At 63.0% G+C, this 53,637-nt stretch carries 58 protein-coding genes and 1 pseudogene (1 of these 59 only partly in view); 27 read left to right on the top strand and 32 right to left on the bottom strand.

Annotation, left to right across the window (positions count from 1 at the left end; all coding sequences use genetic code 11):
• Window positions 1-483, bottom strand: the 5' portion of a protein-coding gene (locus tag AC0Z42_RS28860) for a hypothetical protein (RefSeq protein WP_485471497.1). Its footprint begins 81 nt before the window's first position; 483 of the gene's 564 nt are visible here — the first part of the coding sequence; the start codon lies at window positions 481-483; the stop codon falls past the left edge of the window.
• Between the two features lie 272 nt (window positions 484-755).
• Between AC0Z42_RS28860 and AC0Z42_RS28855 the strand changes: the two genes are divergently transcribed.
• From AC0Z42_RS28855 to AC0Z42_RS28845, 3 genes are all read left to right on the top strand, one after another.
• Window positions 756-1,196, top strand: coding sequence for an outer membrane lipoprotein (locus tag AC0Z42_RS28855; RefSeq protein WP_485471496.1), 441 nt, complete (start codon window positions 756-758; stop codon window positions 1,194-1,196).
• 69 nt (window positions 1,197-1,265) lie between these two features.
• Window positions 1,266-1,418 (top strand): DUF3309 family protein, encoded by a 153-nt coding sequence (locus tag AC0Z42_RS28850; protein ID WP_065307223.1) that lies wholly within the window; start codon window positions 1,266-1,268, stop codon window positions 1,416-1,418.
• A 44-nt stretch (window positions 1,419-1,462) separates the two neighbouring features.
• Window positions 1,463-1,780 carry a hypothetical protein gene (locus AC0Z42_RS28845; RefSeq protein ID WP_485471495.1) on the top strand — a complete coding sequence of 106 codons (318 nt, stop codon included), beginning with the start codon at window positions 1,463-1,465 and terminating at the stop codon, window positions 1,778-1,780.
• Window positions 1,781-1,783: 3 nt separating this feature from the next.
• Here AC0Z42_RS28845 and AC0Z42_RS28840 read toward each other — a convergent pair whose 3' ends face one another.
• The 7 genes from AC0Z42_RS28840 to AC0Z42_RS28810 all read right to left on the bottom strand — a co-directional run bounded on the left by AC0Z42_RS28840 (window position 1,784) and on the right by AC0Z42_RS28810 (window position 6,148).
• The gene (locus tag AC0Z42_RS28840) at window positions 1,784-2,920 is read right to left on the bottom strand and encodes a patatin-like phospholipase family protein (RefSeq protein WP_485471502.1); all 1,137 of its coding nucleotides are present in this window, start codon (window positions 2,918-2,920) and stop codon (window positions 1,784-1,786) included.
• Window positions 2,921-3,059: 139 nt separating this feature from the next.
• Entirely contained in the window at window positions 3,060-3,398 is a 339-nt protein-coding gene (locus tag AC0Z42_RS28835; protein ID WP_485471494.1) for a hypothetical protein, read from the bottom strand.
• Window positions 3,399-3,474: 76 nt separating this feature from the next.
• Window positions 3,475-3,861, bottom strand: a complete 387-nt coding sequence (locus tag AC0Z42_RS28830) for a phage holin family protein (protein ID WP_485471493.1) — start codon at window positions 3,859-3,861, stop codon at window positions 3,475-3,477.
• A gap of 16 nt (window positions 3,862-3,877) precedes the next feature.
• Window positions 3,878-4,180, bottom strand: a complete 303-nt coding sequence (locus AC0Z42_RS28825) for an ElaB/YgaM/YqjD family protein (RefSeq protein ID WP_312440008.1) — start codon at window positions 4,178-4,180, stop codon at window positions 3,878-3,880.
• Between the two features lie 58 nt (window positions 4,181-4,238).
• Window positions 4,239-4,775, bottom strand: a complete 537-nt coding sequence (locus AC0Z42_RS28820) for a ferritin-like domain-containing protein (RefSeq protein ID WP_485471492.1) — start codon at window positions 4,773-4,775, stop codon at window positions 4,239-4,241.
• A 119-nt stretch (window positions 4,776-4,894) separates the two neighbouring features.
• On the bottom strand, window positions 4,895-5,794 hold the full coding sequence (locus tag AC0Z42_RS28815) for an OmpA family protein (RefSeq protein ID WP_485471491.1): 900 nt from the start codon (window positions 5,792-5,794) through the stop codon (window positions 4,895-4,897).
• Between the two features lie 18 nt (window positions 5,795-5,812).
• The gene (locus tag AC0Z42_RS28810; protein WP_485471501.1) at window positions 5,813-6,148 is read right to left on the bottom strand and encodes a DUF4398 domain-containing protein; all 336 of its coding nucleotides are present in this window, start codon (window positions 6,146-6,148) and stop codon (window positions 5,813-5,815) included.
• 355 nt (window positions 6,149-6,503) lie between these two features.
• On the opposite strand from AC0Z42_RS28810, the gene AC0Z42_RS28805 reads away from it, so the two are divergent.
• Window positions 6,504-8,591, top strand: a complete 2,088-nt coding sequence (locus AC0Z42_RS28805) for an AsmA family protein (protein WP_485471490.1) — start codon at window positions 6,504-6,506, stop codon at window positions 8,589-8,591.
• Between the two features lie 162 nt (window positions 8,592-8,753).
• Window positions 8,754-8,972, top strand: a complete 219-nt coding sequence (locus AC0Z42_RS28800; RefSeq protein WP_485471489.1) for a glycine zipper 2TM domain-containing protein — start codon at window positions 8,754-8,756, stop codon at window positions 8,970-8,972.
• A gap of 95 nt (window positions 8,973-9,067) precedes the next feature.
• On the opposite strand, the gene AC0Z42_RS28795 is transcribed toward AC0Z42_RS28800, so the two are convergent.
• Window positions 9,068-9,823: a Crp/Fnr family transcriptional regulator gene (locus tag AC0Z42_RS28795; protein WP_485471500.1), complete on the bottom strand. Its 756-nt coding sequence runs from the start codon at window positions 9,821-9,823 to the stop codon at window positions 9,068-9,070.
• Between the two features lie 235 nt (window positions 9,824-10,058).
• Here AC0Z42_RS28795 and AC0Z42_RS28790 point away from each other — a divergent pair, with 235 nt between their 5' ends.
• The 4 genes from AC0Z42_RS28790 to AC0Z42_RS28775 all read left to right on the top strand — a co-directional run bounded on the left by AC0Z42_RS28790 (window position 10,059) and on the right by AC0Z42_RS28775 (window position 12,280).
• Window positions 10,059-10,715: an outer membrane lipoprotein gene (locus AC0Z42_RS28790; protein ID WP_485471488.1), complete on the top strand. Its 657-nt coding sequence runs from the start codon at window positions 10,059-10,061 to the stop codon at window positions 10,713-10,715.
• Between the two features lie 150 nt (window positions 10,716-10,865).
• A complete protein-coding gene (locus AC0Z42_RS28785; RefSeq protein ID WP_485471487.1) occupies window positions 10,866-11,123 on the top strand; it encodes a hypothetical protein in 258 nt (85 codons plus the stop codon).
• A 172-nt stretch (window positions 11,124-11,295) separates the two neighbouring features.
• Window positions 11,296-11,442, top strand: a complete 147-nt coding sequence (locus AC0Z42_RS28780; RefSeq protein WP_121670992.1) for a lmo0937 family membrane protein — start codon at window positions 11,296-11,298, stop codon at window positions 11,440-11,442.
• Window positions 11,443-11,644: 202 nt separating this feature from the next.
• Window positions 11,645-12,280: a YiaD family glycine zipper/OmpA-like lipoprotein gene (locus AC0Z42_RS28775; RefSeq protein ID WP_485471499.1), complete on the top strand. Its 636-nt coding sequence runs from the start codon at window positions 11,645-11,647 to the stop codon at window positions 12,278-12,280.
• Between the two features lie 199 nt (window positions 12,281-12,479).
• Here AC0Z42_RS28775 and AC0Z42_RS28770 read toward each other — a convergent pair whose 3' ends face one another.
• A complete protein-coding gene (locus AC0Z42_RS28770; protein ID WP_485471486.1) occupies window positions 12,480-15,308 on the bottom strand; it encodes a M16 family metallopeptidase in 2,829 nt (942 codons plus the stop codon).
• Window positions 15,309-15,589: 281 nt separating this feature from the next.
• Between AC0Z42_RS28770 and AC0Z42_RS28765 the strand changes: the two genes are divergently transcribed.
• From AC0Z42_RS28765 to AC0Z42_RS28755, 3 genes are all read left to right on the top strand, one after another.
• Window positions 15,590-15,871, top strand: a complete 282-nt coding sequence (locus AC0Z42_RS28765; RefSeq protein ID WP_485471485.1) for a hypothetical protein — start codon at window positions 15,590-15,592, stop codon at window positions 15,869-15,871.
• A gap of 80 nt (window positions 15,872-15,951) precedes the next feature.
• A complete protein-coding gene (locus AC0Z42_RS28760) occupies window positions 15,952-17,499 on the top strand; it encodes a TerC family protein (protein ID WP_485471484.1) in 1,548 nt (515 codons plus the stop codon).
• A gap of 80 nt (window positions 17,500-17,579) precedes the next feature.
• A complete protein-coding gene (locus AC0Z42_RS28755) occupies window positions 17,580-18,143 on the top strand; it encodes a DUF3617 domain-containing protein (protein ID WP_485471483.1) in 564 nt (187 codons plus the stop codon).
• Here the strand turns inward: AC0Z42_RS28755 and AC0Z42_RS28750 are convergent.
• A complete protein-coding gene (locus AC0Z42_RS28750) occupies window positions 18,131-19,240 on the bottom strand; it encodes a porin (protein ID WP_485471482.1) in 1,110 nt (369 codons plus the stop codon). The genes AC0Z42_RS28755 and AC0Z42_RS28750 overlap by 13 nt on opposite strands.
• 312 nt (window positions 19,241-19,552) lie before the next feature.
• On the opposite strand from AC0Z42_RS28750, the gene AC0Z42_RS28745 reads away from it, so the two are divergent.
• The gene (locus tag AC0Z42_RS28745) at window positions 19,553-21,661 is read left to right on the top strand and encodes a site-specific recombinase (RefSeq protein ID WP_485471481.1); all 2,109 of its coding nucleotides are present in this window, start codon (window positions 19,553-19,555) and stop codon (window positions 21,659-21,661) included.
• Window positions 21,658-23,049 (top strand): cardiolipin synthase, encoded by a 1,392-nt coding sequence (gene cls / locus AC0Z42_RS28740; RefSeq protein ID WP_485471480.1) that lies wholly within the window; start codon window positions 21,658-21,660, stop codon window positions 23,047-23,049. The genes AC0Z42_RS28745 and cls overlap by 4 nt, the downstream gene beginning before the upstream one ends.
• Before the next feature lie 33 nt (window positions 23,050-23,082).
• Here the strand turns inward: cls and AC0Z42_RS28735 are convergent, their stop codons facing one another.
• The 3 genes from AC0Z42_RS28735 to AC0Z42_RS28725 are packed head-to-tail and all read right to left on the bottom strand — an operon-like array spanning window position 23,083 to window position 25,544.
• On the bottom strand, window positions 23,083-23,901 hold the full coding sequence (locus AC0Z42_RS28735) for a metallophosphoesterase family protein (RefSeq protein WP_485471479.1): 819 nt from the start codon (window positions 23,899-23,901) through the stop codon (window positions 23,083-23,085).
• 1 nt (window position 23,902) lies between these two features.
• A complete protein-coding gene (locus AC0Z42_RS28730; protein WP_485471478.1) occupies window positions 23,903-24,904 on the bottom strand; it encodes a diacylglycerol/lipid kinase family protein in 1,002 nt (333 codons plus the stop codon).
• Window positions 24,831-25,544 (bottom strand): phosphatase PAP2 family protein, encoded by a 714-nt coding sequence (locus AC0Z42_RS28725; RefSeq protein ID WP_485471477.1) that lies wholly within the window; start codon window positions 25,542-25,544, stop codon window positions 24,831-24,833. Before AC0Z42_RS28725 ends, AC0Z42_RS28730 begins: the two co-directional genes overlap by 74 nt.
• A gap of 170 nt (window positions 25,545-25,714) precedes the next feature.
• On the opposite strand from AC0Z42_RS28725, the gene AC0Z42_RS28720 reads away from it, so the two are divergent.
• Window positions 25,715-25,939 carry a hypothetical protein gene (locus AC0Z42_RS28720; protein WP_065307247.1) on the top strand — a complete coding sequence of 75 codons (225 nt, stop codon included), beginning with the start codon at window positions 25,715-25,717 and terminating at the stop codon, window positions 25,937-25,939.
• A 344-nt stretch (window positions 25,940-26,283) separates the two neighbouring features.
• Here AC0Z42_RS28720 and AC0Z42_RS28715 read toward each other — a convergent pair whose 3' ends face one another.
• The 4 genes from AC0Z42_RS28715 to AC0Z42_RS28700 all read right to left on the bottom strand — a co-directional run bounded on the left by AC0Z42_RS28715 (window position 26,284) and on the right by AC0Z42_RS28700 (window position 31,170).
• Window positions 26,284-27,351, bottom strand: coding sequence for an AI-2E family transporter (locus AC0Z42_RS28715; protein ID WP_485471476.1), 1,068 nt, complete (start codon window positions 27,349-27,351; stop codon window positions 26,284-26,286).
• A 100-nt stretch (window positions 27,352-27,451) separates the two neighbouring features.
• A complete protein-coding gene (locus AC0Z42_RS28710) occupies window positions 27,452-28,633 on the bottom strand; it encodes a DUF1501 domain-containing protein (RefSeq protein WP_485471475.1) in 1,182 nt (393 codons plus the stop codon).
• A gap of 13 nt (window positions 28,634-28,646) precedes the next feature.
• Window positions 28,647-30,173, bottom strand: a complete 1,527-nt coding sequence (locus AC0Z42_RS28705; protein WP_485471474.1) for a DUF1800 domain-containing protein — start codon at window positions 30,171-30,173, stop codon at window positions 28,647-28,649.
• Between the two features lie 94 nt (window positions 30,174-30,267).
• On the bottom strand, window positions 30,268-31,170 hold the full coding sequence (locus AC0Z42_RS28700; RefSeq protein ID WP_485471473.1) for a LysR family transcriptional regulator: 903 nt from the start codon (window positions 31,168-31,170) through the stop codon (window positions 30,268-30,270).
• Window positions 31,171-31,266: 96 nt separating this feature from the next.
• Here AC0Z42_RS28700 and AC0Z42_RS28695 point away from each other — a divergent pair, with 96 nt between their 5' ends.
• A complete protein-coding gene (locus tag AC0Z42_RS28695) occupies window positions 31,267-32,280 on the top strand; it encodes a zinc-binding alcohol dehydrogenase family protein (RefSeq protein WP_485471472.1) in 1,014 nt (337 codons plus the stop codon).
• Window positions 32,281-32,298: 18 nt separating this feature from the next.
• On the opposite strand, the gene AC0Z42_RS28690 is transcribed toward AC0Z42_RS28695, so the two are convergent.
• Window positions 32,299-33,003, bottom strand: a complete 705-nt coding sequence (locus tag AC0Z42_RS28690) for a hypothetical protein (RefSeq protein WP_485471471.1) — start codon at window positions 33,001-33,003, stop codon at window positions 32,299-32,301.
• Window positions 33,004-33,075: 72 nt separating this feature from the next.
• Complete coding sequence (locus AC0Z42_RS28685) at window positions 33,076-34,353, bottom strand: glycerate kinase type-2 family protein (RefSeq protein ID WP_485471470.1); 1,278 nt, start codon at window positions 34,351-34,353, stop codon at window positions 33,076-33,078.
• A gap of 129 nt (window positions 34,354-34,482) precedes the next feature.
• On the opposite strand from AC0Z42_RS28685, the gene AC0Z42_RS28680 reads away from it, so the two are divergent.
• Window positions 34,483-35,670 (top strand): sugar diacid recognition domain-containing protein, encoded by a 1,188-nt coding sequence (locus tag AC0Z42_RS28680; RefSeq protein WP_485471469.1) that lies wholly within the window; start codon window positions 34,483-34,485, stop codon window positions 35,668-35,670.
• A 2-nt stretch (window positions 35,671-35,672) separates the two neighbouring features.
• Window positions 35,673-36,026: a YnfA family protein gene (locus tag AC0Z42_RS28675; RefSeq protein WP_485471468.1), complete on the top strand. Its 354-nt coding sequence runs from the start codon at window positions 35,673-35,675 to the stop codon at window positions 36,024-36,026.
• Here the strand turns inward: AC0Z42_RS28675 and AC0Z42_RS28670 are convergent.
• Together AC0Z42_RS28670 and AC0Z42_RS28665 are read right to left on the bottom strand one after the other, a co-directional pair.
• A complete protein-coding gene (locus AC0Z42_RS28670) occupies window positions 36,023-36,427 on the bottom strand; it encodes a tellurite resistance TerB family protein (RefSeq protein ID WP_485471467.1) in 405 nt (134 codons plus the stop codon). The two genes, AC0Z42_RS28675 and AC0Z42_RS28670, sit on opposite strands and share 4 nt — an antisense overlap.
• Before the next feature lie 73 nt (window positions 36,428-36,500).
• A complete protein-coding gene (locus tag AC0Z42_RS28665; RefSeq protein ID WP_485471466.1) occupies window positions 36,501-37,463 on the bottom strand; it encodes a TerC family protein in 963 nt (320 codons plus the stop codon).
• A gap of 161 nt (window positions 37,464-37,624) precedes the next feature.
• Here AC0Z42_RS28665 and nhaR point away from each other — a divergent pair, with 161 nt between their 5' ends.
• Window positions 37,625-38,524: a transcriptional activator NhaR gene (nhaR, locus tag AC0Z42_RS28660; RefSeq protein ID WP_485471465.1), complete on the top strand. Its 900-nt coding sequence runs from the start codon at window positions 37,625-37,627 to the stop codon at window positions 38,522-38,524.
• 112 nt (window positions 38,525-38,636) lie between these two features.
• Window positions 38,637-39,956 carry a chloride channel protein gene (locus AC0Z42_RS28655; RefSeq protein WP_485471464.1) on the top strand — a complete coding sequence of 440 codons (1,320 nt, stop codon included), beginning with the start codon at window positions 38,637-38,639 and terminating at the stop codon, window positions 39,954-39,956.
• On the opposite strand, the gene AC0Z42_RS28650 is transcribed toward AC0Z42_RS28655, so the two are convergent.
• The gene (locus tag AC0Z42_RS28650; RefSeq protein ID WP_485471463.1) at window positions 39,946-40,425 is read right to left on the bottom strand and encodes a MarR family winged helix-turn-helix transcriptional regulator; all 480 of its coding nucleotides are present in this window, start codon (window positions 40,423-40,425) and stop codon (window positions 39,946-39,948) included. The genes AC0Z42_RS28655 and AC0Z42_RS28650 overlap by 11 nt on opposite strands.
• 13 nt (window positions 40,426-40,438) lie before the next feature.
• Window positions 40,439-42,286 (bottom strand): lipid A export permease/ATP-binding protein MsbA, encoded by a 1,848-nt coding sequence (gene msbA / locus AC0Z42_RS28645; protein WP_485471462.1) that lies wholly within the window; start codon window positions 42,284-42,286, stop codon window positions 40,439-40,441.
• A 386-nt stretch (window positions 42,287-42,672) separates the two neighbouring features.
• Here msbA and AC0Z42_RS28640 point away from each other — a divergent pair, with 386 nt between their 5' ends.
• Window positions 42,673-43,644 carry a ribonuclease Z gene (locus tag AC0Z42_RS28640; RefSeq protein WP_485471461.1) on the top strand — a complete coding sequence of 324 codons (972 nt, stop codon included), beginning with the start codon at window positions 42,673-42,675 and terminating at the stop codon, window positions 43,642-43,644.
• Here the strand turns inward: AC0Z42_RS28640 and AC0Z42_RS28635 are convergent, their stop codons facing one another.
• Window positions 43,645-44,301 carry a tetratricopeptide repeat protein gene (locus AC0Z42_RS28635; RefSeq protein ID WP_485471460.1) on the bottom strand — a complete coding sequence of 219 codons (657 nt, stop codon included), beginning with the start codon at window positions 44,299-44,301 and terminating at the stop codon, window positions 43,645-43,647.
• A gap of 116 nt (window positions 44,302-44,417) precedes the next feature.
• On the opposite strand from AC0Z42_RS28635, the gene AC0Z42_RS28630 reads away from it, so the two are divergent.
• Window positions 44,418-44,897 (top strand): GNAT family N-acetyltransferase, encoded by a 480-nt coding sequence (locus AC0Z42_RS28630; protein WP_485471459.1) that lies wholly within the window; start codon window positions 44,418-44,420, stop codon window positions 44,895-44,897.
• A gap of 23 nt (window positions 44,898-44,920) precedes the next feature.
• Here the strand turns inward: AC0Z42_RS28630 and AC0Z42_RS28625 are convergent, their stop codons facing one another.
• Window positions 44,921-45,526, bottom strand: coding sequence for a TetR/AcrR family transcriptional regulator (locus AC0Z42_RS28625; RefSeq protein WP_485471458.1), 606 nt, complete (start codon window positions 45,524-45,526; stop codon window positions 44,921-44,923).
• Window positions 45,527-45,677: 151 nt separating this feature from the next.
• Here AC0Z42_RS28625 and AC0Z42_RS28620 point away from each other — a divergent pair, with 151 nt between their 5' ends.
• Window positions 45,678-46,904: an MFS transporter gene (locus AC0Z42_RS28620; protein ID WP_485471457.1), complete on the top strand. Its 1,227-nt coding sequence runs from the start codon at window positions 45,678-45,680 to the stop codon at window positions 46,902-46,904.
• An 11-nt stretch (window positions 46,905-46,915) separates the two neighbouring features.
• On the opposite strand, the gene AC0Z42_RS28615 is transcribed toward AC0Z42_RS28620, so the two are convergent.
• Window positions 46,916-47,116: a DUF3079 domain-containing protein gene (locus tag AC0Z42_RS28615; RefSeq protein WP_485471456.1), complete on the bottom strand. Its 201-nt coding sequence runs from the start codon at window positions 47,114-47,116 to the stop codon at window positions 46,916-46,918.
• A gap of 99 nt (window positions 47,117-47,215) precedes the next feature.
• The gene (locus AC0Z42_RS28610; RefSeq protein ID WP_485471455.1) at window positions 47,216-48,118 is read right to left on the bottom strand and encodes an ArgP/LysG family DNA-binding transcriptional regulator; all 903 of its coding nucleotides are present in this window, start codon (window positions 48,116-48,118) and stop codon (window positions 47,216-47,218) included.
• Window positions 48,119-48,219: 101 nt separating this feature from the next.
• Here AC0Z42_RS28610 and AC0Z42_RS28605 point away from each other — a divergent pair, with 101 nt between their 5' ends.
• Together AC0Z42_RS28605 and AC0Z42_RS28600 are read left to right on the top strand one after the other, a co-directional pair.
• Window positions 48,220-48,831 carry a LysE/ArgO family amino acid transporter gene (locus tag AC0Z42_RS28605; RefSeq protein ID WP_485471454.1) on the top strand — a complete coding sequence of 204 codons (612 nt, stop codon included), beginning with the start codon at window positions 48,220-48,222 and terminating at the stop codon, window positions 48,829-48,831.
• Between the two features lie 9 nt (window positions 48,832-48,840).
• The gene (locus AC0Z42_RS28600; protein WP_485471453.1) at window positions 48,841-49,236 is read left to right on the top strand and encodes an ACT domain-containing protein; all 396 of its coding nucleotides are present in this window, start codon (window positions 48,841-48,843) and stop codon (window positions 49,234-49,236) included.
• Here the strand turns inward: AC0Z42_RS28600 and AC0Z42_RS28595 are convergent, their stop codons facing one another.
• Window positions 49,237-49,923 (bottom strand): hypothetical protein, encoded by a 687-nt coding sequence (locus AC0Z42_RS28595; RefSeq protein WP_485471452.1) that lies wholly within the window; start codon window positions 49,921-49,923, stop codon window positions 49,237-49,239. It lies immediately after the preceding gene.
• 142 nt (window positions 49,924-50,065) lie between these two features.
• On the opposite strand from AC0Z42_RS28595, the gene AC0Z42_RS28590 reads away from it, so the two are divergent.
• Window positions 50,066-51,190 (top strand): metallophosphoesterase, encoded by a 1,125-nt coding sequence (locus AC0Z42_RS28590; RefSeq protein WP_485471451.1) that lies wholly within the window; start codon window positions 50,066-50,068, stop codon window positions 51,188-51,190.
• Here the strand turns inward: AC0Z42_RS28590 and AC0Z42_RS28585 are convergent.
• A complete protein-coding gene (locus AC0Z42_RS28585) occupies window positions 51,187-52,095 on the bottom strand; it encodes an ADP-ribosylglycohydrolase family protein (RefSeq protein WP_485471450.1) in 909 nt (302 codons plus the stop codon). The genes AC0Z42_RS28590 and AC0Z42_RS28585 overlap by 4 nt on opposite strands.
• 141 nt (window positions 52,096-52,236) lie before the next feature.
• Between AC0Z42_RS28585 and AC0Z42_RS28580 the strand changes: the two genes are divergently transcribed.
• A complete protein-coding gene (locus AC0Z42_RS28580; RefSeq protein ID WP_485471449.1) occupies window positions 52,237-52,863 on the top strand; it encodes a hypothetical protein in 627 nt (208 codons plus the stop codon).
• Window positions 52,864-52,894: 31 nt separating this feature from the next.
• Here the strand turns inward: AC0Z42_RS28580 and AC0Z42_RS28575 are convergent.
• A pseudogene (locus AC0Z42_RS28575) lies at window positions 52,895-52,996 on the bottom strand (LysR family transcriptional regulator); the annotation flags it as partial.
• Window positions 52,997-53,378: 382 nt separating this feature from the next.
• A complete protein-coding gene (locus tag AC0Z42_RS28570) occupies window positions 53,379-53,564 on the bottom strand; it encodes a hypothetical protein (protein ID WP_485471448.1) in 186 nt (61 codons plus the stop codon).
• Window positions 53,565-53,637: the final 73 nt, after the last annotated feature.

Here is a 53,637-nt window from a genome sequence, read left to right as displayed (position 1 = left end):
GACCTTGTACTCGGCCTTTCTTTTGTCTTCACGCGCATCGCTGCGCGCTTCGATGACTTTCTTGTCTGCCTTGGCATCGGCCAGGGCCGCCACCTTGGTCGACTTGGCCAGCTTGACGCAGACGTCCTTGTCGTTGCCGGTCAGCGCATCGCAGCGCTTGAGGTCGACGTCGTAGTTGGCATCGGCAATCTTGACGCGGGCCTTGGTATAGGCGCGCAGGGTATTGGTGTACTGGGCCTGGGCCACTGCTTCATCGTAGGCACGCACGGCCTTGGCTTCGGCGATGCAGACATCTTTCGGATTGCCGGTGATTTTTTCGCACTCGGCGTGGGCCGCCTTGTAATTGACGCCGGCCTGGTCGTTGGCGCTCTTGTAGGCGGCCTTCGCCTCCGGCGTGGCGGCCACTGCGGCGCTGCCCCATGCAGCACAGGCCAGGCCCACGAGGACGGCGGCGAAGGTCTTGCTGAGGTTCTTGTTATTCATGTGATGTTCCTTGGTAGATGATCTTTGCCGATCTGCGTGGCATGACTACCGTTTTACGTGGATCACCGGCAGCGTTCTGTACGCTGCCGTACACAAGCCTGCTTATTTCGCCACACCACATGACGATGGAGCAAATAACAACAAATTGCGGCCCAGGCGCCGCCTGGATGTGAGAATCAGGCAACAAATAAGTACGTGCGGCAGCGTACAGACCGTAACAGCGCCGGTGCCTAAGATCGCCCCATGCACTTTCACAACGTCAGGAGAATAAAATGAAAACTAACGCCACCTTGGCTGCACTGATGCTTGCCGCGACCGCCGTACTGAGTGGCTGCGCCAGTACCGCCCCATCGCAAAACTACAATGGCTCGCAGCCTGAATCGGCCACCTATGGCACCATCGATTCGATCCAGGCAGTCCAGGGCCGCGGCCAGACCAGCGGCGCGGGCGCCGTGGTCGGCGGTATCGCCGGCGCCCTGCTGGGCAGCAATATCGGTTCGGGCAGCGGCCGCACCGCCGCTACCGTCGCTGGCGCCGTCGCCGGTGGCGTGGTCGGCAACCAGGTCGAAGGACGCCAGCAGCAGAACCAGAACTACCAGATCAATGTACGCCTGGACAATGGCCAGTACCGCAACGTGGTACAGGACAGCATCTATGACCTGAACCCGGGCAACCGCGTGCGCGTCATCGATGGCCGCGTCTACCGCTATTAATTTACGGCCCGAGCGCCGCATGATGGCCGCGCCGGCCCCTTCCCCTACCGCACACTACAAGGAGTTACCATGGGCACCATTATTCTGGTTATTTTGATCCTGGCGCTGATCGGCGTGCTGCCGACCTGGCCGCACAGCCGCAGCTGGGGTTATGGCCCCAGCGGCGTGGCCGGGCTGATCGTCGTGATCCTGATCCTGCTGCTACTGACAGGCAGGCTGTAAAAAAAAGGCGCTACGGCGCCTTTTTCCATCTGAAAGGAAATAACATGAAAAAGCAGATAGCAATCACCGTATCGTCCCTGCTGCTGGCATGCCTGGCGCCACTGGCGCTGGCGCAAACCGCACCGCCCACGGGTACGCCGCAAGCCGGCGACCCGGCCCGCTGGTACCAGGCCGACAGCACGCCGCAAGCCCAGTTGCGCACCTTGCACAAGGAAATCGGCGCCGCACTGAGCGAGGCGAAAAAAGCCTGCCGCCAGGAAGCGCCTGCCGACAGCAAAGCCTGCCTGAAAGCCGCGCAGGAGACCTACCGCCAGGACATGGCGAACGCGCAAGCACTGCGCGACGCGGCCCATCCGAAATAAGTATCAGACGGTGGCACGTTCATACGGTGGCAGCTCATGCACCACCAGCGGCGTGTCTTCCGTGACGAAGGCCAGCCAGCCGGCCGCCTTGACGGCCCGCAGGCCATCCTGGTAGCCCTGCTCCCAGCGCCATTCGATCGAGCCCCTGGAAAAATTGATGTCCTTGGCCGCCATATGCCAGTCGCGCCCGGCGTACGGCAGGCGCACGATATGCATGGTGCTGTCGCAGCCAAGCGCAATCAGCTCTTCGGTCTGCTGGCGGTTCTGGGCGTTGTCGGGCAGTTTGGCGTACAGCTGGCGCAGCTTGCGCTGCAAGGTGTGCGTGTTGACGTAGTCTTCGATATGGCGCTTCGAGCGCGACGCAAAAGTGACGTCTTTCTGCCGCGTCTGCACTTCATCGAGGGTACCCGGTTCCGGCCCTTCCGAACTCCACAGATCGACCATGAAGACCAGGGTGTCGACATGCGGCGTGTCGTCAAGCACGCTTTCGAGCGGCGTATTCGAATACAGGCCGCCATCCCAGTACAAATCGCCATCGATGCGCACGCCGGCAAAGCCGGGCGGCAAGGCGCCGCTGGCGCGGATATGTTCGGCGCCCAATCGCTGGTGCAAGCTGTCGAAACTATGCAGGCTGCCGCATTTCACGCGCAGCGCGTTGACCGACAGGCGCATGCCGCCGGGCTGGTTCAGGTACTCGAAATCGACCAGTTCATCCAAGGTGGCGGCCAGCTCGCCGGTGTCGTAAAAGCTGGCCTCTTCGGGCGGCACGGCCAGGCCGGCCGGGAACAGGCTGAACAGGCGTGGCTTGAAAAAACCGGGCACCCCGCGCAGCACCGTGTCGAGCGTGGCCAGCCAGATATTCGAACGCCGCTGGGCGTCGCCCACGCTCGCCATGTCGATGCTGTCGCGGTGCGACACGCGCTGCCAGAACTCCTTCAGCCGCACCAGCCGGTCTTCATGCTTGTTGCCGGCCAGGATGGCCGCATTGATGGCGCCGATCGAGGTGCCCACCACCCAGTCGGGCGCCAGCGCATGTTCATGCAGCGCCTGGTAGACGCCGGCCTGGTAGGCGCCCAGGGCGCCCCCGCCCTGCAGCACCAGCACGATGCGCAGGCGCGCAGGATTCAAGGGATTGATCATGGTCGTCAAGATAGCTCCGGGCTCTGGCGTGCAAGGTTGCACCGTGAGTCATTGTAAGGGATCGCGCGGGCAGGCGCAGAGAGATACGCACCCAAAAAAAAACGCCGTCAATGACGGCGTTCGGCACGACGGTAATAGCTCAGTGCTTGCGGCGCAGCCAGGCAGCGGCGACGGCGGCGACGGCCACCAGCGCCAGCGCCGGCTTGACCAGCTTTTTGCGGCCGATGAACGACAGCGCCGTCATCGCATAAGGCATCAGGGTTTGCAGGCGAAAGCCGCCTGGCGCCAGCAGCGATTCGACGCGGTGGCCGGCAAAGCCGCTCACCGTGTGCATCACGCCCTGCAGCATGGTTTCCGGGCGCAGCGCATGGCCCACGTTGGCGCGGGCATGCACGATGCTTACGCGGTAAAGTTCGCCTTCGGCAATCAATTGCCGCTTGCGCGCCGCTTGCAGCGTCATTTTGTCGTGATCCGACATGAGTGTTCCTCCTTGGCAGCATGGCAAAGGCGAGGCCCGCAGGGAAGCGATTCCGTGCGGGCCTTGCCAGTTGGTACTAGATCAGCATGTCGCGGTCGGCTTTCAATTCAGCCATGGTGGCTGGCAGGGAAAGCTTGCCTTGACGTAGCATCGCGCGCGCATACATGACGAGCCCGACAGCCAGCAGCAGGAACACCGCCGTCATGATCAGCAGGATCTTCCAGCCCAGGCTATCCCAGGCCAGGAAGACCACCAGCACGCTGCCATAAGCGATGGCAAACAGGCCTGCCACCATCGCCAGGGCGAAAATGACGACCAGTTGCAGCAGATGGTTGCGCACTTCCGACAATTCGATGCTGGCCAGTTCCAGCCGCGACAACGTCAGTCCGACCGCGTTCCTGGCCAGGCCGGCGATCGAGGCAATCAATCCCGGCCCCTGGTGAGACGAAGCAGACTTGTCCATATCGCTCCCTGCTTGATTACTTGCGGCCCAGGATGAAGCCGATCAGCACGCCGACGCCAGCGGCCAAGGCCACCGTGCGCCATGGGTTTTCTTTCACATAGCCGTCGGCCTGGGCCGCGATTTCCTTGGCCGACACGATGGCCGCAGCTTGTGCTTCCTGTGCCTTGACCAGCGCGGCGTCCAGGGTTTTCATGCCCTTGACGCGCACTTCGTCGGCTTTTTCGCCGGTCAGGGCGGCAGCGGCGCTGAACAAGGCCTGGGCATCTTTCACCAGGGTTTTGACATCGTTATTGACGGTGGTGATATTGTTTTCCAACATGGTTAAACTCCTCAGCTGTGGATGGGATAATTTGTAATGACAACGTGATGACGGACACTTATTCCATCAGATCGCGCATGTCGTCGGCGTGCTCTTCTTCGACGGCCATGATCTTGATCAACAAGTGGCGCGTGGTCGGGTCGGTATCGCCGATCGTGACGATCATCTGGCGGTACGATTCGATTGCCACGCGCTCGGCGATCAGGTTGGCCTTGACCATGCTTTGCACGTCGTCAGAGTCATCATACTCGGCATGGCTGCGCTCAAGCAATGTTGCCGGATTAAAATCTGGCTTGCCGTTCAATTGAACGATGCGTTCGGCCAGCCAGTCGGCATGTTCCTGTTCCTGCCCGGCATGTTCGAGGAATTCGGCCTTGATGCTGCCATTGTCACGTCCGCTTACGGTGTAGTAGTGGCGCTTGTAGCGCGCAATGCATACCAGTTCGGTTGCCAGGGCGGCATTAAGCATCTTGACCACTTCCTGGCGGTTTGCCTGGTAGCCTTCGGTGACGGCGCCATCGTCCAGATTGCGGGCGGCGGCGCGGATGGCGGCTGTGTCGATTCCCGAAGGAGTGGCAACTGAAGTATCGGACATAAATTTTCCTCTCAATTCTAGCGTGGGTATCCGCCGGCCAGACAGGGCCGGCGCTGCCTTGGTACTGCCGCGGCAAAGGGCGCCTGCCCCTTGCCGCGCGTGACACCAATCAGTTCAAATCAACGACGGGCTGGAATCGCCGTGTTGTCTTCCGACAGCACGATTTCCACGCGACGATTCAGCTGGCGATTGCCGGCGTTATCGTTGCCCGCCACAGGGTAAGCTTCACCATAGCCGCGCGTGGCGATGCGGTCGCGGGCGATGCCCTGGCCCAGCAAGGCATTGCGCACGGAATCGGCGCGGCGCTGCGACAATTCCAGGTTGTGCGCCGAGCTGCCGGTGCTGTCGGTGAAGCCTTCGATCAGCACGGTGCGCTGCGGATTGTTTTTCAGCACGTCGGCCAGTTTGTTGGCGGTATTGACGCCGTTCGAGGTCAGGTCGGCCTTGTCGGTACCGAACAGCACGTCGCCCAGGGTGATGATCATGCCGCGTTCGGTTTTCTTGGCGGCCAGGTCGGCCAGTTGCATTTCCAGTGCGCTGGCGCGGGCCTGCGCATCGCGGGTCGCCATTTCAGCGCTTTGCGCCTGGGCCTTGGCCGCTTCGGCAGCAGCCTGGGCAGCCTGGGCGCGGGCGGTAGCCTGGTCAGCCTGCTGGGTACGCGCTTCGAGGCGCAGTTCGTCGCGCTGCTTGCCGGCATTTGCCACATCGGCTTCAGCGGCTTTCTGTTTGGCTACTTCTTGTGCGGTGGCGATTTTTTGCTTGGCCAGATAGGCCAGCTTGTCGACCTGCTCCTTGTCTTCCTGGCGCGTGGCGGCGGCGTTTGCCGCTTCCAGCGCGGCGCTGGCGTCACGCCATTCGCGCGCCGCATAGGTCGACACCATCGGGTTCGATTGCGCCGCCATATAGTCGCCGCGGGTCTGGTCGAGCAGGCTGGTGGTGGTTGGCGCGGAGCTGCAGGCAGCAACCAGGGCAGCCATGGCCAGCAGGCCGGGAATAGTGGTGTAAGTAGCTTTTTTCATGATGTTCGGTTCCTGTTCTTATTGTTGGGGAGCTTGCATGTTGGCGCGGTTGAGTTCTTCGCGCATGACGCGGATGTTCTCGTTGATTTCGTCGGCGGCATTGGTAGCCTTGGTCGAAGTGGCCTTGCTTTGCGCCAGTTTGGCATCGGCTTGCGCCTGGTCGGCCAGCTCGCGCGCCAGTTTGTAGTCGCGGTCTTTCAGCGCCTGGTTGGCGCGCATCATTTTTTCGCGGGCCGAACGCATTTCGTCCGGTGCCAGTTCGGCGGCGCCGGCGCTGGCGGCGTTGTCCAGTGCAGCACGCGACACTGCCACATCGGCGGTGGCCGGGGTTTTCTGGCTGGCGCAACCGGTCATCAGGACGACGGCGGTGGCGCAGGCAGCCAGGGCGGTCAGGGGGGATTTCAAAAGATCTCGGTTTGTCATTTTTTTTCTCCAGGAGAACATGTTTGGTGGAACAGCATTAGGGGCATCAAAACTTGTGCTACGGCGCCACACTGATGCATGAAGCGGCGCCTGATGTATGACGTTATAGCCCCTGCCACCGCTGCTATCAGTTCGGTGCCGCACATAGCGTACGAAAGCGACAATAGTCAACGCGTCAATGTGCGCCAGCGTACAAACGAGCGTGCAGGGCGGCGCTTTGCTGTAGCATCGGGCATACTGCTGCGCCCCGCACAATTGCCCTGATCCATCCAGAAAGAATCGCTCCATGCCTCACCTGCCGCTCCCCAAGTCGCGTCGCGCCAAGATCGCCCTCGCTGCCGCCGGCCTGCTGGTCGCCGTGCCGGCCGTCACCATCGTCGTGCTGATGAATGCCGACTGGAACCGCGCCAGGCCGTGGCTCAATGCGCGCACCAGCGAAGCGCTGGGCCGCCCGTTCGCCATCGAAGGCGACCTGACGCTGGCCTGGCACCAGCCGGCAACAAAGGAGCAGCAAGGCGGCTGGCGCGCTTACCTGCCCTGGCCGCATCTGCAGGCGCGCGATGTGCGCATGGGCAATCCGGCTGGCATCATCGGCGACCCGGCCCACCCGCAGTCCGCCACCGTCAGCCAGCTGGCTTTCTCGCTCGATCCGCTGGCGCTGCTGCAGAAAAAAATCGTGATTCCCGAACTGCGCTTCGACGGGCCGCAGCTACGCCTGCTGCGCGGCAAGGATGGCAAGAACAACTGGACGTTTGAAAAACAAAACCCCGCTTCGCCATGGCGCTTCGAGCTGCAAGGCGTGGTCTTCAGCAAAGGCACGGTTTACCTGAGCGACGCCGTGACGCAATCGAGCATGCAGGCCGACGTCGACACCATCGTTGACGCACGCTACGGCATCGCCTGGACCCTGGCGGGCACCTATCGCGGCGCGCCCGTGAAAGGCAGCGGCAAGGCCGGCGGCGTGCTGTCGCTGCAACAGCAAAGCAAGCCGTTTCCGCTGCAGGCCGAGATGCATTCGGGCGGCACTACCCTGGCCATCGATGGCACGCTGACGCGCCCGACCAATCTGGCCGCGCTTGACGTGCTGCTGAAAATATCGGGCCCCAGCATGGCGCAGCTGTATGCATTGACGGGCGTGCTGCTGCCGGAAACGCCGCCGTTCAGTGCGCAAGGACGCCTGACGGGCGTGCTGCGGCGCGGCGGTGGCGACTGGGCATACAACAACTTCAGCGGCAAGGTGGGCGCCAGCGACATCAGTGGCAGTGCGACGTATTCCGAGCGCAAGCCGCGCAATGTGTTGACCGGCAATGTCCATTCGAAGCTGCTGCACCTGAACGACCTCGGGCCGCTGGTCGGCGCCGACAACCGCGCCAGCAAGGTGCAGCGCGGTGCGCAGCTGAACCAGCCGGCCGGCCGCGTGCTGCCGGTGGAAACCTTCAGGACCGAGCGCTGGACCAGCCTGGACGCCGACGTGCGCTACACGGCCGACACCATCACGCGCGACGCCAACCTGCCGATCAGCCAGGTCGACACGCATATCGTGCTGAAGGACAGCGTGCTGTCGCTCAAGCCGCTCAACTTCAATATCGCCGGCGGCACGCTGGTGTCGCAGATCAGGATGGACGGCAGCGGCAAGACAGCGCCCGGGCGCATCGCCGCCGAACTGACGGCCTCGGCGCGCCGCATGCAGATCAAGCAGCTGTTCCCCAACCTCAAACCCTTGCAGGCCAGCGTCGGCCAGATCAACGGCGACGCCGCGTTGACGGCCACCGGCAATTCGGTAGCCAGCTTGCTGGGCAACTCAAACGGTGAGGTCAAGGCGCTGGTCAACGGCGGCAGCATCAGCAAATTGCTGCTCGAGGAAATGGGCCTCAATATCGGCAGCGTGGTGCTGGCCAAATTGTCTGGCGACAAGCAGGTCCGGCTCAACTGCCTGGCGGCTGATTTTTCCGTCACGCATGGCCTGATGCAGACGCGCCAGTTCATTGTCGATACCGACGACGCCACCTTGCACGTCGACGGCACCATCAACCTGGACAATGAACAGCTGGACCTGACCTTGCGCCCGGACAGCAAGGGAGTGCGCATCTTCTCGCTACGCGCGCCGCTATATGTGAAGGGCACCTTCAGCGATCCCGATGTCAGCGTCGACAAGGGCGTGCTGGCGCTGCGTGCCGGCGGCGCGCTGGCGCTGGCGGCGGTGGCGCCGTTTGCCGCCCTGCTGCCGCTGGTCAACGCCGGCCCCGGCGAACAGAGCGAATGCGCGGTCTTGCTGAACCAGGCAAGCCGCAAGCCTGTGGCGCCGCCGCCGGGCAAGACGCGCGCACGCCAGGGCCCCAAACCGAAGACCGGCGAACGGGCCCTGCCACACTGAGCACCGAGATGCCGCCTTTACATTTGTTACACCCCTATGTGCGTTGCCGAACAGATCTTATCGGACTGAAATTCTATTCTGTCACTGTACTTCAACTGGCGCACCTTATTACCGGCCGCTACCCTGCCGGCGCCACGGGACCGAATCTAAAGGAGAACTACCATGCAAACGATTAAAAAACTCGCCGCTACCACTTCCATCGCCGCACTGGTGCTGAGCCTGAGCGCTTGCGCCAATATGTCGGGCCAGGATAAAAACACCGCCATCGGCGCAGGCGTGGGCGCCGTTGCCGGCTCCGTGCTGACCGGCGGCAGCGCCGTTGGCGCAGTTGGCGGCGCAGCTGTCGGCGGCGTGATCGGCAACCAGGTCAAGCCGAAGTAATTGTCGGCAATAAAAAAGCGGGGCGGCTACTTCGGTAGCTGCCCCGCTTTTTTGCGTCCCGCGCCGCCGCGTGGCGGCCGCGCTTGCACGACTGCTTATACAAATACGTTGGCCATGCCGGCCGTGCCCGTATCCTTGACCAGCTCGTAGCAGCGGCACGATACCGCTTCGAGCCCGGCCGAATCGAGGATCTCGATATTGCCGCGGCTGTAGGTAATCAGTTTCTGCTGCTGCAGCGCGCTGGCCGCCTTGGTCACGCCCACCCGCCGCACGCCTAGCGTGTGGGCAAGGAATTCGTGGGTCAGGTGAAATTTTTCCGACTGCAAGCGGTCACGCGTGATCAGCAGCGAACGGGCCAGCCGCGCTTCAAGCACATGGAAGCGGCTGCACACGGCAATCTGGATGGCTTGCGCCAGCAGGGTGTCGGTGTAACGGTACAGCAGTCGCTGCAGCGACTCGAGCTGGGCAAATTCGGCACAGAAGTCGGCGCGCGAAATGCGGCTGGCGCTACCGGAGCGCTGGACCACGGCGCGCACCTGCGCCAGTTCATGGCCCAGCGCGACGGATGCGCCCAGCACGCCTTCGCGGCCGACCGAGCCCACTTCAAGCGTCATGCGGCCTTCGGCCACGGCCAGCAGCGAGATCAGGCAGTCGCCCGGAAAATAAATATGGCCTATTGGCTGGCCCGGTTCGTACAGCACGTCGCCGACGTCGACCGTGATGGTATCGAACCGCGCCGACAGATGCTTGAGGTCGGACTCCGGCAGGCTGGCCAGCAGGCGGTTGCCCGCAGCGGCCGAGGCCAAACCGGAGCGGCCTGCATCGCGCGGCAGGTTGATGGTAGCGGTCATTGATGGCATTGCCTTTTCCTTGGTGTCGTTACAACTCGACATAATTTTTACTTAGCCTACGGGGCCGCCTTGACCATGTATGTACGGTGACGCACGGAAGCGAATGACGTGGCGACGCACACTCGGGGCCTCAAAGCCAATAACAAGATTCAAGCAGAGACCAAGCGCGCGCCCCTCCCGGAGCCAGCCATCCAGATTTCATCCATAGTATTCATCTACAAGACAGGAGCATTTCATGACCACCACCACCAAATCCTTGCACCCCTTGATCCTCGCCGCAGCCGTCGCCGTGGTGCTGTTTTGCGGCGTCGGCACGGCCGCCCTGATGGGCTGGCTGCCCACCTCGGACAGCCGCGAGGCAGCACCGCTGAGCAGCGCCGCTTCCAGCGAACAGCTGGCCAGCCTGCAGGCGATTGCGCCACCGGCCGGTGCCCAGCCGCTGGCCGCCCTGCCCCAACAGCAGCCTCAACAGCTGGCGGTGCAGCCGGCTCCGGTGCAACGTCCGCAACCTGAACCTGAACCGCAATACGTGGCTGCGCCAGCACCGGCACCGAAGGTCTGCGGCAACTGCGGCGTGATCGAAGCCATCCATGAAGTCAATACGCGCGCTTCCGGCAGCGGCGTGGGTGCGGCCGGCGGCGCCGTGGTCGGCGGCCTGCTGGGCAACCAGGTCGGCGGCGGCCACGGCAAGCAGCTCGCCACCGTGCTGGGCGCCGTCGGTGGCGCCGTGGCCGGCAACCAGATCGAAGGCAGCGTGCGCGCCACGCGCAGCTACAACATCGTGGTACGCCTGGACAACGGCAAGACCCGCACCGTGCACCAGAGCGCCGCGCCGAACTGGCGCCAGGGCGACCGCGTGCGCGTCGTCAATGGCGGCTTGCGCGCCGGTTAAGTTCGCCTCACCCGTTGCTGAATGAACACACGCCCGGCCCGTCCGGGCGTTTTCTTTTTGATCATGTTCGTTCGCGCACAGATGAGACGGCGGCAACAGGAGATGATGCACTCAGGAAATTTATCGAGTCACCCATCAAAGGAGACGGACATGGACAGTCACAAGGCTGGCAACAAAATATGGCTGAGCTTTATCGGCGGCGGCATGCTTGCCACGATACTGGGTTTTTGGGCGCTGGACCTGGCGCCCGGCGGTTCGGCCGCGCCCCTGTTCGGCGTGATGCTGCTGCTGACAGGCGGCATGCTCAGCTGCCTGGCGGGCGCCGTCGGCATGGCCGGCATGCTGGCCTGGCTGCCCGGCATGAGCGAAACAGAACATGCCAATGCACAAGTAAACATGAATAAGTAAGAGTTGTGTACGACAGCGTACAGATAGTTTCGGCAGCAAAGTAGACAATGCGTCATGGCATCAGCGTTTTGCAGGGAGTGTCGCTCCGGCAGCAACGCAATGGCAAAAAACCGATGACGGCGCAGGTGACATCACCTCGCTCCATCCACACATTACTCACGGAGGACACATCATGCTCTATACAATCGCAGTAGTACTCATCATTCTCTGGCTGCTGGGTCTGGTTACTTCCTACACCATCGGCGGCTTCATCCACATCCTGCTGGTCGTTGCAGTGATCATGATCCTGTTGCGTCTGATTAGCGGGCGCGGCCTATAGAGGCTGCGGCCAGCGGCAACGGATGCTGGCGGCGGCGCACGTGCAAACGGGCGCCGTCTTTCCATTTGCAACGGCACTGGCAAGGCCGGCGATTTTGCAGTAACGTGTGCGGGCTATCCCCCCGGGTACTTTCAAGAACAACACTAGGAGAAACTCCATGAATCCATTCAAAACCGGCCCTGGCGCCAAATCCGTGATCGGCATGCTGGCCCTGACGATCGCCGTTTCCGGCTGTGCCGACATGTCGGCCACGCAACGCGGCACGGCCACCGGCGCCGGCGTCGGCGCTGGCCTGGGCGCCCTGATCGGCGGCACCACCGGCGGCGGCAGTAGCGGCCGTACCGCTGGCGGCGCCCTGCTGGGCGCGGCCGCTGGCGCAGTGGTCGGCAATATCTGGTCGAACCGCATGGAAAACCAGAAGCGCACGATGGAACAAGCGACGCAAGGCACGGGCGTGCAAGTGACGCAGACCTCGGACAACCGCCTGAAAATGGAAATCCCGAGCGACATTTCGTTCGATACCAACCGCGCCGATATCAAGGGCAACTTCCGCCCCATCCTCGACCGCTTTGCCGCCACCCTGAACGACAACCCGAGCACCACCGTGAGCATTATCGGCCACACCGACAGCACCGGCAGCGCCTCGATCAACGAGCCGCTGTCGGTCGAACGTGCCGCCCACACGCGCGACTACCTGTCGATGCGCGGCGTCTCGCCGACCCGCGTGGTGGTCGAAGGCCGTGGCGCGCGCGAACCGATCGCCTCGAACTCCGACGACGGCGGCCGCGCCCGCAATCGCCGCGTGGAAATCTACGTGGCCGAAATGGCTCCTAGATAACACCGAACCAAACCTGCTGCGCGTCGCGAATTGCGGCCTGCGATGCTCACCGTACTCCAGTACGGTTGCGCTTTTCGACCACAATTCGCTTCCGCTCGCTACGGTTTTGTTCGGTGTCGTGACGTTAATGTCAAACGAATAAAAAGCAAAAAAGCCGCAGACAAATTAATTTGTCTGCGGCTTTTTTACGTGCAACGGTTTATTTCGCGGTCGCCGCCTTCGCGCCGGACTCTTTCGCCACCTTGGCAAAGTCACCGGCCGTCACCACCGACACCACTTCCGGCTTCAGATAGTCGCGCAGGCTCTGGTTCACTTGCGCCAGGCTCAGGGCCGTCACTTTCGCTTCCAGATTCTTGTCGTACGCCATGGTGCGGCCGTCCGACAGATAGTTCGACAGCTCACGCGCCAGCGGACCGTCCTCGGTGCGGCTCACTTCCTGCGATTGCAGCCAGCCTTTTTTCGCTTCCACCAGTTCGGCTTCGGTAAAGCCTTCGGCCAGCACCTTGGCGATTTCCTCGCGCAGCGCCGCTTCCACCTTGACGGCATTTTGCGGCGCGCTGATGGCGTAGGCCATCCAGTAGCCGGCCGCTTCATGCACCGGCACGCTCAGTTGCGAACCGACGCCATACGACAGGCCTTCCTTCTGGCGGATGCGGTCGGCCAGGCGGCTGCGCAGCGCGCCGCCACCGAACATGTGATTGGCGATCACCAGAGCCGGATAGCTGGCGGCATCATCCTTGAGCGGCACCGGCGCGACGGCGAACAGCACGCTGTTGGCCTTGTCCGGCGTTTCCAGGCTGACTTTTTCGCCACTGACGGGTTTGACGGCATCCGGAATGCGCACATACGGCTGCGCCGCTTTCCAGTTGCCGTACAGCTTGGTCACCTGCGCTTGCAAGGCCGGCGCGTCGAAATCGCCGACGGCGGCGATGGTGGCGCTGGAAGCACCATAATAGCCGGCATGGAAGGCCTTCACATCGGCCACCTTGACGCTTTTCAAGGCGGCCAGTTCGACCGGCAGCGGATCGACATGGCGTACGTGGCCGGCTGGCGTGGCGTCGATCAGGCGGCGGAAAGCATTCACGGCCAGCGGTTGCGGCTCGGGCATGTCCTGTTCGGCACGGCCGACGCGCTCACGCTGCAATTCCAGGAATTCCGTTTCCGACAAGGCCGGCTTTTGCAGCACTTGCGCCAGCAGGTCCATCGCCGCTGGCAGGTTCTCGCGCTTGCCCATCAGGAATGCCGTCACGCCTTCGGCGTTGCCACTGACATTGAACTGCATGCCCAACTGGTCAAACTTGTCTTTCACTTCCTGGCGCGACAGTTTATCGGTACCGCGCGACAACAGATTGGCCGTGTAGCCGCCGACGGCCGACTTGCCGGCCAGGGTATCAACGCTGCCCAGGTTCAATTTCAGCACCACGCTGACGGTGCCACCCTTGGTTTTCTTCGGCAGCAAGGCGCCCTTCATGCCGTTAGGCAAAGTAAAGCGCTGCGTGCGTGCTTCGATATTGTCGGGACTCGGATCGAACACCTCGCCCTGCGCCACCACCGCGCGGCCGGTATAGCCGGCAAACTGCGGCGCCAGGTCGGCATACGCCGGCACGGTGGTGCGGTCCGGCGCGTCGGTCGGGATAAAGCGGCCGACAGTACGGTTCGAGCTCTTCAGGTATTTTTCAGCGGCCGCCTGCACTTGCGCGGTAGTGACCTTGTCGAGCTGGTCGCGCTGCAGGAAGAACAGGCGCCAGTCGCCGGAAGCGAGCGATTCGGTCAGCGCGATGGTCAGGCTGGCCGTGTCCGAGGAGGCCAGTTCGATCTGCTTGGCCAGGTTCTGCTTGGCGCGCGCCACTTCTGCGTCCGTCAGCGGCTGCGATTTGAGGCCTTCGAGCACGTTCAGCATGGCGGCCTGCGCCGCGTCCAGGTCGCCATCCTTGGGCACCTGCGCGCCAAACAGGTTGTAGCCCGGCTCCAGGGTGCTGAAGGAATTGTTGATGATCTTGCTGGCCAGCTTGGTTTCCACCAGGGCCTTGTGCAGGCGGCCGGCAGGCGCGCTGGTCAATACCTCGCCCAGCACATCGATGGCGACCGACTCCGGATTGCCGGCCGGCGCCACGTGGTAGCCCGCGCCCACCAGTTGCATGCCGCCGCTGCGGCGCACCGTCACCGAGCGCTCGCCGTCCTGCACCGGTTCGGCCGTGTAGGTCGGCTCGATCACGCGCGTCGGTTTTGGAATCTTGCCAAACAGGTCATTGATCTGTTTCAGGACCTTGGTTTCATCGAAGCGGCCAGCAACCATCAGCACGGCGTTATCGGGCTGGTAATACTTGTGATAAAAGGCGCGCAAACGGGGAATATCGACCTGCTCGATATCGGAGCGCGCGCCGATGGTCGACTTGCCGTAGTTGTGCCAGTCAAAGGCCACCGCCTGGATGCGCTGGCTGGTCACGCGCAGCGGATTGCTCTCGCCCATCTCGAACTCGTTGCGCACCACCGTCATTTCACCCTTGCTGGTCTTCGGATTCCACAAGTCGTTCTGGTCGATGGCGGCATTGACCATGCGGTCCGCTTCCATGGCCAGCATCTGGCGCAGGTTGTCGTCATTGGCCGGGAAGGTGGCGTAGTAATTGGTGCGGTCAAACCAGGTGGTGCCGTTGAACTGGGCGCCGGTCGAATTGAGGATCTCGACCGGGGTTTTGCTGCCCTTCTTGATGCCGAAATTGGCGCTGGGCTTGAACAGCAGGTGTTCCAGCAAATGCGCCATGCCGGTCTCGCCGTAGTTTTCATTGCGCGAGCCGACCAAGTAGACAATATTGGTGGTCAGGGTAGGTTTGCTGGCGTCAGGAAACAGCAACACGCGCAAGCCATTGGCCAGCTTGTATTCGGTAATGCCTTCGATCGAGGTGACCTTCACGGCCGCCGCCGGCGCGCCGGCTTTCTGGGTTTTCACGGCAGGCACGGGCGTGGCGGCCAGCACGAAGGATGGCGACAAAATGCCGGCGGCAAGCAAGAGAGCGGTTATTGGTTTCAAAGCGTGGTCCTGGTGAGAATGCGTTATAAAAAAAGCACTTGACAACAAATCACAAACGCAACAATGCTCACGGCACGGCGCCGGGTCTTCGCCGGGTGTTGAAATTGTTACTACAACGCAATTTACGGCAAACTTATCAATTCCGCAAGCAGCTGGTCACGGGCCTGCAATAATGGCGTGCTATACTCGATCGCTCCAGAACTATCTGCCTGTATATGAGACGAGCTCTCGTCCTGCTTTGCCTCTTTGTCTTCATTGCTTTACCTCAGGCTTTCGCCAGCATGGCGTACGCCAGCCCTTCCCCATTCCAGCACGCCGGCATGCACGCGGCCAGCGTCGATTGTCCTGACGCGCATGCGCATGACGACACCACCCGGGATACCGCGCCCGATGCCGTCAGCGACAGTTGCGACGCCGAAGAGTGCGACAACGATCCGATTACCCTGTATCCGGCTTATCGCCAGGCAGTCCCTTTTTGCGCCATCATCTGGCAGGCGGGACCCGGCGCACTTGCCGAAGCGGACGTGTGGCAGGCCACGCGCCCGCCACGCGTTCGCAGCTGAAGCATCGATCACACACGCGCCTGGGGCAACCCTGCTGCCGGGCAAGCTTGAAACTTTTTGACTTTACAAGGTAATGCACAATGGAATGGTTATTTGACCCGACAATCTGGGTCGGCCTGCTGACGCTGGTCGTACTGGAAATCGTACTGGGTATCGACAACCTGATTTTTATCGCCATCCTGGCCGAGAAGCTGCCGCCGCACCAGCGCGACAAGGCGCGCGTGCTGGGCCTGACCCTGGCGCTCGTCATGCGCCTGGGCCTGCTGTCGCTGATCTCCTGGCTGGTGACCCTGACCGCGCCGCTGTTTTCGGTCTGGCAATTTACCTTTTCCGGGCGCGACCTGATCCTGCTGGTTGGCGGCCTGTTCCTGCTGTTCAAGGCCACCACCGAGCTGCACGAGCGCCTCGAAGGCGTGACCCACGAAGCCACCGGCTCCAAGGTCTACGCGGGCTTCGGCCTGGTGGTGGCGCAGATCGTCGTGCTCGATGCCGTGTTCTCGCTCGACGCCGTGATCACGGCCGTCGGCATGGTCGAGCACTTGGGCGTGATGATGGCTGCCGTCATCATTTCCATCGGCGTCATGATGCTGGCCTCGAAGGCGCTGACGCGTTTTGTGAACGCGCACCCGACCGTGGTGGTGCTGTGCCTGAGCTTCCTGCTGATGATCGGCCTGTCGCTGATCGCCGAAGGCCTGGGCTTCCATATTCCGAAAGGCTATCTGTATGCGGCCATCGGCTTCTCGGTGGTGATCGAGTTCTTCAATCAGCTGGCGCGCCGCAACTTCCTGAAACTGCAGTCGAGCACGCCGCTGCGCGACCGCACCGCGCAAGCCGTGCTGAGCCTGTTGGGTGGCCGCAAGGGCCGCGAAGCGGTGCAGGAAGACGAAGTCAAGGAAACGCCCGACATCTCGGCCTTTGGCGTGGAAGAGCGCAATATGGTCAGCGGCGTGCTGACGCTGGCCGAGCGCTCGATCCGCTCGGTCATGACGCCGCGCGGCGATGTGTCGTGGGTCAACCTGAACGACAGCAGCGAGAAGATGCTCAAATTGCTGCGCGATACGCCGCACAGCATGATTCCTGTCTGCAACGACGACCTCGACAATGTGGTGGGCCTGGCGCGCAGCAAGGATTTGATCGAAGACCTGGTCTCGCACGGCAAGATCGACCCGGCCAGCATGCGCGAAGCGATCGTGGTGCCGGAAGCGGCCGGCGTGCTGAAGGCGATGGAAACGCTGAAACGCTCGCGCGGCCAGCTGGTGCTGGTGGTCGATGAATTCGGCACCGTGCAAGGCGTGCTGACGCCGATCGACATCCTTGAGGCGATCGCCGGCGAATTTCCCGACGAGGACGAACAGCCCGACGTGGAACTGCTGGGCCCCGGCCACTGGCGCATCGATGGCGCGACCGACCTGCATTACCTGGAGCAGGTATTCGAGACCGAAACCCTGGTCAGCGAAGACGGCGAATACAATTCGCTGGCCGGCTTCCTGCTGGCCCATTTCGAGAACATGCCGGCCGTCGGCGAGGTGCTGGAACTGAACGACCTGCGCTACGAGATACTTGAAGCGGACGAGCGCCGCATCGCCTGCGTCGACGTGCGCCGCATCGAGCCCGATCACAGTCTGTAATCACAGTTTGTAACAAGAAGGCAAGCGTGCGCCGCTTGCCTTCGCGTATGCTGGGGCCTGCCTTTTCAGGAGACCCCGCCATGCCTTCTTTTCCATTCCGCCTGACGCTTGCCGCCTGTGCCCTGCTGGCTTTCCAGGCACAGGCCAGGGACACCACGCCGCCGATCAAACCCGGCCTGTGGCAAATCGACAGCAAGATGGCCTCGCCCGATATCGCCACCGACAGCGCCATGTCGATGGTGCTGCAGCAATTGGGCAATCTGCCGCCCGACCAGCGCAAGCAGCTCGAAGCGATGGCCGCCAGCCGCGGCATGGCCATGCCCACCGTGAGCGCCGACGGCGCCGTGCGCGTGACGGCCTGCGTGACGCCCGAGATGGCGGCGCGCCAGCAGATCCCGACCGGCCAGCCGGGCGACTGCAAGTCCAACAATGTGGCCGTTCCCGGTGGCATGAACATTTCATTTACCTGCGCCAACCCGAAGTCCAGCGGCACCGGCAAAGTGTCATTCCAGGGCGACCAGGCGTTCACGATGCAGCTGAATGCCACCACCAGTGCGCGCGGCACGCCGGAACAGGTCAACGTGGCCAGCAACGGCAAGTGGCTGGGCGCGACCTGCCCGGCTGCGCCAATTCAGAAGCCGTGACGAAAACCCAGGTTGAAGGCGGCGTCGCCGCGGCCGCCATCGCTGGCGTTGCCCACCGTATAGCCGGCGCCATTCTTGTTGTGGATTTTGGCGTAGGACGCATAGAAGTCGCTGCGCCTTGACAGCGCATAGGTGACGCCAAGCGCAATCTGGCTGGCGTCGCGGTTGGCCAGGTCGCGGTCATTTTTGCGCACATACGAGGCCAGCAGGTTGAAGCCGCGCACCGGCACCGATACGCCCAGCAATGTGTCGCGGCTGTCCGACGACGACATCGACAGCGCCAGCGAGCTGTAGGCATTGCTCGGGTCCCACGGCGAACTGCCATAACCCCTGTTGACGCCGACGGCGGCAAATGCGGTGGCCAGGCCCAGGTCGAGGTTGGCCGCCACCAGGGTGTTGCGGGCCGACATGTCGATCGCCGGCACGGTGCCCTCGGCCTGGATGAAATTGTTCTTGCGCTGGTGCGACACGCTGACATTGATGGCGCCGGCCGAATAACCGAGCGTGGCGCCATAGGCGCGGTTCTGCGCACGGCTGTAGGGCGATTCGCCGAAGCTGTAGATGGCGGCGGCGCTCACGCCGCGCAAGGCGGGCGAGACATATTTGACGGTGTTGTCGTAGCGCTTCGCGCCATAGCCGGCCAGATTGCCGGCGCTGCCGGCCATGCCGCCCTTGAACGGATCGGCCACATCGGTGAGGGTCGCATATTGCAGATTGTACTGGCGGCCCAGGGTCAGCGCACCGAGGCGACTGTCGAGGCCGACATACGCCTGGCGGCCGAACAAACGGCTTTCTTCCGATTGCCCCGTATCGTTGGCAACGCCCGCTTCGAGCGCATACACGGCAGCCATATCATTACCCAGCGCTTCGCGCCCCTGCACGCCCAGGCGCGAACCGGAGGCGACGCCGCCCGACACTTTGGCCGACGCGCAATTGGCCACGCAGCCACGCTCGGCCACGATGCCCGCGTCAAGCACGCCATAGATGGTGGCGCTGCTGGCGGGCGCATTGGTTTCGGCCTGCGCGCACAGCGCCAGCGGCCCGATTGCGGTCGCGCACGATCCCATCACAACAAGCGCCAGGTACGAGGTCTTCATGATAACTATCTCGGTATTGTCAGGTAAAAGTTGCCGGTACCGATCAGGACACGCGCCGGGTGCCTGACCCACTATTACCTTATCCGCGTTTTCAGGCAAGTACTCTGTGCGATGTACAACAGAAAGCAAATGCTCGGCATCGCTGGACGACAACAACGGCCTTAATTGCTTTCTATTAACGCTGATTGCAAAACAACAAACGTCAGTTTCTATCCAGCCTGCAACCTTCTGTGTTCGCTGCCGCACGTTGCATGATCTTGCGCAGAAGGTACACTACTGGTTTTACCGACAGCGGCCCGCCCGTTTTTCTGCATGCTAGCTATCCTCGAACGCATTGATCCCTACACCAGCAATATTGATTTGCTGGTCGAATTATTTAATTCATTGCGTCCCAAGCGCCCCCATGACAGCGCCACCGCGATCGCCAATGTGCGCACCTTGCGCCAGCTGCTCAAGGGCAATCCGGCCCAGGCCCGCGCCCTGCACGAATACGTGCTGCGCGTGCTGGCCGCGCGCCGCCACGCCAGCCTCTACACCGATATCGGCGTGCTGTCGAACAACGGCTTTTTTACCGAACTGAAACGCCGCATCGCCTACCGCATGCTGCCGCCCGCCTTGGGCGACGAGTACCTGAGCGACGCGCTCGACCAGGTGCTGTACCTGGAAACGGATCATCTGTGGATCAGCAACGTGCCGGCCACCGACTGGCTCGAACTGTTTGACGTGCTGACGGCCGACGAGATCGAACTGGCCGTCGGCGACGGCAACATCATGCTGCCCGGCATGCTCGACGCCATCCGCACCCTGTCCTACCGCGTCTGCGCCATGGGCCTCGAACCCGAACTGACGCGTTTTCACAATGAAATCGAAGTGTTCCAGTCGCCCTTCATGGTGCAGAACACCGAAGTGAACGCCTACCTCGACGCCTACACCCTGCTGCTGCAAGGCAGCCTGGAGCATATCGAGGATGCGCGTCATCTGCTGGTGATGCTGGACCAGTGCGACGCCGTGATCGCCAAGATCCGCAAGAAAGCGCTGTACCAGGGCACCAGCATTCCACTGACTTATATGCTGGTGGCGCTGGCGCAAAGCATCGACCGCCTGCGCAAGCTGCTGTTCCTGGTCGACACCAGCGGCGAGCTGCCAGGCTCGATCAATGTCGACATCGCCGCCATCACGGTCGACGCCACGCCGGACCTGATCGACGCGCGCCCCGTCAGCCGCCGCCGCGCGGGCGCCGTGGCGCTGGCGCTGGAACTGATACGCGCGCACAACCACAAGTACAAGGTCAGCGACCTGTTTACCGACAATATCAACTTGCTCGCACGCAATGTGACGGAAAACGCCAGCCGCACCGGCGAGCATTACATCGCTGAAAACCGCCGTGAAATGGCCGCCATGTTCCTGTCGTCGGCCGGCGCCGGCGTGATCATCGGTTTCATGGCGCTGTTCAAGATATTGATGTCGTATTTGCGCTCGGCGCCGCTGGTCGAAGCTTTCATGTTCAGCATGAATTATTCGATCGGTTTCATGTTCATCCATTTGCTGCACTTTACGGTGGCCACCAAGCAGCCGGCCATGACCGCCTCGCGCATCGCCGCCGGCCTGCATAGCAAGGACGGCCGCAATATCGATCTCGACAGCATGGCCGAGCTGATCAATAAAGTGTTCCGCACCCAGAACATGGCCGTGCTGGGCAATATTGCCACGGCGATTCCCACTGCCTGGCTGATCGCGCTGGGCTACCACGCCATCACCGGCCACCATCTGGTGTCGCCCGAGAAAGCCATGCACTTGCTGCACGACATCGACCCGATCGGCAGCCCGGCCATTTTCTACGCCATGATCGCTGGCGTCTGCCTGTTCGTGGCCGGCTTGATTTCAGGCTACTATGACAATCAGGCGCTGTATACGCGCTGGGCCCAGCGCATCGCGCAATTGCGCGGCCTGGGAAGGGTCATCGGCCAGGAAAGGTTGGCCCGGCTGGGCCTGTACCTGGAAAATAACCTTGGCGGACTGATGGGTAACTTCTATTTCGGTATCCTGCTGGGCACCATCGGCACCCTGGGGTTTTTGATCGGCCTGCCGATCGACATCCGCCACATTACCTTCTCGGCGGCAAACTTTGCGACAGCTTTGGTCGGACTCGACCACAATATGAGCTGGCAATTGGCCGTCAAGTCGCTGGCCGGCATCTTCGCCATCGGCACGGCCAACCTGCTGGTCAGCTTTGGCCTGGCACTGTGGGTGGCGCTGCGTTCGCGCCAGGTACGCTTCAAGCATGGCTTGCAGCTGTTGAAGATACTGGGCAAGCGTTTCCTGAAGTCGCCGATACTGTTTTTCTTTGGTTCCAAAAACCCGCCGCCATTGGCGCTGGCCGATGAAGTACTTGCACCCTTACCGATAAAAGGCCAAAAATGACCGCGAAGCGCCTGCAGCCCTGTCTTACCGCATTTTTGCTGTGCTGGACCCTGGCTGCGTGCGCCTCGCTGCCCGACGTCAAGAATCTCAATAACGAACTGGCGCCGGCGTCCACTCCCAAGGTGATCACCGGCAAGGGTGCCGTGCTGAACGTCAACAGCCGCGCCGCCCTGCTCAACAAGCGCTGGGCCAAGTCCGGCATGGACCTGAAGACCCAGGCCGCGCTGGAAGAAGCGGCCACCGGCGTGCCGCTGATCAAGGGCAACAAGGTGACCTTGCTGTTCGACGGCCCGCAGACCATGAAGGAAATGCTGAAAGCCATCACGGAAGCGAAGTCCACCATCAACCTGGAAACCTATATCTTCGACCAGGACCCGATGGGCCTCAAATTTGCCGATGCGCTGATCGAAAAGCAGCAAGCTGGCGTGACGGTCAACATCATCTACGACAGCGTGGGCACCCTGGGCGTACCGCAGGCTTTCTTTGACCGCATGCGCGCGGCCGGCATCCGCCTGGTGGCGTTCAACCCCGTCAACCCGGCCAAGCTCAAGGGCGAAGACTGGAAGATCAATAACCGCGACCACCGCAAGGTACTGATCGTCGACGGCAAGATGGCGTTTACGGGCGGCATCAATATCAGCAATACCTATTCGAAAAGCTCGCTGTTCCGCTCCAAGGCCAAGCCATCCGACAAGGACGACGTGGGCTGGCGCGATACCCACGTGAAAGTGGAAGGCCCTGCCGCAGCCGCCTTCCAGTGGCTGTTCATCCGCACCTGGGCCCAGCAGGACCAGGCCGACCTGCCCGACGCGCCGTACTTCCCGGTGCTGGCCGAAGTGGGCGACAAGCTGGTGCGCGTGGTAGCGAGCGAACCGGGCGGCGGCTTCGAGATCTACAAGGCGTATATCCTGGCGATCCAGGAAGCGAAAAAAACCATCCACATCACTTCGGCCTATTTCGTGCCGGACAAGCAGACGGTGGACGAACTGACCGCCGCCGCGAAACGCGGCGTGGACGTGAAAGTGGTGTTGCCGGGTGTCTCCGACAGCGGCCTGGTGTTCCATGCCGGACACGCGCTCTACGACGAACTGCTGGCCGGCGGCGTGCGTATCTACCATTTGAAGCTGGCCGTGCTGCACGCCAAGACGGCCGTCATCGACGGCGCCTGGTCGACCGTCGGCTCGACCAATATCGACATGCGCAGCTTCATGCATAACAGCGAACTGAACGTGGTAGTGCTGGGAGACAGCTTCGGGCGCGAAATGGAAAACGCCTTCCAGGAAGACTTGCGCGATTCGGAAGAGATCACCAAGGCCAAGTGGGAGTCGCGGCCCTGGGCCGACCGCATGAAGGAGTGGGCGGCGCAGTTCATGCATTACTGGCTGTAAAACTGCGGAACCGCCGCCAACGACATCAACACATCAAAGCGGCCGCATGCTGGCCCACACCCCGCCCGTGCGCTCGAACGCTTCGGTGCTGACTTTCTCGAAGTTGGCGCTGTCTTCATTCCAGCTGTAGCGCTCGACGCGGATAGCGCTGTCTTCGATCAGTATCACATTGAACGAATTGGACTCGCCGCGCCCGCGCGTGGAGGTGGCCGTGCCGGCCTGCACCATCAGCGCAGCATAGCCATCGATCTTGTAGCGCGCGGCCGTGTTGCCCGACACGCTGGCGTGCAGGTGGCCGGCCAGCAGCAGGTCGACGCCGCATTCGGAAAACATCTGCAGCGCTTGGGGCGCGCGGTCGACCAGATCGTCCTTGTCGAAGTTGTCGGGCAGGTCGAACGGGTGGTGCGTGACGATGACCCGCGTCAGGCCCTCCGGCAGCGCCGCCATGCGCGCGCGCAGGGCGGCGATCTGCTCATGGCTGACCCTGCCATCCTTGAAGGTCAGGGAGCGCGCCGTATTGATGCCCAGCACGGCGATTTCATCGTCGACATATTCAGGCGACAGATCGTCCGTCACATAGCGCTGGTATTTCACCAGCGGCGTCAGGAAGCGGCTGAAGACGTTATACAGCGGCACGTCATGGTTGCCTGGCACCACGATCTGCGGGCCCGGCAAACTGTCCAGGTAGCCGCGCGCGGCCTGAAATTCGGCGCTGCGCGCGCGCTGGCTCAGGTCGCCAGAGACCACCACCACATGCGGCTCCAGCTGGTCGATGAGTTTGCGCAGCGGCGCCAGCAGGGCCTGGTCGACCTTGCCGAAATGCAGGTCGGATAAATGCACGATGGTACGCAATTCAGTTCTCCTCGATAGATGCTGGTGCCGGCACGATCACGTCGAGCGCGGCCGGCCGGATGCGGTATTGCAACGGCGTATTCATCACCGTCACTTCGCCATCGGTGGCCACGCGCAGGCGGCGGTGGCGGGTGGCGATTTCCACCTCGGTGGTGGTCAGCACGTCGAAATCCTTGGCCTGGCTCAGCTTGCCAAACAGCGCGTGCAGGGCCAGCTTGAGCAAGCCCAGGCGGCCCGGCCGCTGCGCCACATACAGGCTCAGCTTGCCGCCGTCGAGACGCTCGCGCTCGCCGATATTCAAGCCTTCCATCCGATATTCGTTATTGCCGATAAACACAAACGGCGTGCGCCGCGCATGCACCTTGTCGTTCAGGCTCAGCTGCACGCCGAGGAAGGGATAGCGGCGCAGCGCCGCCAGCAGGGCCCAGCTGAAGGCCAGCCACTTGCCGCGTCCCAGCCGGCGCTGCTGCTTTTCGCGGTCGCGCACGATGTCCGGGTACAGGCCGAGGCTGGAGTTGTTCAAGAAGATACGGCCGTTGACTTCGCCCACGTCGACCTGCTGCTTCACGCCCTGCGCCACATTGGCGATGGCCGCGTCGAGGTCGAGCGGAATGTTCAGGTCCTTGGCGAAATGATTCAAAGTGCCCAGTGGCAGCACGCCGAACGGCGTGCCGCTGCCGACCACCACCGAGGCCACCGCATTGATGGTGCCGTCGCCGCCGCCAGCCACCACGATCGGCGCGCCGTCCTTGATGGCCTGCTGCGCCGTGGCGATCATTTCCTCGCCGCTGGCAGCCAGGGTAATGGCGGCGTCGAGGCCGACGCCGGCGAAAGTCGCTTCCAGTTGCTGCGCCCAGTCCGATGCGTAACCGCAACCGGCGCTGGCGTTGATGATGACTGCGACCTTGGTAGCCAGGATATTCCCCTTGTTATTTTGTTTGACGAATATGACGGCGGCGGCGCAGGGTCGACACGCCCGCGATGCAGATCGCCAGCCAGCCATAGCTTTCCGCCATCGCCGCCAGCACATCGCTCAGGTAGTGTGCGCCCAGGTAGATGCGGCTGAAGCCCACCAGCGCCGCCATCGCAAAGGCGGCCAGCGCGATAACGATCCGCCGGCGCCATTGTCGGTGGTCAAGCTGACACACCAGGTAGGCGCCCAGCAAGCCGTACAGCGCCGTGGCGGTGGCGGTATGGCCGCTGGGAAAGCTGTAGGTGCTCAGCGCAGCAAGCAGTGGCTCGTCGAAACTGGGCCGCGCGCGTCCGAAAATATACTTTAACAAAACGTTCAGAAACATGACGCCCGGCATGGTAATGACCAGGGTGAACAGCCAGTAGGTAGCTTTTTTGCGGTGCAGATACCAGCCCAGCACGCAGGCGAGCGTGATGGCGCCAATCACCCCATGCAGGTGCGTGATTGCCAGCAAACACCAGGTGACCCACGGTATCGCATTCTGGTTGAACCAGTGCGCCACCTGCAAGTCGAGCACGGTGATCTGTTCCATGCCCATCACCGCCTCGGCAATCTCGTGGAACACCACGATGGCGATCAGCATCAGCACCACGCCCACCGTCATGTGCAGGCCCAGTTCGCCTTCCGGCGACAGCCTGGCTTCGATAAAACGGCGCAGCCGGGTAGTCATGCTTGTGTCATTGTTGTGCGGCAAACTGGGTTCTCCTTGTGTTTTGCGGCATGATCGAAAAAACCACAGCCAAAAAAATATACTGTTTATCCATACAGTAGCTGTGTTTTCATACAGTAGTTGTGCTATTGTGATGACTCGTTCAACACATCTCCCTCAAAGGAATTGTCATGGCAACATTGAATAGCGGTTTTGGCTCACGCTTCGGCCTGGAATACGCCCCAAGCTCCTTCCTGGTCCGCATGGGCAAGCGCGAAATCCTCGTTTGCCGCGACTTTCGCAAGCGTTTTTACACCGTCAATCCTTTGATCGAGTGCGGCACGGGCATCGAGCCAGGCTATGTTGAAGTGCTGCTGATGCGCCGCTGGCTCCTCATCCTGTCCAAGGCGCACTAAGGAACTGGCGACAGTTCCCACCCGGCCCCGCCCGCCAGCATACGGTACTGGTCAGCCACTGCGCTGACCACCCCCTCATTACTGTGCGCTGGGTGGCGTGGCCGGGCTGGCAGGTGTTTCTTTTGCCATAAGCACACCAGCACACCAGCAAAATATATTACCCCCCAGTCGCCCGCACAGGCACACCGGGCCAAGCGGGCGTGAAAAATGTCGAGGGCAAGGCGCAGCGACGACGACAGTACGCATGGTCGGCTAGGAGCTGCAACGCAGCCATCGGCATTTTCTCAGGCTCGCGTCTCTGCCCGCCATTTTTACGCTTTGCGCTTTTACATGCATGCCACAGCTTAACTTAAGGGCATTGCAGTATCGCCTGATACATAGGCTTCATGCCACAAGGTTACAAACAGCACCATCACTACCGGGCCAATAAACAAGCCCACCAGGCCCAGCGTTTCCACGCCGCCAAGGATACCAAACAGCACGGCCAGAAACGGCAGGCGGGTGGCGTTGCCGATCATGCCGGGGCGGACGAAATGATCGGCCACGAACAGCACCATGGTGCCCCATACGGCCACGCCGATGGCGCCCGGTACGCTGCCCTGCATGGCCAGCAAGGCCGCCGCGCTGATGTAGGCCAGCGGTGCGCCGAATGGAATGATGGCCAGCACGCCGGTCGCAAACGCCCACAGGGCCGGCGACGGCAGGCCGGCCAGTGCATAGGCAATGCCGATCAGCACGCCTTCGGCCAGGCCCACCAGCACCAGGCCGTTGACGGTGGCGCGGATGGCGGTCGGCACTTTGCGTGAATAGCGGCCCCAGCGTTCTGCTTGCAGGTAGTGGCTGCCGATCTGGGTGATCTGGCGCGTCAGCGCTTCGCCATCCTTGTAGAAGAAAAACAGGCACAAGAACGCCAGGCCGAAGTCGACCAGGCGGTGCAGCATGTCGGCGCCAAGGATTTTCACCAGGTCGCGCGCCGAATGAAAACCGTCTGCGGCGCTGCCGGACAGCACATGAGCCAGGCCATGGGGCTGGTTCAGGGTCACCTGCCACCAGTCATTGATGGCGTTGCCCGCCAGCGGAATACTGGCTACCCAGCCAGGCACGGGCAGGCCATCGGCATTGGCGCGCATGATGAAGCCGGCCAGCACCGGCACTTCGCGCGCCGCCTGCGCCACGCCCAGCATGACGGGGACAATGAAAATACAGGCGAAAGCCAGGGTCAGCAGCGCCGCCGCCAGGATATCGCGCTGCCCCAGGGCGGTACGCAGGCGCACGTACAGGGGCCAGGTCGCCACGCATAAAATGCCGGCCCACACCAGCGGCAGGAAGAAACGCTGCATCACAAACGCCGCCAGCGCAATCAGCGCCAGGGAAAAGCCTGCGCCGACCAGGTCGCGCCGGGTATCGCTCATACCACTCCGTTCTGCCCGGAACGCGCAAGCGCCCGAGACTGTAGCCATGCGCCAGTTGCGCAGCCGTAGCGTAACACGGGCCTTGCGCTGGCTGCAGCAGCTACACCAGCCCCAGGTCCACCGGCTTCACGCCCGCAAAGACCTGGTTCAGCTGGGCCGCGCTCAAGCCGAAGGTGCGCTGCAGCAAACCACCGAGTACGGCGCGGTATTCGTTGAGCACCGGCATGTCGCGGTTCTGGAACAGATTTGCCTGCGTGATCGCCACTTGCTGGCCCACCACCTGCTTGCCCTGGATACTGCCGCCCAGCACCCAGAACACGCTGCCGTGGCCATGATCGGTGCCACGGTTGCCGTTTTCGCGAAAGGTGCGGCCAAACTCGCTGACCACCACCACCACCGTCTTGTTCCAGGCCGTGCCCATTTCCTGTGCATAGGCGGCCAGGCCACGCCCCAGTTCCTCGAAGCGCCCGGCCAGGTAGCCGCTGGCCGCGCCCTGCCCCACGTGGGTATCCCAGCCACCCACGTCGACAAAGCCGAGGTTGTACTTGTCTTTCATCAGCAGCGCGATGCGCTGCGCTTCCAGTTCAAACCCCTTGGCGCTGATGGCGTTGCGGTTCGCTGCCGTCATTTCGCCGATCAGGCCCTTGGCCACGTCGTCACGCACCACGAAGCCTTCGCTGACCGGCACCTGCAAAGAGGTGCCCTTGTACATGGCGGCAATAATCTGGCTCTGGCGCGCGTCGATGCCGGACTTGCCCACCGAGCGCAGCGCCATGTTCGGCACCTGCAGGCCACCCTGGAAAATCAGCGGCAGCTGGTCGGTAAAGGCGATGGCACCCTTGGCGTTCAAGGTTTGCGCCAGCCGGTTCAGAAAGCCCGAGCGGAAATCGCGCCGGCCAGCCAGGTCCTGGCCCAGCTCGATGCTGTCCTGCGTCTCGAAATGGCTGCGCGACAAATCAGTGGTGCCGGCAAACGGAATAAAGGCCGCATCGCCGCTGTTGAACAGCGGGTAAATGCTGTCGCGCAAGGCCGGGTGCAAGGCCCAGTCGCCGTTCAGCGCCAGCGCGCCATTTTCAGCACCTGGCTTCGGAATCGCAATATTTGGCCGCGCGGCATAGTAAAAATCGCTGCCGACCGGCACCAGCAGATTGTTGGCGTCATAGCCGCCACGCAGGAACACAAACAGCAGCCTGGCGTCAGTGGCGGGCACCGCCATCAGGCTGCCGGCGGCACCGGACAAAGGAACGGCGGCCAGCGCTTTCAACAAGTCACGACGATTCATGGTGTTTCTCCAGTTAGCGGTGCATCATTTCTGGCGATGACAAAAGGAAGGTATTCCACTCCTGCGGCGTGCCTGCCTGCTGCAAGGCCAGTCGTGTGGCCGGGCTCAGGGTCGGCTCGATGCTCTGGAAGTACACGGCGCTGGACAATTGCGGAAACGCCGGTTTTTCCTGTGGCTGCGGCCCATCGGTCTTGAACAGGCCGGCGCTGCCCGAGGCAATCGTGCGGGCAATATCGAAGCGTGTCGTCATCTGCCCCGGGCTGGCCCAGGCGGTGTCGAACAGCGGATAGCCGTCCGGCGTCTGGCGGCCATACAATGGTTCGCCCATGCGCGACAGCCAGCCCAGCATCGGTCCCGCATTGAGGATCGGTTTGTCATCGTAGGAAAGGCGCACGGCCGACACCACGTAGTGCATCGGGTCCTTGAACTTGCGCCCCAGCGACTGCCTGAAAGCCTCGCTGGCAAACAGGGTCTGCAGCACGCTGGCGATATCGCCGTCAGTGTTCTGGAACGTTTGCGCCATGCCGGCCACCAGCGCCGGTGGCGGCGTGTCGCCAACAAAATACTGCGCCAGCTTGCCGCTGACAAAGCGCGCCGTGGACGGGCTGCGCGCCAGGCGGTCCAGCGCTTCGTCGAGCTCGGCCAGGCCCCGACCCTTGACCGGCTGACCAAGAAATTGCTTGTCGCCATAATCGTGGCGGTTCGGATTGAATTCGAACAGGCCACGGCGTACATACTGCGCTTGCAGCGCCGGCTTGACCTTCGGCGTCTCGGCGCCCAGGTTCACGCCGACGCCGGTCAGGATGCGCGCCAGCTCCTGCACATCCTTCTGGCTGTAGCCGCCATTCACGCCCAGGGTGTGCAGCTCCATCAACTCGCGCGCATAGTTTTCATTGATGCGGTTGGCCGCGTTCGCTTCATTGTCCAGGTAGCGCAGCATGGCCGGGTGGTGCACGGTGGCGGCCAGCAGGTCGCGGAACTTGCCCAGCGCATGCGGCGCGATGGCGTTCATTTCATAGTCGCCGACCATCGCGCGCAGGTTGTGCTTGCCCTGGTGCACGCTGAAATGGTTGAGCCAGAACCAGCTCATCTGCTGCTGCAGCTGGTTCGGCGAATACACGTCCAGCAACAGCGAACGCGTCGCCGCTTCGCGCGCCAGGCGGTTCAGTTCCTGCTGGTAGTCTTTCTGCGCCTGCTGCTTGGCCGCATCGTCGGCCACCGCATTGGACTCCTTGCGGCGCTGTTCAATGCCCATTACCAACTGATCCATCGGCGTCCGGCTGATCGTCATGGCGTCGATCTGCGCCTGTATCGCCGGCGGCAGCACGGCCTTGGCGGGATGCAGCTGCGCCTGCAAATAGCGGTCCCAGCCTTGTTGCTGCAACTGGCGCACGCTGCCCGCATTGATACCCCAGCTGATGCGCTGCTGCATGGCCAGCGCCTGTGCTGGCGTCGCGCTCTGGACCGGTTCGGTGGTGGTGCCGGCGCAACCGCCCAATACCGCGCCGGCAAGCAAAATCGTCATAAGCTTCTGTCGCATGGTCACTCCTAAAGCGGCTTGATCAGGAACGCAAGCTTACGCCCGCTTACCCTGCCGCATCATTGCCAATTGCAACGAGATGTATGATTAATGATCAGCTTAACAAGCTGTATTGCTCTCTCAGAAAGTCGCGCAGCTGCAGCACCACGGGCGTCACTTGCGCGCGGTGCATGCACACCAGGTGCAAGGGCGCGGCTTCGCCGGCCACGTCCGGCAGCAGCGCCTGCAAGCGGCCAGCCGCCAGGTCATCATGCACGTCGAGCCGCGATTTATAGGCCACGCCCAGGCCTGCCACGGCCCAGCGGCGCACCAGGTCGGCATCGTCGGCGCTGCGGTTGCCGCTCACTTGCACACTGACCTGTTCGCGCTGCGGCAGGCGGTAAAACGTCCAGCGGTCGTGCAAGCCGTCTTCAAGCGCGAAGCGCAAACAGTTATGCCGCTGCAGGTCGTCCAGCGACAGCACGGGGCCATGTTCCTGCAAGTAGGCGGGCGAAGCGACCAGCACGCGGTGATTGGCAGGCGCAATCGGCATGGCGACCAGCGATGAGTCATCCTGCTCGCCGTAGCGGATCGCCACGTCGACTTGCTGGCGCACCATGTCGGCCAGGCGGTCGCTGACGCTCAACTGGTAATGCAGCTTGGGGTGGCGCAGCTGGAAAGCGTCGAGCCAGCTCAGCAGCACATTGCGGCCGAGGTCGGACGGCATGGCAATTTTCAAGGTTCCGCCGAAACTGTCCTTGCCTGCCGCCAAGGCGTCGCGGCCGGCGCGCAGCAACCGCAGCGCTTCGCGCGCATGCTCGATATATTGCGTGCCTTCGGCCGTCAGGCTCAGCGAACGGGTGGTGCGCACGAACAGGCGCAGGCCCAGTTCCCCTTCCAGGCGCTTGACGGCGGCGCTGGCCAGGGCCGGCGAAATGCCCAGCTCGCGCGCGCAAGCCGACAGGCTGCCGCGATCGGCCGTGCGCACAAAGACCTGCAAATCATCGAGGCGCAGCAATTTTCAGCATTCCTTTGAAAGTGTTTCGGTACGCGCCGTCTTTTTCCCGGCCGCGAAAACCACCATGATACGGTATCAACTTCACCAGGAACCCATATGAAAGCCATCGCCTACCATCACAGCCTGCCCATTACCGACGATAACGCCCTGCACGATATCGAACTGCCGATGCCGGTTGCCAGCGGGCGCGACCTGCTGGTGGCCGTGCACGCCATCTCCGTCAATCCGGTCGACACCAAGATCCGCCGGAACCGCCAGCCAAAGGATGGCCAGCCGGAAGTGCTGGGCTGGGATGCCACCGGCGTGGTCAGCGCCGTTGGCCCGGACGTGACCCTGTTCAAGACCGGCGACAAGGTCTGGTACGCGGGCGCCATCAACCGCCCGGGCAGCAACAGCGAATACCAATTGGTCGACGAACGCATCGTCGGCCATATGCCGGCCAGCCTCGACTTTGCCCCGGCCGCTGCCCTGCCGCTGACCGCCATCACCGCCTGGGAATTATTGTTCGAGCGCCTGCAGATCAGCCGCGATAAAGATCTGACAGGCAAGTCGCTGCTGGTGATCGGCGCGGCCGGCGGCGTCGGTTCGATCCTGGTGCAGCTGGCGCGCCAGCTGACGGGCGTGACCGTGATCGGCACGGCCTCGCGCCAGGAAACATCGACCTGGGTGATGGAACTGGGCGCCCATCATGTAATCGATCACGGCAAGCCCCTGGCTGCCGAGATCACGCGGCTGGGCTTGCCGCCGGTCGATTATGTGATCAGCCTGAACCAGACCGACAAGCATTTCGACCAGGTCGTCGAACTGATCGCGCCACAAGGCAAGTTCGCCCTGATCGACGACCCCGAGCAGATCGACGTGCGCAAGCTCAAGAGCAAGAGCGTGTCGCTGCACTGGGAACTGATGTTTACCCGTTCGCTGTTCCAGACCGACGACATGGTCAAGCAGCACGAACTGCTGGAGGAACTGGCGCAACTGGTCGACGCCGGCACCATCAGGACCACGGTGGCAGAACGCTTCGGCAAGATCGATGCGGCCAACCTGAAGCGCGCGCATGCTGTGCTGGAAAGCAATACAGCGCGCGGCAAGATCGTGCTCGAAGGGTTTTAAGCCAGGCGGGCCGGCCGTCTACTCGGCCGGCTGTTTCGCGTACACGCCCCTGGCCAGGCCATTGTCGGCGTCGCTCACTTGCAGGCCGCCGTCGACCACGCGCAAGGTCAGCTTCTGGAACGGCTGTTTCAGCAGCCACTGGCGGTCGGTAACGGCAAACGCGGCGATGCGTTCGCGCGCGCGCTCGGCTGGCACCGGCAGCCATTGGTAGTCGGCGCTGGAACCTTCCAGGCGCAGCCCGGCCCGTACCCATTGCTCCGAGGCCGGCATCTTGACGATGGCGTCGCCATTCTGCACGCTGACGGCGGTGGCCGTCTTGCCGCTTTTTGCTTCGAACTTGACTTCCACGCCGACCATGGGGCCCAGCTGCGGGAAGCCGACGATGGCGACCCACAGCCCTGCGGCGGCCGGTTTCTGGATCCGCATTTCCTCTTCTTCAAACACGCGAAACTGCGGCGCCTTGCCAAGGCTGGCCGCTTGCAGGGTCACCTCGTCGCCCGACACGCGCCAGTCGCCGCTCGCCTGCTGGTCGACATTGCCGTAGGCCAGCATCCATTCGAACTTGCCGTCCTTTTTCAGCAGCAATTCAGAGCCGACTTCCGTCACGCCCTGCAGATAATAATGGCCCGGCAGCGAGGGCGCCAGCTGGTCGGCGGCGCTGGCAGAAACAGACAAGCTCAGCATGCCGGCGCAAGCCAGCAGGGAAAACAGCGATTTTTTCATGGGATGTCCTTTTTGATATGCCATCATAGCAACTTGATTTAGTTGCAAGCACACAATAGAACCCGGCCACGTTCAATCCCCTGCAGCCGTAATCAGGATGGCGCGGAAATCATTCACATTGGTCAACGTGGGGCCCGTGATCACGCTGTCGCCCAGCGCCTGGAAAAAGCCGTGGCCATCGTTGTTGTCGAGGCTGTCGCGCGGACGCAGTCCCTGCGCCCACGCGCGCTTGAGCGTGTCGGGCGCCAGGTACGCGCCGGCGATCTCTTCCTGGCCGTCGACGCCATCGGTGTCGCCAGCCAGCGCGTGTACATTCGCCTCGCCATCGAGCGCAATGCCCAGCGACAGCAAAAATTCCACATTGCGTCCGCCACGGCCCTTGCCGCGCACGGTGACCGTGGTTTCGCCACCCGACAGCAACACGCACGGCGTGGCGAACGGCTGGCCGCGCCGCGCTGCCTGCTGGGCGATGCCGGCCATCACCTTGCCGACGTCCCTCGCCTCGCCTTCCAGGCTATCGCCGAGGATATATGGCGTCACGCCGGCCGCGCGCGCCACCGCAGCGGCTGCCTCCAACGCCATTTGCGGCGTGGCAATCAGTTCAATGCTGGCACCGGCCAGGCGGGCATCGCCGGGCTTGGCCGACTCGCCACGTCCGCTTTCCAGCGCCTCGCGGATGCTGGCCGGCAGCACGATGCCATAGCGGCGCACGATATCGAGCGCGTCGGCGCAGGTGGTGGCGTCGGCCACCGTCGGGCCCGAAGCGATATCACCGGGCTTGTCGCCCGGCACGTCGGAAATGGCCAGGGTCAGCACTTGCGCCGGATGGCAGGCGGCGGCCAGCCTGCCGCCCTTGATGGCCGACAAGTGGCGCCGTACGCAATTCATCTCGCCGATGGTGGCGCCGGACGCCAGCAGGGCGCGGTTCAGGTCCTGTTTTTCCGCCAGGCTGATGCCTTCCAGTGGCAGGGCCAGCAGTGCCGAGCCGCCGCCGGAAATCAGGCACAGCACGGTATCGTCGGGCGTCAGATTGCCGACCAGCGCCAGCATGCGCTGCGCCGCCTGCATCCCGGCCGCGTCCGGCACCGGATGCGAGGCTTCGGCAATCTCGATGCGCTGGCACGGCACGCCGTAGCCGTAGCGCGTGACGACCAGGCCCGACAATTCTCCGGGCCAGTGTTGCTCGACGGCTTGCGCCATGGCGGCCGAGGCCTTGCCGGCGCCGATCACGATCAAGCGGCCTTTCGGCGCGGCCGGCAAGTTAGGCGGCACGCAGTGCGAGGGCTGGGCTGCGGCGACGGCGGCGTCGAACATGGCGCGCAGCAAGTCGCGGGCGGATGGTTGGGGCATGGCGCTGTCTCCTCGATATTTTTATGGGTGGCTGACAGGAACATCGTACAATCGGCAAGGCCAGCGGTCATCGTGCGGATGCATGAAGGTTTCTGGTATTTTTTTGCCTTTTTCCATGCAAACGCACCAATGAAAGACCAAACCGTGGCCACCATCAGCACCGCCCTGGCGCAGCAGATCGTCGAGCGTACCACGCAGATCATTCCCTTCAAGGTCAATCTGATCGATGCGCACGGCATCATCGTCGCCAGCGCCGATGCCGGCCGCGTCGGCAGCATGCATCCGGGCGCGCAACTGGCGCTGGCCAGGGGCGTCAGCGTGGAGATTGATGCGCAAGCGGCGCGTTTGCTGCCCGGCGCCAGGCCCGGCATCAACCTGCCCCTGACGGTGCGCGGCGAGATCTGCGGCGTGGTGGGCCTGACGGGCGAACCGGACGCGGTGCGCCAGTTCGGCGAACTGGTGCGCGCAATGGCGGAAATGATGCTCGAGCAAGCCCGGCTGGTGAACGAACTGCAGCATGAAAAGCGCTATCGCGAGCAATTTGTTGCGCAGCTGATTGCGCGCGCCGGCGTGTCCGACGCCGCCATGCAGGCGTGGGCGGCGCGGCTGGCGCTCGATTTGCAGGTGCCGCGCGCCATGCTGGTGCTGCAGGTGGAGCACGGCGGCGAACAGCTGGAACAGGTGCTGACCGAGCTGCAGCAGGCGCAGGCGGCGCTGGCCATGCGCTGGCCGGCCCTGCTGACGGCCGTGGTGTCGCCGGGCGAGCTGGCCATGCTCGATGCATTTCCCGTCACCGGCAGCCAGCAGGCGCGCACGCTGCAGGCCCGGCAGCGCCTGCAGGAGCTGCACCAGGTGGCGCGCCAGGCCTTGAGCAACAGCGCCACCCTGGCGATGGGCGTGGCCCTGCCGGGCCTGCAGGGCGCCAGCGCCTCCTGGGAATCGGCGCGCCAGACGTTGCGCGTGGGCCGCGCACGCGACAGCACGCAAGTCTTGCATTCCTACCTGGAGCTGAGCTTGCCGGTGCTGCTGTCGGGCCTGCAGGACGGCTGGCAGGCCGGGCAGTTGCGCCAGACCCTGGCGCCATTGCTGGCGCGCGACCGCTCTGGCGTGCTGCTGCGCACCCTGGCGGCCTGGTTCCGCCACCACAGCCAACCGGGCGCGACTGCCAAAGCCCTCCATATCCACCGCAATACGCTCGACTACCGCCTGCAGAAAATTGCCGCACTGACGGGCATGAAGCTCGATGAAACGGACGACCGTTTGCTGCTGTATATAGCTTTGCAACTTACAATGGCGGCTGATCTCAACAAGGAATAACCATGCAGGCAAGCATCGAGTGGGCCAGCCTGGCCCGCACCTTCGGGCTATTTACCGTCACTGCCGTGGCCGAACTGCTGGGCTGCTACCTGCCGATGCTATGGCTGAGCAACAAAGGCAGCGCCTGGCTGCTGCTGCCGGCCGGCATCAGCCTGCTGGTCTTCGTGTGGCTGCTGACCCTGCATCCGGCTGCCAGCGGCAGGGTCTACGCCACGTATGGCGCCATCTATATCGCCACCGCGCTGGCCTGGCTGTGGCTGGTGGACGGCGTCACGCCGGCCTGGACCGATATTGCCGGCGTGGGCCTGGCACTGGCCGGCGCCGCCGTCATTGCCATGGGACACCGGACGGCTTAAGCGGTTGCGTGCTCACGGAAATTGGTTTCCGACGACCATGCCGTGCCGGCGCGCGCCAGCAATACCGCTTCGCCATCGGCCAGCCAGTCGTCGGCGTCGGCGATCTTCCACATGGTTTGCAGCAGCTTGCGGCGCAGGTCCGGGTCGGTAATTTCTTCGAGCAGGCTGTCGATTACCGCATTGCTCAGTTGCACCGAGCCATGCAGGGTCGAGGTCAGCATGTCATCGCACAGGTCTTGCAGCAGGCGCTGGAAGTCACTTGGCTCCAGGTCGATATGGTCGAGGATCTTGCTGCGGTCCAGCGCCTGCAGTTCGGAGCTGGCCAGGTTGCCGTCGACGATCATCATCAGGGCCAGGATACGGCCCGCTGCCTGGGGACTGTTTTTGGAGTAACTACGCATCTCAATTCCATTCATGGTTGTTTGATCAAAGCGCCCGCCGTGGCGGGCGCTGTACTGCTTCACTTGACAACGGTTACTTGTCTTCTTTCTTGGCGATAAACACGCTGGCCAGGCAACTTGCGGCGATCAGCACGGCCACCACCAGCAGGGACGCTTCGACCGGCACGTGGTACCACGGCATGATCAGCATTTTCGCGCCGATAAACACCAGCACCATCGCCAGGCCAAACTTGAGCAGATGGAAGCGGTCAGCCACGTCCACCAGCAGGAAGTACAGGGCCCGCAACCCCATGATCGCAAACAGGTTCGAGGTGAACACGATGAACGGGTCGGTCGTGATGGCGAAAATCGCCGGGATCGAATCGACCGCGAAAATCAGGTCCGTCACCTCGATCAGGATCAGCACCAGGAACAGCGGCGTGACATAACGCAAGCCACCCTTCACCACCATGAACTTCTCGCCATGGTCGCCATCGGCTACCCGCAAGTGACGGCGGGCAAGACGCAGCACCGGATTGTTCGCCACGTCGGGTTCGGCATCGGCCGCTACCAGCATGCGCACACCGGTAATCAACAGGAAGGCGCCAAACAGATACAGCACCCAGCTGAACTCGCTGACCACCCAGGCGCCCGCCAGTATCATCACGGCCCGCATCACTATCGCGCCCAGCACGCCGTAGATCAACACCCGGCGCTGGTACTGGATCGGCACCTGGAAAGCGGTGAAGATCAGCAGGAACACGAACACGTTATCGACCGACAGGGCTTTTTCGATCAGGTAGCCGGAGAAGAACTCCAGCGCCTTCTGGTTGGCGATCTCGGGACCGGCCGTGCCATTCAGGTACCACCACAAGCCGCCGTTGAAGATCATCGCCAGGCTGACCCATACCACCGACCAGATTGCCGCTTCCTTGACACTGACCTTGTGCGCCTTGTTGCCGCCGAAGACAAACAGGTCCAGCGCCAGCATCATCAGCACGAAGGCGATAAAACCGGCCCACATGGGCGCGGACGCAATGCTTTCCAAACCGTTCATCGGCAACCTCCCGTATGTTGATTGTTACTGAGCCACATGATGTTTCTCCTCAGATAAATAGGTGAGCAGTCATCATAGGGCGAATCAGAACATCGAACAAATCGAATATAATTGAACAATACATCGAAAAACTCGATGTATTGAAAAGAAGGCCAAAAACCATGTCTACACTCAACTTCAAACACTTGCGGTATTTCTGGATGGTTGCCAAGACGGGCAGCATTGCGCGCGCGGCCGAGCAGCTGCACCTGACGCCGCAATCGATCTCGGGCCAGTTGAGCGAATTTGCCGACACCCTGGGCGTGGAACTGTTTCGCCGCGCCGGCCGCACCCTGGAGCTGACCGACACCGGCCGGCGCATCCTTTCCCACGCCGAGGAAATTTTCAGCACCGGCGATGAATTGCTGGAAATCGTGCGCGACCAGTCGCGTACCACGACCACCACCTTTCGCGTCGGCTGCGCCGATTCGGTGTCGAAACTGATCGCCTGCCGCCTGGTGGAACCGGCGCTGGGCCTGGCCGAACCGCTGCGCATGATTTGCCGCGAAGGCCGCCTGGCCAGCCTGCTGGCGGACCTGGCCGTGCACCGGCTGGACCTGATCATCGCCGACCGCCCCATGCCGGCCCACCTGAGCGTGCGCGGCTTCAACCACCTGCTGGGCGAAAGCGGCATGACATTATTGGGCACCAAGGCCCTGGCCGCCACCCTCTCCGGCGCCTTTCCGCAGTGCCTGCACCGCGCGCCGCTGTTGCTGCCGGGCGAGGATTTCGCCATCTATGCGCGCCTGCTGCAGTGGCTCGGCGAAAACAATCTGCACCCGCGCATCGTCGGCGAATTCGACGACAGCGCCATGATGAACGCGTTTGGCCAGTCCGGCGCCGGCCTGTTCTTCGCCCCTACCGTGATCGCGCACCAGGTCTGCGAGCAATATAATGTGGTGGCGCTGGGCCGCGTCGACAGCCTGGTCGAGCAGGTGTATGCGATCACCACCGAGCGCCGCCTGAGCCATCCGGCCACGGTGGCCATCAGCCAGAGCGCGCGGCGCGACCTGTTCGTCTAGGACTGTTTCGCATACGCCACGCAATACGCTGACGAAATACATTTGGATAAATATATCGGTACAATAGCAAGTCTCCCGACGCCACGCGCCACCCCTCCCCGGATTTGCCACCATGAAGCACTCGCACGATATACCTTCTGCCTTCAAGCATGAATTTGCCAACCCGCGCCTGTGGTGGTCGCGCGCCGTGGTGGTCGGCATGGCGGCGATTGCCGGCCTGGTGGTGGTCGGTTTCACCTGGCTGGCGGAAGCAGCGCTGGATCTGTTTCATGTCTTTAACGCCAAGGCCTGGTGGTTCACCCTGTTGTGGACGCCGCTGTGCGCCGCCGTGCTGGTGTGGCTGACGCGGCGCTACGCCATCGGCGCGGCCGGTTCCGGCATTCCGCAAGTGATGGCGGCACTCGATCCATCGGTGGGCGCCGAACAGCGTTCGCTGTATGTATCCTTGAGACTGTCGGCCGCCAAGATCGCGCTGACGGCGGGCGGCTTGCTGGGCGGCTTGTCGCTGGGCCGCGAAGGGCCGTCGGTGCAGATCGCCGCCGGCGTGATGCTGGCCGCGCGGCGCTGGCTGCCGCGCCACTCGGCGGTATCGCCCCATTCCCTGCTGGTGGCCGGCGGCGCGGCCGGCATCGCGGCCGCCTTCAATACACCGCTGGCCGGCGTGATGTTTGCCATCGAAGAATTGTCGCGTTCGCCGGAGCAGCGCAACAGCGGCCTGATCGTTGCCGGCATCGTGCTGGCCGGCATGATGGCCGTGTCCATCCACGGCAATGCCACCCACTTTGGCGTGATCCACCCGGGGCCGATCGGCATGGCGCTGGCCCTGCCAGGCTTGCTGGTGACCTTGGTGGCGGGCGTGGCCGGCGGCCTGTTTGCACGCCTGCTGCTGGCCTCCGCACGCGGCAATCCATTGGGGAAATTATCCGCCTGGCGCCATGGCCGGCCGGTGCTGTTCGCCGCCGCCTGCGCTTTGCTGGTGGCGCTGATCGGCGTGGCCAGCCATGGCGCCACCTTCGGCAGCGGCACCGTGGCCACGCGCGCCATGCTCGACGGCGCGGCCGACGTGCCGGCCGCCTTTGTCGCCTTCAAGTATGTGGCGACCTGGCTGACGGTCTGGTCGGGCGTGCCGGCCGGCATCTTCGCGCCCTCGCTGGCGATCGGCGCCGGCATCGGCCACGATATCGCGCTGCTGCTGCACTACCCGCATGCGCCGGCCCTGATTGCGCTGGGCATGGTGGGCTTCCTGGCGGCCGCCACGCAGGCGCCGCTGACGGCCTTTATTATTGTGATGGAAATGGTCGACGGCCACGGCATGGTGCTGAGCCTGATGGCTTGCGCGGTGGTGGCCAGCACCGTCTCGCGCGTGCTGAGCGCGCCGCTGTACGGGGCGCTGGCGCAGCTGCAGCTGCAGCGCCTGCCCGCTACATCGTAAACGCCAGCGGCTGCAGGCCAGCCTGGCGGTCGTCGGGCGCCACCACTGCCAGCAAGGCCGCCAGACCGCTGTTCAACTGCGCCAGGCTGGCCGCGTCAAGCCGGCCCAGCGCACTGGGCAGCAAACCGCGCGCCGGCTGTGGCGCGCCGGCGATCACGGCCTGGCCGCTGTCGGTCAGGTGCAAGGTCACCACCCGTTGATCAGGCTGGTCGCGCGCCTTGCGCAGATGCGATTTTTTCACCAGCGCGTCGACCAGGTTGCTGGCCGTGGTCTGGTGGATCGACAATTTGAGCGCCAGTTCGCCGATGCGCAGGCCCGGCTGGTCCAGCACTTCCTGCATCACCCACAATTGCGCACCCGACACGCCACACTGCTTTTCGATCTGTATCGAATGGCGCTGCGCCGCGCGCATCACCACGCGCAGGTTTTGCAGCGCCAGGCTGCGCGCCTGCTTTTCATTGATTTCCATGACTGCCGCCCCTTTATGCCGTCGGCGCCGGCAGGACCGGCTCGCGCGACAACTGGCTCGCGTGCAGGCGCGCATAAGCGCCGCCACTGGCCAGCAGGGCCGCATGGCTGCCGGACTCGACCAACTGGCCGCCCTGCATCACGACGATGCGGTCGGCGCTTTCAATCGTCGACAAACGGTGTGCGATAACGATGGTGGTGCGGTTGCGCATCAGCACTTCCAGCGCCGCTTGCACCTGGCGCTCCGATTCGGTGTCCAGCGCGCTGGTCGCTTCGTCCAGCAGCAGAATCGGCGCGTCCTTGTACAGCGCGCGCGCTATCGCCAGGCGCTGGCGCTGGCCGCCGGAAAAGCGCGAACCGTTCTGGCCGGCAGGTGTCGCATAGCCTTGCGGCATCTGCATGATGAAGTCGTGCGCATAGGCGGCGCGCGCGGCCGCTTCGACGCGCGCCTGGTCGGGCGCCGGGTCGCCATAGGCGATATTGGCCGCTACCGTGTCGTTGAACAGAATCACGTCCTGGCTGACCAGCGCAAACTGGCGCCGCAGGGCCAGCAACTGATAGTCGCGCAGGTCGACACCGTCGAGCAGGATCTGGCCGCCGCTGACGTCATAGAAGCGTGGCAGCAGGCCCAGCAAGGTGGTCTTGCCGCCGCCCGAGCCGCCCACCAGCGCCACCGTTTCACCAGCCTTGATATCGAGCGTGATATTGCTCAGTGCGGTCGGCGCATCGGGGTCATCGGTGTTGTAGCGGAAATGTACGTTCTGCAGCGACAGATTGCCTTGCGCCGCCACCGGCGCCGCCTGGCCCGGATCAGGTTCCAGCGGCGTGTCGATCAGGCCAAACACCGATTCGGCGGCAGCCAGGCCGCGTTGCAGCGGTTCATTGATCTTGGTCAGGTTCTTGATCGGCGACTGCATCGCCATCAAGGCGCCCATGAAGGCGACAAAAGCGCCCGGCGTGATGGCACCGCTTTGCGCGCGCAACAGGGCAAAATAGATTACCGACGACAAGGTGATGCCGACCAGCATCATGATAATGCCGGAGTTCATGGCCGACGTGGCTGCATGCTTGACGGCCAGCTGGCGGTTGCGCTTGACCACGTCGACAAAGCGCGCCTGCTCGTAATCCTGGCCGCCAAAGATTTTTACCACGCGCTGGCCGCCGATGCTCTCGTCCAGTACCGACGTCAGCTCGCCCACCGCCTGCTGCGAACTCTTGCTCAGGTGGCGCATGCGGCGTCCGGCCAGGGTCACGATAATGGCGATAATGGGCATGGTGGCCATGCAGAACAGCGCCAGCTTGACGTCTATGCTGAACAGCAGCACCAGGTAGCCGACAGTGGCCACCGAATCGCGCACCGCCACGTTGAGCACGTTCAGGCCCGCCTGCGACACCTGGCTGGCGTCGAACGCCACCCGCGACTGCGTCAGGCTGGTGGTGGTGGTGTCAAAAAAGCGGCTGGGCAGGCGCATGATGGTGGCAAACATCTGTTCGCGCAGGTCGGCCTGCACCCGGCTCGACAGCCAGACCGAACCATAGTCGCCGGCAAAGCTCGACACCATGCGCATGACCGACAGCGCGAGGATGGTGGCCGGGATCACCCACAGTTCGACCTGCCCCGCCTGCGCCGGCAGGAAACGGTCGACCCAGCCCTGCAGCAGGCCCATGATGCCGGTGGTGGCGGGCGCCAGATGCTCGCTGGCCGTGGCGCGCATGGCGTCGACCACGTTTTGCAGCTGGCGTATCAGCAGCACGTCGGTGGCCGAGGCAACGCCCACGGCCAGCATGGTGACCATGACGCTGGCGCCATAACGCCAGAACTGGCTGGCCAGGCGGAAAAACAAGTGGCTGCTTTGCTGCATGTGATGGGGAAATAAAAGAGAAAGCGTGATTCTAACGCGTGCGGGAGCATTCCCACGAGAATGTAGAGGCGAGCGGGCAGGCAAGAACCCGGGCCAGCGGCGGCCCGGATCCGGATGGAGCGAAATGTCTTGTTACAGGCCGCCGAATCCGGCGGCAGTAGCCACTACCAGCGCGGTCAGCGCCAGCACGGTGAGGATTTTCTTGGTTGGGGTGTGCATGCTGTACTCCTTGGGGGTGAATGATTACAAAAGAGGTAAATCAAACGCGGCGCTCGGGCGCCGTCTGTGGTATTCATTCATTCTACATTTAGCCTTGCAAATTGCACGCTTAGTTACGTTTCGTTGTATTCACGCACAAATCAATTTCCGTGAAGCATAATTGCGCCATGTTCAAACTGACTTTTCTCGGCACCTCGTCCGGCGTGCCGACCCGCTACCGCAACGTTACCTCGCTGGCCGTGCAAACCACCCTCGGGCGCGAATGGTGGATGGTCGATTGCGGCGAAGCCACCCAGCACCGCCTGCAGCGGCTTCCCTTGTCGGTACACGACCTGGCCGGCATCTGCATCACGCACGTGCATGGCGACCACAGCTATGGCTTGCCGGGCCTGCTGGCCAGCGCTTCGATGACCGGGCGCAAGCGGCCCCTGATCATCATCGCGCCGCCCGCCATCCGCGCCTGGCTGGACGCCACCTTGCTGCATACGGAACTGTTCCTTACCTATCCTTTGACCCATGTCGACGTGAATGACGCGCAAGTCGTGCATCAGGAAGCCGGCTTGACGATTACCCGGCACGCGCTGTCGCACCGCGCGGCCAGCGTGGGCTTTCGCTTTGCGCTGGAAACGAGCAAGTCAAAACTGGACAAGGCGGCGCTGCTGGCCCACGGCGTGCCGTCCGGCCCCGTCTGGGGCCAGCTGCAAGCAGGCCAGGACGTGCTGCTGGACGGTGGCCGGCAGCTGCGCAGCAGCGATTTTCGCATCACGAAAACAGACCGGGCCGCCATCGTGGTGGGCGGCGACAACGACACCCCGGCGCTGCTGGCGCAAGCCTGCCAGGGCGCGCAACTGCTGGTGCATGAAGCCACCTACACGGAGGCGATGCTGATCAAGGCGGGGCCGGGGCCGACCCACAGCTCGGTGCAGCGGGTGGCGCAGTTCGCCGCCAGCTGCGCCATGCCGAACCTGATCCTGACGCACTTCAGCGCGCGCTACCACCACAGCGACGGCATGGCCGAACTGGAAGCGGAGGCGCGCCTGCACTATGCGGGTACCTTGTTCCTGGCCAACGATTTCGACAGCTATGCACTCGACGCCGCTGGCGTACTGAGCAAGGTCGATGCGCGCAAGCCTGACTAATCAGTAAGGATCGCTGCCGTACAAGCCGGCATATTCCGCCGCCAGCGCCTTGGCCTCTTCCAGCTGCGCCGGCGTCAGGATTTCCAGCAACTGGTCGCGGTTCTTGATCGATTGTTCGTCGCCCGCTGCGGCCGGCATCGCAATCCAGGCATACGCTTCCACGTAATCGAGCTCCACGCCCTGCCCTTGCGCATACAGCAAGCCATATTCGTTCTGCGCCGACAGCGAACCGGACTCGGCCGCCGTCCGGTACCAGTAGGCTGCCTGCTCGAAATCCTGCGCAATGTCGACGCCGCGCCGGTAAGCCTGCGCCAGGTTGAATTGCGACTGGCCATCGCCGGCCTTGGCCGCCTGGCGTCCATACACCAGCGCCTGCTGCGCGTCCTGCTCGACGCCATCGCCACTGGCATACATCAGCGCCAGGTTGGCCAGCGACGGCGGATAACCGGCCTCGCCCGCTTCGGCAAACAAGGCCACCGCTTTCGGCAGGTCTTGCGCCACGCCCTGGCCCTGGTAATACAGGCTGGCCAGGAAATGCTTGCCGGCTGCATCGCCGGTGCTGGCCGAGGCATGAAACTGCTTGTAGGCCTCGGCGTAATTGTCGTCGTTATAGGCGTCGATACCGGCTTCGTTGAGGGCTTCGGCGGATAAGGTCATGCAGGCTCCTGTTCTGTCGGGTTCAATGGATGGCAACCATTCTAAGACGCGGGCGCAAGGCTTGAGTGTTCAGTTGAAGACGGGTAGAGTGGCGCGCATAACAATCAATCAATCCCATGACGACACCAACACCATTTCCCACCCTGGTCTTTCAAGCGGCCCTGGCGCAAGACGCGGCCACCTTTATCACCCTGCGCGGCCGGACCCGGCAAAACGCTGTCACGGCCGAGCGTCTGGCCGAGTTCGGCATTACGGCAGAGTCCTGGGCTGAACTGATGCGATCCGGCAAGCTGCCGGGCCATACCTGCCACGCGAATGGCATGCTGGCCGGCTATTGCTTTGGTGATCTGGACACCGGCGAAATCATCGTGCTGGCCTTGCTGCCAGAAGTTGAAGGCCGAGGCGCCGGCAAGACCTTGCTGGCGCTGGTAATGCAAGATTTGCGTGCACACGGCCATGGCCGATTGTTCCTCGGCTGCTCCAGCGACCCCGCCTCGCGCTCCTACGGCTTTTACCGCCACTTGGGCTGGACCGCGACCGGCGAGACGGACGCGCATGGCGATGAGGTACTGGAGTTTTTCTTCAGCAAACAATAGTCAGCCCGGCCGTAATCAATCGATCACTGCGCGTCCCACACCCGCATCACCTGGCTGATGGCCGCATCGAAAACGGCATGGCCTACGCCATCGCGCGCCAGGATGGAAACGCCCGACAAAAAACTGTCGAAGACGGCGCCTAGCGCGCTGGCGTCGGTATCGGCTGGCAACTGCCCTTGCGCCACGCCACGCTCGACGCAGCGCACGAAGCCGGCGCGGGTACGCTCGCGCGACGCCGTCAGCGGCGCGGCGACGGACGCATGTTCCGCCGTCGGCGCGCTCATGCAGCCCAGCGCCACCATGCAGCCGGGCGGGTGCGCCGCGTCGGACTGCATTCGCGCCGACTGGCGCAGCGCCAGTTCGACCGCCTCGCGCGGCGCCAGGCCATCGTCCCACAGGCACTGCGTCACCTGCGCATACGTATCGAGATAGCATTGCGCCGCTTCGCGGAACAGCGCTTCCTTTGAACCGAACGCGGCATAGAAACTGGGCGCCGAAATGCCGCCACCGATCGCCGCCTTGAGCTGGCTCAAGGACGTCGATTCATATCCCTGCCGCCAGAATAAAAACATGGCTTGCTCGACCGCTGCCTGGCGGTCGAACGTGCGCGGCCTTCCCATTTGTGCCATCTAATGCTCCTCTTTTCAACCATATAGATACTACTCGATACAGAAGTCATTGACAACGCCAGCCCCATTCCTCTATATTTATACCGATCGATATATATGTATCGCCATCGGCGTGCTTGCACCGCTGCGCCCAACCTTATCAAGGATCGACATGAATGCCCCTGCCATCACTACCGCCACCAGCCCTGCGCTGGACGACCGCCTTCCCGTCTCCGCCCTGCTGGCGCTGGCCATGACTGGCTTTATCTGCATCGTCACCGAAACCTTGCCGGCCGGCTTGCTGCCGCAGATCGGCGCCGGCCTCGGCATCAGCCAGGCGATGGCCGGGCAGATGGTCACCGTCTATGCCCTGGGTTCGCTGCTGGCGGCAATTCCGCTGACGATCGCCACGCGTGGCTGGCGGCGCCGCAACGTGTTGCTGCTGACCATCGCTGGTTTTCTGGTGTTCAATTCGGTCACGGCGCTGTCGTCCCATTACGGGCTGATCCTGGTGGCGCGCTTCATGGCAGGCGTTGCGGCGGGACTGGCGTGGAGCTTGCTGGCCGGCTATGCGCGGCGCATGGTGGCGCCGCATCAGCAGGGCCGCGCGATGGCGCTGGCGATGGTCGGCACGCCGGTCGCGCTGTCGCTGGGCGTGCCGCTGGGCACCCTGCTCGGTTCAACGGTCGGTTGGCGCATGGCGTTCTGGATCATTTCGGCACTGGCATTGGCGCTGATCGCCTGGGTGCTGGCGAAAGTGCCCGACTATCCGGGCCAGTCGGCGCATGAACGCATGCCGCTGCGCCAGGTCTTCACCACCCCCGGCGTGCGCCCGGTGTTGGCGGTGGTCATCACATGGATGCTGGCGCACAATATTCTCTACACCTATATCGCCCCGTTCGTTGCCCCGGCCGGCCTGGCTGGCAGGATCGACCTGGTGCTGCTGGTGTTTGGCGCGGCGGCGATTGCCGGCATTTGGGTCACCGGCAAGCTGGTCGAGCGCCACCTGCGCGCCAGTGTGCTGGCCAGCCTGGCCGCGTTTGCTGCCACGACTGTCCTGCTGGGCCTGGCATCACAGTTCCCCGCCGTGATCTACCTCGGCATGGCCGCCTGGGGCCTGAGCTTCGGCGGCGCGGCCACCCTGCTGCAAACGGCGCTGGCCGACAGCGCCGGCAGCGGCGCCGACGTGGCGCTGTCGATGAATGTGGTGGCGTGGAATGGCGCGATTGCGGCGGCAGGGGTGGCCGGCGGCGCCTTGCTGGAAACCTGGGGCGCGGGCGCCTTCCCGTGGGCCATGATCGTTTTGCTGGCAATCGCCATCGCGATCGCCTGGTCAGCGCGCACGCACGGTTTTACGCCGGGCCGCCGCAATGGCAGCGGCCCGGTGGCGGGGCATTGAATGGTGTGATCTCAGGCAGTATCTTTTGCCTTGCCTGCGGGCTCTGGCGCACTCAGCCCCCACTCGTTCCAGCCCTCGCCGAACAGCTCGACCGGATGCTGGGTGCGCTCGGAGCCATTGCCGCAGGCCATGGCGTCCGGAGAACAATATTTATCGCAGCCCCAGCAGATGCGTTCGGGGTTCTTGGGATTGACGGGAAAGGGCTTGGCCATGATAGTGTACCGGGCTGTAGGCAACAGCAAACACTGTAGGCCCGGCACGATCGGGGGTCAAACGGCGAGTCTTGCCGATCTTGAGTCAGGTCAAGGATATCAAACTATGCTTGCGTGATCCTGTTGCAGCCACTTGGCCGCCGTTGCCACGATGGCGTCGTTGAGCCTGCTGGTCAGCGGCGTCTGGATATTCCAGCGGTGCCAGTACAAGGCCACGTCCACTTGCGTGCCCGGCGCGAGATCGATCAGTTTTTCCTCTGCCAGTTCCTCGCGCACCTGGATCACGGGCGCCATGCCGTAGCCGAAGCCGGCCTGGATAAAGGCCACGAATCCTTCCGCGCTGGGAAAGTAGCTGTGCGGCACTTTTTGGCTCAGGCCCATCTGCGCCAGATAACGCGCATGCAGGGTATCGCTGCGGTTGTAGATCACGGCCGGCGCCACCGCGACCGACTGTGCGCTCAAACCCTCGGGAAACCAGCGCTGCGCAAACGCCGGCGTGGCCACGCAGCGATACGACATGATGCCCAGCGCTACCACCGAGGTGCCGGCCACGGCGTCCGGCGAGCTGGCGATACAGCCCACCACCCTGCCCTCGCGCAACTGGCGCAGGGTCTGATCCTGGTCATCGAGCAGCACATCGACCCGGCACGCGGGTTCTTCAAGTACCAACGCCAGCGCTTCGAGCAGCCAGGTGGCGGCGCTGTCGGCATTGGCCGCAATCGCCAGTCGCGGCAGCGCCGCCGGTTCAGGCGCTTCGGCGACCAGTCCTGCTTCCAGCAGCAGCACCTGCCGGTAATGGGCGATCAGGCGGTGGCCGCGCGCGGTCGCTTGCGGCGGCTGGCTGCGGATCACCAGCAGCTCGCCGGTCGCCTCTTCCAATGCGCGCAAGCGGTGCGACACGGCCGACTGCGTAATCGACAACGCGGCAGCGGCACGCTCGAAGCTGCCTTGTTCCAGCACCGCATCGAGGGCCGCCAAGCCCCGGTAATCGAGCACGCTCATACCTATACCCACATGAATTTTTAGAATGAATCACGAATAACATTCATTATACTAATACACCGCCATCTTCTATGCTGGGTACCTTTTGCAGGGGAAGAGCAATGTTGAGCAGCAGTTTTTTCAAGGGCATGGCCATGGGCGGCGGACTGATTGTCGCCATCGGCGCGCAAAATGCGTTTTTATTGCGGCAAGGGATACAGCGCCAGCACGTGCTGCTGTGCGCGGCCGCCTGTATCGCTGGCGACATCTTGCTGATCAGCCTGGGCGCCGGCAGCGTGGGGAAACTGGTGGCCTCCACGCCATGGCTGCTGGGCGCGATCCGCATCGGCGGCGCGCTGTTCCTGCTTGAATACGGGCGCCGTGCGGCCTGGTCCGCCTGGCGCCCACAAGGCCAGGCGCTGCAGGCGGCCAGCAGCGCCGTCCGCGAAGCAGGCCCTGCCCTGCGCGCCGCCATTGCGCTCAGTCTGCTGAACCCGCATGCCTGGCTCGATACCGTGGTGCTGCTGGGCGCCATCGGCGCGCAACAGCCCGAACACGGCCGCGCCTGGTTTTCGGCCGGTGCCATGACCGCCTCGGTGCTGTGGTTCAGCGGCCTGGCCGCAGGCGCGCGCCTGCTGGCGCCGGTATTTGCCAATCCACGCGCCTGGCGCGTGCTTGATGGCCTGATCGCGGTAACCATGTGGGCGATTGCCGCCTCGCTATTCATTCACTAAGGACAACAGATGAACACGGAATTGCACAGCATCACCCTGGAACAGGCAGCCGGTGAATATGCCGTCAGCCGCCTCGACGCGGCCGCGCCCATCCCCGCCTGGGCCGATGGCGAGGGCTTTGTCAGCATCAGCCGGTCCAAGCATGAATTGTCGATCGTCTGCGCAGCGGCGCGCGTGCCGCCGGAAACGGTATCGGAAAGAGAATGGCGTTGCTGGCGCTTCGTCGGGCCATTTGCCTTTGGCGCCACCGGCATCGTGCTGTCGGTGGTGCGGCCGCTGTCGCTGGGCGGCTTGGGCGTGTTCGTCGTTTCCACCTACGATGGCGACCATCTGCTGCTCAAGACGCAGGACCTGCCGGCCGCAATGCACTTGCTGAAGCAGGCCGGCCACGTCTTGATTAGCTGATCAACCGTTCTTGCGGAATTCGACATGCTGGGAAATCACCGCCTGGGTGACAAAATCGGCGTCCAACGGAATTTGCGCGCGGACGAGGTCCTTGCGGATCTCGCTATAGCGCTCGCCCTTGAACTGGCGGTCGACCGACGTAAAGGGCAGCAGATTTTCCGCCAGGTCGCCATCATTCAAATCAGGCTGGCGCGCCTTGAACTGCTCGAACACCTCGAATTGATCGCTGCAAATGACCTGGATCGCCGTTTCCGGAAACTGGTAGCGCTCGCTCCACATCACGTGCCAGCCGGACTCGATGCCGTTGATGAAATCGGCCAGGCGCGGACTCAATATATAGGCGTCCGATTCGATATGAATGATCTTGTCGGCGCCCAGCTCCCTGGCCAGGGTGAGCGAATGCAGAAAACTGCGCCACCAGCCAGGATAAGCCGACACGCTTTGCCGCCCCAGGTTATTGTCAAAGCGAACGATCACCTTGCCGTCATTGAACAGCGACAGCGGCGCCGTATTGGTCACCGTTTTGATGATGCTTGGCGGCGGCAGATACGGCGAGCCATCGTCGATCATGATCTTCTTGGCCGCCGCTATCGGGCCATCCTGGTAATAATCGAGCCAGCGCTGGTAGCGCTCCTGCCACGCCTGCTCATTCTTGATATGACTGGTGCAAAATAAAATCGATTTCATGGGCTGGGATATCAGGATGTTTTAGTCAGGCAAGCTGGCGAGTTTATTATATGAGGCAACGGGCAGCCGCCAGGGCCAGTGCGCCACTTGATGGCGGCGATCGTGGTTAAATGGCCCTTCGTCAACACGAAGATCCCCCTCCATGATCCGATTTCACCTGATGTTCGCCCTGCCCTGCTTGTTCGTCATCGCGCGTTTCTTGTGGCCGCTGCCATGGCCGCTGCGTGCCAGGCTGGCCGCTGCCGTTGTCCTGCTGCTCGCCTCGCAATATCATTTGTACAGCCGCCTGTCGTCCGGCAGCGTCTTCTCGCCCGAATTTCCCAAAGCAATAGTCATCGCCTTCAACTGGGCCTTCAACGCCATTCTGCTGCTGGCCCTGCTGCAACTGGCGCTCGACCTGGTGCTGCTCGTCACCAGCTTGGTGCGCTGGCGCCACCTGGCGATTCCGCCCAGGCTGCGCTACGGCCTGGCGGCTGCCGCCATGGCGCTGGCCGCCATCGGCGTGCACCAGGCCATCCGCGTGCCGCCGCTGAAGGATATCGAGATCCACATTGCAAAGCTGCCGCCACAATTTGATGGCTACCGGATCGTGCAACTGACCGACATGCATATCAGCCGCCTGTTCGACGCCTCCTGGACGCGGGCGGTGGTGGCGGACGCGAACGGCCCGGACGCCGACCTGATCGTCGTCACCGGCGACATGATCGACGGCGCCATCCGTGACCGCGCGGCGGACGTGGCGCCGCTGCGCGGCCTGCATGCCAGGGATGGCGTCTATGTGATTCCCGGCAATCACGAATATTTCTTCGGCCACGATGCCTGGATGCAGTATTTCACCGACTTGGGCATGACCGCCCTCGACAACAGCCACGCCATTATCGAACGCGGCGGCGCGCAACTGGTGCTGGCCGGCGTGACCGATGTGACGGCGCCCAACACGGGCCTGCCCGCGCCCGACGTGGCGCAGGCGCTCAGGGGCGCGCCAAAGGAAGCGGCGGTCGTTCTGCTGAACCATCAACCGAGGAACGCACGCCACGCGGCCGCGCTGGGCGCCGATTTGCAATTGTCCGGCCACACCCACGGCGGCCTGATCGCCGGCCTGGACCGATTGTTCGCGCTGGCCAATGGCGGTTTCGTGTCCGGCCTGTATGACGTGGACGGCATGCAGCTCTACGTCAACAACGGCACGGCGTTGTGGCCCGGGCTGGCCTTGCGCCTGGGACGGCCGTCCGAGCTGACGCGCATTACGCTGCGCAAATCCAACTAGCGCGGCCGTTCCAGCAGCTTGATTGCCATCTCTTCGATATCGTCGCGCATCGCCAGCGGCGCCAGCCAGGCTGGCGGGATCGCTTCCACGCCGTAATACGCGCCGGCGATCTGGCCGGTGATCGCGGCGGTGGTATCGGCATCGTCCCCCAGGTTGGCGGCGCGCAGCACGGCCTCCTCGAAACTGCCGGTATTGAAAAAGCACCACAGCGATGCCTCCAGCGAGTCGACGCAGTAGCCGGTACCGCGGATCTGTGATTCTGCCTTGGCGAGAAAGCTGCCGGTGGCCAGCTCTTTCAGCTTTGGCTCGGTCGGCTGGAAAGCGATGCTGGCCAGCAGGTCTTCCTTCCTGGTTCCCGCCAGCGCGCTGCACAGCAGGGCGGCGAACAGCTGGCAGCTTTCCACCGCTTCCGGTGCACCGTGGGTGGTGCGTGAACTGTCGGCGGCCAGTTTTATTGCCGCGTCGATATCGGGATAGGCGAACAGCACCACCGGCGCCAGGCGCATCAGCGAGCCATTGCCGGCGGTGTTCGGGGAGGTCTCGCCACTGTACGGGTTGCCCGTATCGGCAAATTTGTCGAGCGCGGTGCGCACCGTCATGCCGATGTCGAAGCAGGTGCCGGTCGAGCTCAGATAACCCCATTGCCACCAGTTCAGGTAGCGCGCCATCTGGTCGGCCGGATTGAATGCGTTTTTGGTGATCAGGCTTTCGGCCAGGCACAGGGCCATCGACGTGTCGTCGGTCCATTCGCCGGGCTTCAACTGGAACGGGCCGCCGCCGGCCATGCCGGTGACGGGCTTGAAACTGCCGCGCGGGGAAAATTCGACGGTGGTGCCGACGGCGTCGCCGGCAGCCAGGCCCAGGAGGGTGGCGAGGTAACGGGAGTTCAGGGAGATTTCAGGCATGACTGAATTTTCTACATCGGGATCAAGCGCCGATTATAAAAGGCCAGCGCAATCGACAGAGCACGCCAGCGCGCCTCGATATGATCAATAGCGTTATAGTCAGATTCATACCATTAAAAGCACATCAGAAAGAGCCGCCAATTGCGCAAATTATTCCCTGCCCTGTTACTGGCTGCCGGTACCGCACTGGCTGCCATGCCGGCCACCGCCGCGCCGATTACCTCCGGCGTCTACGACGGCCTGCTCATTGGCGTCGACAAGCAAGGCATCCTGACCGCCTACTTTGAAAGCACGACCGGCGCCGGACAATTCAGCTGCATCTTTTTCATGCGCGGCAAAGTGGGCGATCCGGCCACTCGGGTCGATACCTGGTTTCCGGCAGACCGCGACATCAACAATGTCATTTCCGGCACCATGCAACTGCTTGCCGAAAACGGCAAGCCAACCGTGCGCGCCCAATTGAAAGAAGATCCGCCCGGCTGCTGGAACGTGCAGCACTTTGCCCCCGAACCGGTATCGTTCAGGCAGAGCGAACCAGGAAGCTGGCAGGCCATCCGCATCGTCTCCGCCGAAAAAGCGTATTTTCACGACGATCCTTCCGATGCGCATCCGCGCAAGGCCTATGCCATCGAGGGCAATGCGCTGCGCGTATTCGAGACGCAAGCGGGGTGGGTGAAAGCTGAATATGTCAGCCCGGAGCGCAAACGCACCAGGGGCTGGATAAGGGAACGCGATTTGTATGCGAGCGAAAAACCGGGTGGAAAATAAACAGCGCGCGGCGGCATTGGAAAATTACTGATCAGCCGTTTTTTTGCGCGATGACCGCAACAGGCTGGCGCGCCAGTTCGATAAACGCCCGCACATAACCGATGGTGGTGTCCGCCTCGCGCGCGCCCAGGAAGTGGCGAGAGGTAAATTGCATGCCTTGAGCGCGGGGGCGGAGCTTGTGCGCAGGGAGATCCTGGGCGGCATCCAAGGCTGAACGCGACGCTTTGGGGCGACGGTGACCGGCACGAAAAGCTCCCGGAGCAACGATGCGATGCCGGAACGCCTGCCCAAGGGCGTGAATGGGCCAGGAGTGGTCGTTCCAAGCCTCGTTGCACGGGCAACGAGGCTTCAGGATACTAAGTAAATACGCATAAATTCTTGTAAATTCTGACTTCCATAACCGGCGCTCTGCGGTGTTGCCCGCTGCTAGCAGTGCTCGCACTGCTAGCAGCGGGCGCCTTGCAGCGCATCCGGTTCTGTTCGTCATAATTTCACAATAATTTCTTGGCACTTGCTTAGTACAAGTCGAGGCCTTCCTCGAGGATGGACTTCTGCACGGCTGCACGGCTCTTGACGCGCTCATACCAGGCCTGGAGGTGATGAAGATGGTCAAAATGAATAGGCGTATCCTCGTACGACTTCAGCCAGGGCGCCTTGCCCCAGCCGGTCACCGCAAACAGTAAAGTGGATCCATCAGTCAAGACACTTTCCCGACTAATTTAAGCTGTGCCCGTTTCCACTGCTCCAGCTGCTCGGCGCTGACCCGTATTGCTC

It is taken from the genome of Janthinobacterium sp. 1L-D-8-B-C4 (genome assembly GCF_057291295.1).
Note: the sequence above shows the minus strand (reverse complement) of the source record. Positions and strands in the feature narration are given on the sequence as shown.

What these genes read in the sequence shown, in the direction of transcription:
- AC0Z42_RS28650 (WP_485471463.1), bottom strand. Translation starts at nt 40,425, where the DNA reads ATGGAAATCAATGAAAAGCAGGCGCGCAGCCTGGCGCTGCAAAACCTG.
- AC0Z42_RS28665 (WP_485471466.1), bottom strand. Translation starts at nt 37,463, where the DNA reads ATGAACGGTTTGGAAAGCATTGCGTCCGCGCCCATGTGGGCCGGTTTT.
- AC0Z42_RS28640 (WP_485471461.1), top strand. Translation starts at nt 42,673, where the DNA reads ATGTTCAAACTGACTTTTCTCGGCACCTCGTCCGGCGTGCCGACCCGC.
- AC0Z42_RS28750 (WP_485471482.1), bottom strand. Translation starts at nt 19,240, where the DNA reads ATGAAGACCTCGTACCTGGCGCTTGTTGTGATGGGATCGTGCGCGACC.
- AC0Z42_RS28815 (WP_485471491.1), bottom strand. Translation starts at nt 5,794, where the DNA reads ATGAAAAAAGCTACTTACACCACTATTCCCGGCCTGCTGGCCATGGCT.
- AC0Z42_RS28760 (WP_485471484.1), top strand. Translation starts at nt 15,952, where the DNA reads ATGGAATGGTTATTTGACCCGACAATCTGGGTCGGCCTGCTGACGCTG.
- AC0Z42_RS28605 (WP_485471454.1), top strand. Translation starts at nt 48,220, where the DNA reads ATGTTGAGCAGCAGTTTTTTCAAGGGCATGGCCATGGGCGGCGGACTG.
- AC0Z42_RS28745 (WP_485471481.1), top strand. Translation starts at nt 19,553, where the DNA reads ATGCTAGCTATCCTCGAACGCATTGATCCCTACACCAGCAATATTGAT.
- AC0Z42_RS28830 (WP_485471493.1), bottom strand. Translation starts at nt 3,861, where the DNA reads ATGGACAAGTCTGCTTCGTCTCACCAGGGGCCGGGATTGATTGCCTCG.
- AC0Z42_RS28840 (WP_485471502.1), bottom strand. Translation starts at nt 2,920, where the DNA reads ATGATCAATCCCTTGAATCCTGCGCGCCTGCGCATCGTGCTGGTGCTG.
- AC0Z42_RS28780 (WP_121670992.1), top strand. Translation starts at nt 11,296, where the DNA reads ATGCTCTATACAATCGCAGTAGTACTCATCATTCTCTGGCTGCTGGGT.
- AC0Z42_RS28805 (WP_485471490.1), top strand. Translation starts at nt 6,504, where the DNA reads ATGCCTCACCTGCCGCTCCCCAAGTCGCGTCGCGCCAAGATCGCCCTC.
- AC0Z42_RS28630 (WP_485471459.1), top strand. Translation starts at nt 44,418, where the DNA reads ATGACGACACCAACACCATTTCCCACCCTGGTCTTTCAAGCGGCCCTG.
- AC0Z42_RS28595 (WP_485471452.1), bottom strand. Translation starts at nt 49,923, where the DNA reads ATGAAATCGATTTTATTTTGCACCAGTCATATCAAGAATGAGCAGGCG.
- AC0Z42_RS28705 (WP_485471474.1), bottom strand. Translation starts at nt 30,173, where the DNA reads ATGCGACAGAAGCTTATGACGATTTTGCTTGCCGGCGCGGTATTGGGC.
- AC0Z42_RS28755 (WP_485471483.1), top strand. Translation starts at nt 17,580, where the DNA reads ATGCCTTCTTTTCCATTCCGCCTGACGCTTGCCGCCTGTGCCCTGCTG.
- AC0Z42_RS28775 (WP_485471499.1), top strand. Translation starts at nt 11,645, where the DNA reads ATGCTGGCCCTGACGATCGCCGTTTCCGGCTGTGCCGACATGTCGGCC.
- AC0Z42_RS28590 (WP_485471451.1), top strand. Translation starts at nt 50,066, where the DNA reads ATGATCCGATTTCACCTGATGTTCGCCCTGCCCTGCTTGTTCGTCATC.
- AC0Z42_RS28610 (WP_485471455.1), bottom strand. Translation starts at nt 48,118, where the DNA reads ATGAGCGTGCTCGATTACCGGGGCTTGGCGGCCCTCGATGCGGTGCTG.
- AC0Z42_RS28730 (WP_485471478.1), bottom strand. Translation starts at nt 24,904, where the DNA reads ATGGCTGGCTGGCGATCTGCATCGCGGGCGTGTCGACCCTGCGCCGCC.
- AC0Z42_RS28845 (WP_485471495.1), top strand. Translation starts at nt 1,463, where the DNA reads ATGAAAAAGCAGATAGCAATCACCGTATCGTCCCTGCTGCTGGCATGC.
- AC0Z42_RS28795 (WP_485471500.1), bottom strand. Translation starts at nt 9,823, where the DNA reads ATGACCGCTACCATCAACCTGCCGCGCGATGCAGGCCGCTCCGGTTTG.
- AC0Z42_RS28820 (WP_485471492.1), bottom strand. Translation starts at nt 4,775, where the DNA reads ATGTCCGATACTTCAGTTGCCACTCCTTCGGGAATCGACACAGCCGCC.
- AC0Z42_RS28685 (WP_485471470.1), bottom strand. Translation starts at nt 34,353, where the DNA reads ATGCCCCAACCATCCGCCCGCGACTTGCTGCGCGCCATGTTCGACGCC.
- AC0Z42_RS28765 (WP_485471485.1), top strand. Translation starts at nt 15,590, where the DNA reads ATGGCGTACGCCAGCCCTTCCCCATTCCAGCACGCCGGCATGCACGCG.
- AC0Z42_RS28800 (WP_485471489.1), top strand. Translation starts at nt 8,754, where the DNA reads ATGCAAACGATTAAAAAACTCGCCGCTACCACTTCCATCGCCGCACTG.
- AC0Z42_RS28680 (WP_485471469.1), top strand. Translation starts at nt 34,483, where the DNA reads ATGAAAGACCAAACCGTGGCCACCATCAGCACCGCCCTGGCGCAGCAG.
- AC0Z42_RS28710 (WP_485471475.1), bottom strand. Translation starts at nt 28,633, where the DNA reads ATGAATCGTCGTGACTTGTTGAAAGCGCTGGCCGCCGTTCCTTTGTCC.
- AC0Z42_RS28785 (WP_485471487.1), top strand. Translation starts at nt 10,866, where the DNA reads ATGGACAGTCACAAGGCTGGCAACAAAATATGGCTGAGCTTTATCGGC.
- AC0Z42_RS28850 (WP_065307223.1), top strand. Translation starts at nt 1,266, where the DNA reads ATGGGCACCATTATTCTGGTTATTTTGATCCTGGCGCTGATCGGCGTG.
- AC0Z42_RS28720 (WP_065307247.1), top strand. Translation starts at nt 25,715, where the DNA reads ATGGCAACATTGAATAGCGGTTTTGGCTCACGCTTCGGCCTGGAATAC.
- AC0Z42_RS28585 (WP_485471450.1), bottom strand. Translation starts at nt 52,095, where the DNA reads ATGCCTGAAATCTCCCTGAACTCCCGTTACCTCGCCACCCTCCTGGGC.
- msbA (WP_485471462.1), bottom strand. Translation starts at nt 42,286, where the DNA reads ATGCAGCAAAGCAGCCACTTGTTTTTCCGCCTGGCCAGCCAGTTCTGG.
- AC0Z42_RS28655 (WP_485471464.1), top strand. Translation starts at nt 38,637, where the DNA reads ATGAAGCACTCGCACGATATACCTTCTGCCTTCAAGCATGAATTTGCC.
- AC0Z42_RS28675 (WP_485471468.1), top strand. Translation starts at nt 35,673, where the DNA reads ATGCAGGCAAGCATCGAGTGGGCCAGCCTGGCCCGCACCTTCGGGCTA.
- AC0Z42_RS28725 (WP_485471477.1), bottom strand. Translation starts at nt 25,544, where the DNA reads ATGACTACCCGGCTGCGCCGTTTTATCGAAGCCAGGCTGTCGCCGGAA.
- AC0Z42_RS28790 (WP_485471488.1), top strand. Translation starts at nt 10,059, where the DNA reads ATGACCACCACCACCAAATCCTTGCACCCCTTGATCCTCGCCGCAGCC.
- nhaR (WP_485471465.1), top strand. Translation starts at nt 37,625, where the DNA reads ATGTCTACACTCAACTTCAAACACTTGCGGTATTTCTGGATGGTTGCC.
- AC0Z42_RS28855 (WP_485471496.1), top strand. Translation starts at nt 756, where the DNA reads ATGAAAACTAACGCCACCTTGGCTGCACTGATGCTTGCCGCGACCGCC.
- AC0Z42_RS28715 (WP_485471476.1), bottom strand. Translation starts at nt 27,351, where the DNA reads ATGAGCGATACCCGGCGCGACCTGGTCGGCGCAGGCTTTTCCCTGGCG.
- AC0Z42_RS28835 (WP_485471494.1), bottom strand. Translation starts at nt 3,398, where the DNA reads ATGTCGGATCACGACAAAATGACGCTGCAAGCGGCGCGCAAGCGGCAA.
- AC0Z42_RS28615 (WP_485471456.1), bottom strand. Translation starts at nt 47,116, where the DNA reads ATGGCCAAGCCCTTTCCCGTCAATCCCAAGAACCCCGAACGCATCTGC.
- AC0Z42_RS28695 (WP_485471472.1), top strand. Translation starts at nt 31,267, where the DNA reads ATGAAAGCCATCGCCTACCATCACAGCCTGCCCATTACCGACGATAAC.
- AC0Z42_RS28620 (WP_485471457.1), top strand. Translation starts at nt 45,678, where the DNA reads ATGAATGCCCCTGCCATCACTACCGCCACCAGCCCTGCGCTGGACGAC.
- cls (WP_485471480.1), top strand. Translation starts at nt 21,658, where the DNA reads ATGACCGCGAAGCGCCTGCAGCCCTGTCTTACCGCATTTTTGCTGTGC.
- AC0Z42_RS28810 (WP_485471501.1), bottom strand. Translation starts at nt 6,148, where the DNA reads ATGACCGGTTGCGCCAGCCAGAAAACCCCGGCCACCGCCGATGTGGCA.
- AC0Z42_RS28635 (WP_485471460.1), bottom strand. Translation starts at nt 44,301, where the DNA reads ATGACCTTATCCGCCGAAGCCCTCAACGAAGCCGGTATCGACGCCTAT.
- AC0Z42_RS28825 (WP_312440008.1), bottom strand. Translation starts at nt 4,180, where the DNA reads ATGTTGGAAAACAATATCACCACCGTCAATAACGATGTCAAAACCCTG.
- AC0Z42_RS28625 (WP_485471458.1), bottom strand. Translation starts at nt 45,526, where the DNA reads ATGGCACAAATGGGAAGGCCGCGCACGTTCGACCGCCAGGCAGCGGTC.
- AC0Z42_RS28670 (WP_485471467.1), bottom strand. Translation starts at nt 36,427, where the DNA reads ATGCGTAGTTACTCCAAAAACAGTCCCCAGGCAGCGGGCCGTATCCTG.
- AC0Z42_RS28600 (WP_485471453.1), top strand. Translation starts at nt 48,841, where the DNA reads ATGAACACGGAATTGCACAGCATCACCCTGGAACAGGCAGCCGGTGAA.
- AC0Z42_RS28690 (WP_485471471.1), bottom strand. Translation starts at nt 33,003, where the DNA reads ATGAAAAAATCGCTGTTTTCCCTGCTGGCTTGCGCCGGCATGCTGAGC.